The organism is Georgenia satyanarayanai (assembly GCF_023715365.1).
In the GTDB taxonomy this organism is placed as follows: domain Bacteria; phylum Actinomycetota; class Actinomycetes; order Actinomycetales; family Actinomycetaceae; genus Oceanitalea; species Oceanitalea satyanarayanai_B.
The window spans coordinates 115,344-171,966 of the sequence record NZ_JAMBNZ010000001.1; the positions used below are offsets into that span (position 1 = coordinate 115,344).

Genomic DNA, 56,623 nt, shown 5'->3' on the forward strand with positions numbered 1-56,623 from the left:
AGACCGCGACCGAGACCTCGGGGTCGTTCGTGAACGCGTCGATGTTGCGCTGCCGGGCCGTGGAGGTCTGGTCACCGCGGATCGAGGCGAAGCGGATGCCGCGCTGGGTGAAGAGCTCCTCCGCGGCGTCCATGACGTCGATGTGCTTGGCGAAGAACACGACCTTGCCGACGTTGCGCGCCAGCTGGGCGGCGTAGTCCGCCGCGGCCCCGCCCTTGGCCGAGCCGAGCTTGCGCATCATCGTGAAGACGTTGTCCTCGGACTTCTTGTCCGAGGTCTTCGTCGTCTCCCACACGGCGACCTGCCGGACGAGCTCGTGGTCGATGCCCTCGACGACGTTCTCCCCGTGCCGCACCTCCAGCGCCTTCTGGTAGCGGGTGACGAGGCGGCGGGCCAGGGCCCGCTCGGCGTCGCGGATCGAGCGGCCCGCGGCGTCGTCGAGCTCGACGAAGACGTCGGCGATGCGGCGGGCGGGCAGGTCGGCGGCGACGTCGATCTTGCGCCGCCGCACGATGCCCTGCTCGATGACGGCGCTGCGGGCGGCGGCGTAGAAGCCGCGGTCCGAGGGCACCAGGCCGGTCTCCTCGAGCGCCTCCATGAGGTCCCCGAGCGGCTTCTCCTCGTCGATCCAGCCGAGGAGCTGCCAGATGGCGGTGAAGTCCTCGATGTCGTTGATGAGCGGGGTGCCGGTCAGCGCCATGAGGAGGGGGGCCCACGGGCGCGAGCGCAGCTGCTCGGACAGGTGCAGGACGTGCTGGGAGCGCTGGGACTTCTTGTTCTTGATGAAGTGCGCCTCGTCGACGACCATCCCGCGCACGCCGAGCTCGAGGCTCCCGAGCCAGCCGACGTGCCGCTCGAGGATCTCGTAGTTGATGACGATGATGTCGGCGAACGCGTCGATGTCCTCGCCGTCGCCGTGGACGACCGTGGCGCGGTGGGCGGGCGTCCAGCGCTCCGCCTCGCGCGCCCAGTTCGTCTTGACGACGTTGGGCACGACGACGAGGAGCGGGTAGGCGTCGGCGGCCTGCGCGGCGAGCAGCGCCTGCGCGGTCTTGCCCAGGCCCGGCTCGTCGGCGAGCAGGAAGGTGCGGTGGCCCTCGGCGGCGGCCTCGACGAGGCGGGACTGGTGGGGCATGAGCTTGAGCCCGGGGGGCACGCGGGTGCCGTTCGGCTCGGGCAGCGTCATGCAGGCGGCCTCGCCGCCGTACTCGAAGGAGCGCAGCAGCGGCTCGATGAGCTCCCAGCCGGCCAGCCTGCGCGGACGGGCAGGCGGCTTGCGCACGGCGTCGTAGTCCGGCTCGAGGAAGGGGTTGGCCATCTGGCGGGAGACGACGGCCTGGGGGACGACCTGGCGCTGCTCGACGGCGGAGGGCTCGCGGGCCTCCTCGGCCTCGGGCTCCTCCTCCTCCGGGACGTCGAAGCCGGCGTCGAGGAGCATCTCGCGGCGCAGCTCGCGGGCCTCGGGCGAGACGACGGCCTCGTCGGCGATGAGCGCGAGGAGGCGGGGGTCGCGGGCGGCGGTGACAGCGAGGATGGTGGCGATGCCGTCGAGGCGCTTGAGCTCCTCGCCGCGGCGGGCCTCGTTCAGCGTCGTGTCCGCCTTGAGGCGAGCCCGTTCCTCACGCACGAGCAGCGCGATGGCCTGGAACTTCGTGCGGGTGGAGGGCACCACCCGCTCGCGCGTGACCGCGCCCTCGACCTCGCGGACGGCGCGGGCGAGCACCGGGATGATCCCGCTGTTGTCCTGGTGCTTGCGCTTCTGCGTGCTGCGCGGGGCAGTACGGCGAGCGCCCGACGGGCGCTGGGCTCCTCGAGCCACTGACTCCTCCTCCGGAGTGACGACACACATCGCGGCGGGACGGCCCACGCGCAGCACCCGGGGCGACGGACGTCAGATGGTCCAGTCTCGCCGAGAGTCTTGCTGCAGCAGGTCCGCCACCGGAACAACCCGGTCGGCTGACCACCGCGACGCCCTCACCCTACCCCTGGACCGCGGCCGTGCCGCGCCCATTCGGCGTGGGCGATCTCACGCCCCGCGGTGGGCGACGTCGACGGCGTGCGCCCAGCGCACGACGTCGTCGGGGATCTCCGGCGAGGCGAGCGCGGCGCCGGCGAGGTGCGCGACGACCTGCGGCGCGGCCACCCGCTCCCCCGAGCCGCGGGTGAGGAAGCGCCCGGCGACGACGCCGCGTGCGCAGCGCTCACCGCGCCGGGTGAAGACCTGCTCGAGGTAGACGACCCGCTCGTCCCAGCCGACGACGCGCGTGGTGATCTGCACCCGATCTCCCAGCCGCAGGGAGCGGCGGTAGGTCATCGTCGACGCCGCGACGACCGGGTACCAGCGCTTCTCGTTCAGGCGCGGGAAGCCGCCGAGGTCGGCGATGTAGTTGCTGCGGGCCACGTCCATCATCTGCAGGTAGGTGCCGTTGTTGACGTGGAGGTAGAGGTCCAGGTCGGTGGGCAGCACCCGCAGGGTGGTGGTCGACGGCGCGAGGACGTCGAGCCCGATGGAGCGGCGCGGCTTGACGGTGGCCAGGAGCAGGTGGAGCTGGCGGGACATGCCCGCACGGTACACACCGTCACAGGGTGCTGATCAGCGGCTCCACGGTCGACAGGATGGTGGCGACGGCGTGTGCGTCCGCCGGTGTGCCCGTTGCCTCGAGCTCGGCGAGCTCCAGGCCGGCGACCTGCTCGGGCCGCACGGCCCCGAGGATCGCGCCGACCTCTCCCGGGAGCAGGCCGCCGGGCACCCGGTAGGCCGCGGGGACCGCGCCCGGCTCCAGGACGTCCCAGTCGATGTGGATCCACACCTCGCGGTCCCCGACGACCTCCCGCACCCGCTCGGGGGTGCTCGCGCTGGGGTCCAGCACCCGCACCCCGTGCACGTCGAGGAGCTCCTGCTCGGCGTCGTCGATGTCGCGGCCGCCGACGACGACGACGTTGCGCGGGTCGAGCCCGGCGCCGTGGCCGCTGTCCCACAGCCCGCACCCGGCCGCGACGACCATGCCGCCGAGGTACCCGGACCACGTCGTGGCGGGGGTGTTGAAGTCGCCGTGCGCGTCGATCCACAGGACGACGGCGCCCGGGTGGTGCTGTGCGACCAGGGGCAGGGTGGCGAGGCTGGCCGCGCAGGTGTTGGCCACCATGACCGGGGTGCGGCCGGCCGCGAGGCTCCCCGCCACTGCAGCCTGCAGGCCGGTGAGCGTGGTGGCCGCGGCGGGCAGCGCCTCGCTCCAGTCGTCGGTGCGCGCCGCGGAGGGCTCCCCGACCACCCGGAGCGCGCGGCCGGTCCGCTCGGCGAGGGCCTGCGCGGTGAGCATGGCGCCGGGGATCGCACCGGCGGTGCGGTCCGCGACCCGGCCCTGGGACACGACGAGATCGATCAACGCAAGCGCTCCTGGGGACGGCGGCGGGACGCCTGCAGGGTAGGTGCGAACGGCTCGACGGTGACTCCTTATCTCACGGCCCACGCTGCCGATCGTCCGGGTGATGCGGCCGCGCAACCGGTGCTCGGCCGTGCCCTCCAGGAAGGTCGCCCTGTCCGACGCCCGCACGTTCCTCCGTGCCCACAAGACCGGCGTCGGCGTCGCCGCTGCCGCCCTTCTCGTCGTCGGCGGTGCCGCCGTGGCCGGCAGCCCGGAGACGGCGACGACGGTCGCGGCAGTCGTCGACGGCGAGACGATCGACGTCCTCGTCGACGGCGAGGAGCAGCGCGTGCGCCTGCTCAACGTCGCCATCTCCGAGGAGTGCCTGCGCGAGGAGGCCACCGCCTTCCTCACCGAGCGTCTCCCGGCCGGCACCGAGGTGGACCTCGAGCTCGACGAGGAGCACCACGACGAGGCCGGCCGCCTGCTCGCCGGTGTCCTTGAGGAGGGCTCGCTCGTCAACGAGGAGATTGCGCGGGCCGGACTGGGCGTCGCCGTCGTCGAGGAGCCCAACCGGCGCTTCTACGACGCAGTGCTCACCGCTCAGCAGGCCGCCGAGGTCGAGGGCCTGGGCCTGTCCTCCGAGACGGTCGAGTGCACGGTGCCCGCCCAGGTGCTGGCCTACGGCGAGCAGGTGACGGAGCTGGAGGCCGCCGTCGGGGCCGGCACGATCGCCGAGCTCGACGGCTGGTCCGCCGAGGCGGCCGCTGCTGCCGCCACCGGCGCCGTCCTCGCGACGCTGCTCGACGGCGACGACACGGCCTTCCCGCTCGTCGCCTACACCGGTGAGCACTGGACGCTGCGCGAGGACGTCGAGGAGTGGACCGCGCGCCTCGTCGCCGTCGAGGAGACCATCACGACCGAGCGGGCCGCCGAGGAGGAGCGCCTCGAGCGCGAGGAGGCGGAGCGGCGTGCGGCGGAGGAGGCCGAACGTCGGGCCGCGGAGGACGCCGAGCGCCGGGCCGCCGAGGAGGCGGCACGGGAGGCCGAGGAGGCAGCCCGCGCGGAGGAGGCCGCCCGCGCCGAGCAGGAGGCCGAGCGCGCCGCGGAGGCCGAGGAGACGTCGTCGGGGTCCGGCGGGAACGCCTACTACAAGAACTGCACGGCGGCCCGCGACGCCGGCGCCGCGCCCGTCTATGCGGGCCAGCCCGGCTACGGCAGCCACCTCGACCGCGACGGTGACGGCGTGGGCTGCGAGTAGGTGACCGGCCCGGCCAACCGCCTCACGGCGAGTGGCCGCTCGAAGCGGCTCGTGTTGGAGCCCGGGGGTGTGAAATCGGGCCGGTCGAGTGGGTCAACCACCGGCCGGCCCGAATCATTCCCGGCTGCTACCGGGTGACCTTGCCGGTGAGCGCGGCGACCGGCTGGGTGAAGACCGGCTTGGCCACCACCCAGGCCGCCACCATGAGCGCGAGCGCGATGGCGAAGTAGACGAGGCCCAACCAGCTGCCGTCGTTGCGGGCCGCGAACATGTGGTTGAGGTTGCCCTGCGCGTCCGTGGCGAGCACGAGGGCCACGTGGACGACGGTGAAGGCGACGAAGTACACCATGAGCGGGAAGTGCAGCGCGCGGGCCAGGCTCATCGGCACGAAGCGCCAGCTCGCCGGCCACGCCGGCGACATCCGCAGGCCGGTGATCAGGGCGAGCGGCGCCGCGATGAACACGGTGACGAAGTACGAGAGCACCTGCAGCGCGTTGTAGTTGACCCAGCTGCCGTGGGCCGGCCAGTCCAGCGACAGGTACTGGACCCCGACGGACAGGGCGTGCGGGAAGACGTCCCAGCTCGTGGGGACGAGCCGCATCCAGTGCCCCGTCACAACGATGAGGACGACGAAGACGAGGCCGTTGAGCACCCACAGGAGGTCCGCGGCCAGGTGCAGCCAGAGATTGAGGCTGATGCGCACCGGCTTCTTCCCGCGGGCGGCCCCCCTCGGCTGCCAGTGCCCCTTGGGGCGCTGGGTGGTGCGGATGAGCCAGCCGCTGCGGACGATGAAGACGAGGAGGAAGGCGTTGAGGAAGTGCTGCCAGCCCACCCAGGCGGGCAGCCCGACCGGCGCCGCCTCCGGCAGCTCGGTGGTGCCCGGGTAGTCGGTGATGAAGCCGGCCACTGCCGGCACCTCACGCAGCCAGCGCGCCACGAGCACGATGACGACGAGCACCACCAGGGCCGCCGGAACCATCCACGCCAGCTGCTGACCCCGGTTGCGCGCAGCACCCTTTGACGACATGCCTCACCCATTCCACGACTGACCGGTCAGGGGCTCCGAGCCCGCCCCACAGCCTACGGGCAGCACGACGCTCCTCCCGATCGACGACGCCGTACCGAGGGATGACCAGTCCGTGGGGCTATACTGACCTTCCCCGCCGGCACCTGTCGGCGACGGCCGGCACGGAGCGGACCCGCAGCACGAGGAGCACGCGGTCGCCCAGCGTCCCGCGCGGACCCACCGCCCGGCCCCCGCACCGCGCCGCGGTTCGAGCGCGCCCGACGGGCAGAGCTCACCGCGCGCACTGACAACGAGAGAGGCGGTTCCCGTGCCCCGACGTACCCGAGCACTCGCCGGATTCGACCCGTCCTTTGTCGTGGAGGACCACGGCCGTCCCGGTGCCCACGAGCTCAAGCACACCGTGGACGCCGTTGGCAACGAGCTGCTGCTCTACCGCGACACCGTCTCGCGCTGGGAGCGTGCCAGCGACCGGGCCGCGGTGCTCGGCAGCCGCGTCGTCTCCGCCCTCCCCCGCCGCCTGAGCACCGGGCTCGCGCGCCGGGTCGCCCGGGCCCAGACGCTCGGTCGCCGGCCCGGCGCGCACCCCCGTCACCTCGCCCCCGAGGCGGCGCGCGGCCGCGCCGACGGGCCGGCCGACGTCGCCCGCTACGACAGCGCGACCGAGGAGGTCACGCGCCGCGAGCAGGTCCTCGCGGTGCTGCGCGGGGCCGGGGTCGGCGCGACCGTCATGCCCGCGGGTGCGGGCAAGCCGGCCGCCGTCGTCGTCCGTGGCAGCGATCGGGCCCGGGCCGCCGCCGCCCTCGCCGCCGGCCTCGACGGCACCTGGCGCGTCGTGCCGCTCGACACGCGCGGGACGCGTCCCCGTCCCCTCAGCGCCCGCCGCCTCGCCCGGGCCGTCGCCAGCCGCGACGGGTTCCGGCTCTTCCGCGACGTCCCCGGGCCGGCGCGCCCGCTCATGGGAGCGGAGGTGGGTGTCGACCTCGAGACGTGGCCGGAGACCGTCTCCACGCCCACCGGACCCGGCGAGCTCCCCTCGGAGACGGACGGGACCCTCGTCGCACCGCGGCGCCAGGCCTGGACCACGCACCTGACCGCCGCGCAGTGGCGGGAGGCCACCGCGGACGGGTCCGTCGACGTCGGCCCGCTGCCGCACCTGTTCGAGCCCACCGGCCCGATCGACGTCGTCTACACGTGGGTGGACGGTGAGGACCCGGAGTGGAACGCCTCGCGGCTCGCCGCCCTCGGTGTGCCCGCCGACCAGCGACACACCCGCGAGGCGACGCACACCGCGCGGTTCCGCTCCCAGGACGAGCTGCGCTACTCCCTGCGCTCGCTGGAGATGTACGCCCCGTGGGTGCGCCGCGTCCACGTCGTCACGGCCGGGCAGATGCCGGACTGGCTCGACACCGACCACCCCCGGCTGCGTGTCGTGGACCACCGCCACATCTTCACCGACCCGGGCGTCCTGCCGGTGTTCAACTCCCACGCCATCGAGTCCCAGCTGCACCACATCCCGGGGCTCGCCGAGCAGTACCTCTACCTCAACGACGACGTGTTCTTCGGCCGGCCCGTCGCACCGAGCCTGTTCTTCCACGGCAACGGCCTGGCGCGGTTCTTCACCTCCACCGCTCTCATGGACGCGCGCGGGCACCAGCCGGACGACTCGCCCGTGACGAGCGCGGCGAAGAACAACCGCGCCCTCATCGGTGAGGTCTTCGGCCGGCAGGTGACCCACCTGTTCCAGCACACGCCCCATCCGCAGCTGCGCTCGGTGCTGCAGCACATGGAGGCCGAGCACCCGGAGCTGTTCGCCCAGGTCGCGGCCTCGACCTTCCGCCACCCGGACGACCTGTCGATCAGCTCGGCGCTGCACCACTACTACGCCTACGCGCTGGGCAGGTCCGTGCCGGGGCGCCTGGCGTACCTCTACCTGGACCTCGCCCACCCGCGTGCCGCCACCCGGCTGCGCCGGCTGCTGCGGCGCCGGGAGTTCGACGTCTTCTGCCTCAACGACTCCCCCGCCGTCGGCGAGGTGGGCCGCGGTGAGCTCCTCGGCGACTTCCTCGAGAGGTACTACCCGGTGGCGAGCACCTTCGAGCTGCCCGTCGGCGGCGGGTCCCCGCTCGAGCAGCCGCTGACCACAGCGCGGGTCGTCTCGCCCCGTGAGTCCTCCCCACGTCCCGTGCAGCCGGCGGGCGGCACGGCGTGATCGGTGCGAGCCTGCCGTCAGCCTCAGCGGTCGACAGGAAGGAGCACGGGGTGGCGAAGGACGACGAGGACGGGCGGAGCAGCAGCACGGTCGTGCGCGGGTTGCGGAGCACGGTCGGCCGGGAGAGCACGACCTTCGGCTTCTCGATCCTCGTCACCGTGAGCTTCGGGATGCTCCAGGCGACGCAGGGCACCCCGGACGCCGGGACGATCTTCCTCTTCGCCACCGGCGCGGTGCTGTCCTTCACCCTGCTCGAGGCGGTCCTCTCCCGCGGCTTCCGGCGGCCGATGCCGCAGCACCGCAGCAACGTCCTGGCCCTCGGCACGAGCCTCAACATCGTGTCGGTCCTCGGCGGTCTCGCGGCGACCTGGCTCGCCGGCACACTCTTGTCCCACCCGGCCGTGTGGGCGCTGGCGCCCTTCCTCGCCGGCGTCGTCTACCTCCTCCTCGAGAGCCTCGAGACGGCACTTGGTGAGCGGGTCCTGGCCGCCGCCGGGGACGAGGACGCGGACGCCGTCGAGCCCTGAGGGCCTGCCGCCGTCGCGAGTGCTGCTGATCTGCACCGAAGTCCCGCGGCACCCGCCCTGAGCGACACCTGTCCCGGCGTGTCGCGGGCGTGTCGCGGACTTGTGCGCAGATCAGCGGCGGTGCCAGTGCTCCCCAGCCGCGTAAGGCGTTCCCCTGCACCGCCCGGCTGTGGAGAGCCTGGTCGGCTCCCGTCCTCCGCGCGCATCCTGGGCATGCCCACCAGTGACACGCACCGGCGGAGGGAGCACCATGGGCGTCATGGCGGTGATGCCGCGCACGGGCGAGGAGTGGACGGTCGATGACCTCGACCGGCTCCCCGACGACGGCCTCCAGTACGAGCTGCTCGACGGACTGCTGCTCGTGACACCGGCACCTGTGCTGGCGCACCAGCGGGCGATCGGCAACCTTCACCTCCTGCTCCGCGCAGCGTGCCCCCCGGGCTACGAGGTGTTCCTCTCGCCCGTCGACTGGAGACCGGACCGGCGCACCTCGCTGCAGCCGGACGTGCTCATCGTCCGCAACGAGGCCGTCGCGACGCAGAACATCACCGCGCCGCTCGTCCTCGCCGTCGAGGTCCTCTCCCCGTCCACCCGCCGCAAGGACCTCCTGCTCAAGCGCTCGAAGTACGAGGAGAGCGGGGTCCGGTCGTACTGGGTCCTCGACCCGGCCGAGCCGTCGCTGCTGGCGCTCGACCTTCAGGAGGGCGCCTACGTCGCGACGCCGCACGCGCGCGGGGCGGAGCGAGCGGCTCTCGCCACTCCCTTCCCGGTCGACGTCGTGCCCGCCGAGCTGGTCCGCCCCGCGCCCTGAGGTCCCTCGCTCAGGCTTCCGTCTCGGAGAGGGCGGCTCTCAGCGCGTCGACGCTCGCGTCGAGGTCGAGGCGTTCCTGCTCTAGGCGCACGTCGCCCTCCTGCCGCAAGAGGGCGTAGGTGGCCGATTCCTCTTGGGTGAGCCGGCTGAGTGACGCCCGGGTGGGCTTGGGCTCGGGCACCCAGAGGTCGCGGTGGCTCTCGAGCGTGGGCCGGTCCATCAGCACGGACTTCACCTGCGGGCAGTGGCTGCGGAAGCGGTCGAGGATCGCGAAGCCGTGACTGTCGAGGTCCCCCCAGTACAGCAGCCGCGACTTCGTGACCCACCCGATCCGGGCGAGTCTGTCCACCGCGTGTCCCGAGCCGTGGACGACGACGACGCCAGGCAGCGCGGGCAGCGCCACCACGGTCTCGAGGTTCTCGACGACGAGCACCGCCTGCGGGGACACGGTGAGCCGAGCGAGCTCGTCCACGGGCGCGCTCACGTCGCTGAGTCCGCCGGGTCCCAGGCCGACGTCCAGGAAGCGCACCCGGACGAGCTCCGGCGGCGACGCGAGACCGAGGTCCGGCAGACCCGTGATCGCCCGGTGCAGCCCCGTGACCAGCCCGCGGTGCCGCTGCGTCCACTTGGTGTCCACGCCGCGGACCGGCAGCTGCCGGATGTAGGCCCCGGAGGAAGGGTGGTCGACGAGCCAGTGCAGCACCTCGCGGAGCCTGCCCATGTCGGCCTCCGCCAGGGCCGCCAGCGTCCCAGCGGAGGTCCGCAGTGCCCGGGCGAGCGCCTCGCCGCCGTCGGTCGTGCGGCCGCGCCACTGCGCCACCAGGCCGCCGATGCGCGAGGACGCCGCCCGCCAGTGCGCCTGACGCCCGGCGAAGGCAGCGAGCTCCGCCGCATCGGTCACCGTGAGCCGGACGGGAACCTGCTGGGTGCCCAAGCTCGCCCAGCGACGCTCCTCCCACACGACCTCCGCGACGCCGGCGTGCCGCCAGGTGGCGACCCACTCCGCCGCGGCGCCCGGATCGGCGAGGGCGACCCGTTCGACGGGCGGGTGGAGCGGGATGTCGAGCACGACGGCGCCCTCAGCTCCCGTCGCCGCCGCAACTGCCCACGCGGCGTAGGACCGCTCGTACCGCGTGCGGGCCCGCTCCCGGGCCTCAGAGACACTGATCACAGCTCGAGCGGCAGGGTGGCGGGCTCGGTGGGCATCTCTTCCACGCCCTCGACATCCGCAGGAGCCGCAGCGGTCATCTCGCCGATGGCGACGGTGGCGACCGAGGAGTGGCGGTGGTCCGGGCAGGTGGCCAGCCCGATGCCCCCGACGTAGTCCTCCAGGGTCTGCAGCAGCTTGAGTGGCGTCGCGAGGATCATGTGGAAGCCGAACTCCGCGAAGATGTCCATCGCCATCCGGGTGAAGGAGGTGTCGGCCTTGTCGAAGGCCTCGTCCATGACGACGGTGCCGTAGCTCGGCAGGTCCTGTCCCTCCTCGGCGAGCTGGTAGCGCAGTGCCGCCGCGAGGCAGAACACGACGAGCTTCTGCTTCTGCCCGCCGGACAGGCCCGACCCGGAGTCGTGGACGGCCAGCACCTGGCGGTCGGCGTCGATCTCGTGGGCGACGAAGCGCACGTGCCGGCGGGTGTCGAGGCACAGCTCCTGCCACGCCCGGTCGGCGTGCTCCGAGGAGGCGAGCCTCCGCATGACCCGGGACATCACCGCGAAGGCGGCCTCCGCCTCGTCACGGTCCCGGGCTCCCCAGGACCCTGTCGTGATGGTGGCGAGGTCCTGGAGGAACTCCTTGGCGACGGCGGAACGGTTGTCGGTCACCTTGATCTCGAGGAAGCGGCCCACGTCGAAGTGCGAGCGGCGCAGCGAGCTGTTGACCGGGGCGATGCGGTCGCGGATCTCCTGCGGCGCGCGCCGGATCTCGTTGGCGAGCTGGACGACGTTGCGCTGGGACTGCTGCTCGAGCAGCTCGAAGAAGCGGTCCTCGAACTCCGGCAGCCGGTCGGCGCGCAGACGGCCGAGGATCTCGAGGTAGCCGCCCCGGTCCCCGACCTCGGCGGTGAGGTCCCCGGCGATGGCCGGCCAGCGGCCGCGGAAGTCCCGGACGACGGTGGTGATGGCGTCCTCTGCACGGCGGGCCGCGGCCTGTGCGGCGTCGCGCTCGTCGACGAGCGTGCGGCTCACCGTGGTCGCCACCCGGTCGATGGTGTCGTAGGTGACGGTGCGGCGGGTGCGGGCCGCGTGGAAGCGGCGCTCGAGCTCCTCCTGGTGGGCGACCGGGACGGCCGCGGAGGAGCCCTCGGTCTCGGCGAGCACCTTGTCGAGGTCACGCAGGTGCGCACGGAGCGCGGCGACGGCGTCGCGTCGCTCCTGCTCTGCGTCCCGCGCCTGGACGAGGACGTGCTCCGCGCGCGCCGCCTCGAGCTCGGCGGCCTGGAGGTCACTGTTGCCCCGGCGCAGCTCCTCCAGCGCGGCACGGCTGCGGTCGAGCGCGGACCGGGCCGCGGCGACGTCCATCGCCGACCACTCCCGCTGCTCCAGGCCGCGCAGCATGAAGGCGCGCTCCCCCGCTGACCGCTGCTCCTTCTCCAGCCGTGCGAGCCGCTCCTCGACGGCTGCGAGCTCGTCCCTGGCGGCGCGCAGCTCGTCGAGGAAGTGGTCGACCTTCGCGGCGTTGTCGAAGCCGAGCACCCAGCGGGAGCGGTCGTCCACGCGGGAGCGGTCGTCCTTCTCGTACCGGGTCCGCCCGCGCTTGACCTGGCCGGCACGGGTGACGGCGCGGTCGTGGGCGTGGAGCTCGGCGGGGTGCTCGACGCAGGCGTAGTCGTAGGTGGCCGCGAGGGTCGTGTGCAGCCAGGCCGCCATGGGGCCGTCCGCCACCTCGACCCGGTGCACGAGGGAGAGCTCCGTGCGGACCGGCCGCGGCGGGTCCACCTGGGCGGGCACGCTCTCCATCGACAGGCGCGTGCCCAGATGGTGCGCGTCGGCCGCCGCGACGACGGCGTCCCGGTGCGCCGCCGGCACGAGCAGCACGGTGGCGAGGGGGCGCAGCACCCGCTCGACGGCGCCGGTCCAGTCCGCGTGCTCGGCCCGGACCTGGAGCAGCTCGCCCGCGAAGGGCAGCGTGGCCGGAGACAGGCCGGTCTCCTCGCAGATGAGCGCGCGAGCCGCGAGGAGCCGGGCACCGAGGTTCGAGCGCACACCGCGCAGTGCCTGCAGCTCGGTCTCGACGGCGGACTTGCGCCGGCGCAGCTCCGCAGCGGCGTCGTGGAGCCCGTGCGCCTGCTCGCGGCGCCGGGCGGCGGCCTCGTCCTCGCGGTCCGCGTCGGCCCGTGCCGCCGCACGCAGCTCCTCGAACTCGGCGAAGCTCGCGGGCATGGCGACGCCCACCCGTTGGAGGTCGCCGGCGAGCTGGTCACGGGCGGCGACGGCCGCGGCGAGGCGCTGCTCGTCGCTCCCGACCGTCAGGCGCTGCAGCTCCAGTGCGCTGCCGCCACGATCCGCCACGACCCGGCGCGCGACGTCGAGGGCCGCCTGCGCCGCCCCGGTGGCGGCGACGGCGGCGCTGAGGTCGTGGTCCGCGCTCGTCAGCCCGGCCGCGGCCTGGTCGCGTGCCTCCTGGGCGAGCGCACGTTTCCACGTGTCGCGGAAGGGCTCCAACGCGGCGCCCAGGACGCGTGCCTGCTCCACGGCCGCGACGTGCTCGTCGTACCGCGCCGCGTGCTCCACGAGCGGGCCGAGCAGCTCCACCTGGGTCCGTGCCTCGACGACGTGCGCGTGAGCCTGGGAGAGCTCGGCGAACTGCTCGACGGCGGTCTGCGCCAGCGCGCGGGTGCGCGGCTCGTCGAGCATGAAGGTGCGGAAGAGGTCGTCGAGGTTGTCCAGGCTCTTGGCGCCCTGGGTCTTGTGGAGCAGGACCAGGGCGTTCTCCCCCGAGATACCCAGCAGGCGGCAGAACCGGGCGGCGAAGACGGAGTGCCGGTCGGTGACCACGGCCTGCGGCCAGGCCGCCTTGACACGGCGCACGTCCAGGCCGTGCTCGGCATAGGGCTTGAGGTCGAGGAGGTCGACGGGTTCCTGGTGCAGCAGGTGCAGCTCGGAGGCGTCCGCGGCGCCGCTCGCGCCCCGCCGCAGGTGGTAGAGCTTGACCAGGGTCACGACCTTGCCGGCGCCGTCGCCGTACTGCAGGAGGATGCCGCTCCACGTGGCGCCGGGGCGCAGGTAGTCGCTCACCACCTCGCCCGTCTCCTCGTCCGCGTGCCGCCGCCAGGCACCCCGGACGTAGCTGACCGTCGTGCGGTCGGCCCGCCGCGTCGCGCCGTCGGCCGCCGCGGCGTTGAAGCGCAGCTTTCCCCGCGGAACGAGGACCGCGGCGACGGCGTCGACGAGCGAGGACTTCCCTGAGCCGGAGTGGCCGGTGAGGAGGAAGCCCTTGCGCGGCACGTCGATGCGGTGGTGCCCGTGGAAGGTGCCCCAGTTGACGACCTCGATGCGCTCCAGGCGCCACTGCCCTCGGTGGGTGGTCATGCGGACGTCCCCTGCTGCTCGGGTGCGGGCTCGACGGACTCCTGGGCGCCGTCGTCGTGCCGGGAGAGGAGTCGCTCGAACTCCGCCTGGACCGCGGAGATCTCCTCGGCCCCGAAGACGAGGCGCAGCACCGGGGAGATCTCGACGCGCCCCTCGGTGCTCGTGCGCTGGAGGATCCCGTACTTCTCGAGCTTGGTCCAGGAGGCGTTGACCCGCTTGGCGAAGCCGGCGGGGTCGGCGTCGTCACGGCCGCGGTAGACCTGGAGCTGGTCGGCCACCTCGTCCGCACCGACGATGACCCGCTCGCCGCTGCCCGCCGCCAGGAGCAGCTGGCGCAGGTGCAGCACCATCGCGGTGTCCATGAACGTCATCGCGGCGGCGCGGACCACCCGCGGCGCCTCGACGCCGTCCGGCTCGGCGTTGCGGACGAAGGCGACCTCCGCCTCGGTGTCGAGGACGAGCTCGAGGAAGAGGTCCGCCAGGCGGGAGCGGATCGGCTGCTCGTCGCCGAGCAACGCGCTCCACAGCTGGGGGTGACGGCGGGCCGCGAGATAGGGCCCGCGGAGCAGCTGGACGAGGGCGCGGCGCGAGGCGAGGTGCAGCGTGCCGGCGTCCCCGTCCCACAGCGCGGCGGGTACAGGGTCGGCTGTGGGGGCGGGCTGGGTCATGGGGTCGATCATCTCGCTCATGCGACCTCGGAGGTGAAGAGGTGGACGGGCACGGTGCCGGTGCGGGCGACGCCGCCGCGCGAGGTCCAGCCGACGCGCTCCTCACCGCCGACCTCGGTGCCGTGTGCCTCGGCGAGGACGAGGAGGCCGACGACGCTGGCCACGCCCTGGGTGGCCGGCCGCGCCGCGAGCACCTCCCCGATCGTCGAGGGCCCGCGCTCGGCGAGGACGGCGTTGACGTTCTCGACGAGCTCCTTGACGTCGATCTCCGAGGCACGGACGGCGTCGCGCAGCGCCACGACGTCGACGGGAGCGGCCGCGACGGTCCGCACGTCCTCGGTGACCTCCGAGTCGGCCGGGTTGTGGAGGCGCAGCACGGCCACGGAGTCCAGCGGGACGGAAGTGAGGTCGAGGTCGACGCCGACGTGGTGGAAGGGGCGGAGGTGACCGCTGAGGTCCATCGCGGTGCGCAGCGTCTGCCGCAGCAGGCGGTGGATGCGGCGGTCCTCCTGCAGCTCCTGGCTCTGGACGAAGCGGCGGAGGCTGCGCGAGAACGCGGTCATGACCTCGTGGATCTCACTGCTGGCGTCTTGCAGGCTGGGAAGCATCCGGCGCAGCCGGCGTGCCTGCTGAGTCGTCAGCTCCCCGGCGAAGGACCGCTCGAGCACCGCGGAGACGTGGTCCTCGAGCTCGGCGCTGCGGGCGGGGTCGAGGATGAGGGAGTAGAAACCGGCGAAGGTGCGCCCGGCGTCGGAGGAGGCGAGGTGGTCGACTCCGCGGAAGACGTCCTCCAGGACGGCACCCCGGGACGACTCCTGCTCGACGAGCTTCTCGCGCAGGGACCGGTTGAGCTGCTCCATCTCGGTGCGCACGCGCGCGAAGTCGGCGGGCAGCTCCTCGGCGAGGGCGAGGATGTCGCGGGCGCGCTCCAGGGCGCGGTCGGCGTCGAGGACCTCGAAGTCCCCGGCTGCGACGCGCTCGATCTCGGCGTCGAGTCGGTCGCGCTGCTCACGCAAGGCCCGCAGGCGGCTGGCGGCGTCCGGATCGGTCTGCACAGCGAGCTCGCGGACCTGCGCGAGGATCGTGCTGAGGCGGGACTCGGTGACCGTCTGCCGCCGGTCGGCGAGCTGGCTGACGAAGCGGATCGCCGTGAGCGCACCCTCGGAGAGCTCAAAGACCTCCTCGCGGGTGCTCTCCGCCGCGCGGCGGACGAGGAACCCGGCGTCGCGCCACGCGGCGCAGTACTGCTGCGCCGTCTGCGGCAGCTCGAAGCCGTGGTCGCGCAGCACCGCGAGGTCCTCGTCCACCTTGCTGAAGAGCACCGGTGCGGGCAACCGCTTGTCATCCCCGCCGAGGTGCTCACCGAGGATCGCGATGGCGGGGGCCGCGTGCTGCGCGCGCAGGAAGGCCCAGGCGGGGTGGTCGGCACTCAGGCGCTGTGCCGCGAGCGCCGTGCTCAGCGTGCTCACGGCGGTGACTCTACCCAGCGGGTCTGACACCGCGGGAACGGCCAGGCAGTAGCGAGGCCCAGCCGCGCCGGATCTCAGCCCAGCAGCCGCGGCCGCAGCTCGGAGCCGAAGAAGTCGAGGAAGGCGTCCGGGTCCGGGCCGACGTTCATCGTGACGACGTGGTCGTAGCCCGCGTCGGTGAACTGCCGGATCGTCGCGAGGTGCCGCTCGACGTCGGGCCCGCAGGCAAACTGCTTGCGCACGTCCTCCTCACGGACCGTCGCCGCGGCGGCGTCGAAGTTCACCGGATTGGGCAGCTCGGACATGACCTTCCACCCGGTGAGCGCCCAGCGGCTGGTCTCCAGGGCGTGCGCGGCAGCCTCGTCCTCGGTGGCGGCGTAGGCGAGCGGCGCCTCGGCGTAGAGCGGGCCGTCCCCGCCGGCGTCGCGGAAGGCCTCGACGAGCGAGGGGTCGGGCTCGGTGACGAAGAGCCCGTCCGCCAGCTCTCCGGCCAGGCGTGCCGCCTGCGGGCCGCCACCGGCGACGGCGATGCGCGGCAGCTCCTCGGGCAGGTCGAAGATGCGCGCGTCCTCGAGCTGGAGGTGGCGCCCGTCGTAGCTCTGGTAGCCGCCCTGCCACAGGAGCCGGATGATCTCCAAGGCCTCGCGCAACATGGCCTGACGCACCGTCGCCGAGGGCCACGGCTTGCCGACGACGTGCTCGTTGAGCCGCTCGCCCGAGCCCAGGCCCAGGGTGAAGCGGCCGTCGGAGATGAGCGCCGTCGTCGCCGCGGCCTGCGCGATGATCGCCGGGTGGTAGCGGAAGGTGGGGCAGGTGACGCCGGTGACGAGGCCGATGCGCTCGGTGCGCGCGGCGATGGCGGCGAGGACCGACCAGGCGAAGGGGCTGTGACCCTGGTTGTCGAGCCAAGGGTGGAAGTGGTCGCTGATCTCGACGAAGTCGTAGCCGACCTCCTCGGCGCGGACGGCCTGGCGGATGAGCTCCTGCGGCCCGTAGGCCTCCGCGGCGAGCTTGTAGCCGAGCTTCATGACGGTCTCCTCGGTCGGTTCCGGCAGGATCCTTCACGGTGGCACAGCTCTCGGCAGCCGGCCACGCGGAGGCCTGCCGGGGTGCGCCGTCGGGCGGCCGCGGCCATGCTGAGCCGCGTGAACCTCACCGTGCTCGTCGCACTGGGGGCCAACGCCCTCGTCGCGCTCGCGAAGTCCGCGGCCGCCGTCATCACCGGGTCGGCCTCGATGGTGGCCGAGTCCGCTCACTCCTGGGCCGACACCGGCAACCAGGTGCTCCTCCTCATCGCCGACCGCCGCTCCCGCCGTCGGCCCGACGCTGCCCACCCGCTCGGCCACGGCCGGGAGGCCTACGTCTGGTCGTTGTTCGCCGCGCTCGGTCTCTTCGTGGCGGGCGCGGCGGTGTCGATCACGCACGGCGTCCAGGAGCTGCTCCACCCCGCACCGGCGTCCGACTTCCTCGTCGCCTACATCGTGCTGGGGCTGGCCTTCGTCTTCGAGGGCATCTCCTTCCTCCAGGCGCTCCGCCAGACCCGGCGCGAGGCTGCCGAGGCGCACCGCGAGGTGCTCGACCACGCGCTGCAGACCTCCGACCCCACACTGCGCGCGGTCTTCGCGGAGGACGCTGCTGCGCTCGTCGGCATCCTCATCGCCCTCGGCGGGATCCTCGCCCACGACCTCACCGGCTCGCACGTCCCCGACGCCGTCGGCTCCATCCTCGTCGGGGTGCTGCTCGGCGTCGTCGCCGTCGTCCTCATCGACCGCAACCGGCGCTTCCTCGTCGGGGTGGCCGCGGCTCCCCAGCTGCGGGACCAGGTGCGCGGGCTCATGCTCGCCATGCCGGACGTCGACGGCGTCAACTACCTCCACATGGAGTTCGTCGGACCGCGCACGGTCTACCTCGTGGCCGGCGTCGACCTGCGCGGGGACGAGTCCGAGCACACCGTCGCCGAGCGGCTGCGCGTCCTCGAGCGGCGCCTCGAGGAGCTGCCGTTCGTCCTCGAGGCGGTCGTCACCGTCTCGAGCACCAGCGACCCGGCCGCGCCGCGGTGAGCAGCCGTCGTCAGCGGCCCGCGGCGCGGCGCACGAGACGCGCCATCGCCTCGGTGTCGTCGCTGTCGACGACGGGGACGTCGTCCTCCAGGTGCATCTCGATGCCGGGATTGTGGACGTCTGTGCCGTCGGCGAGGAAGAAGTGCGGGCTGCCCTGGACGGCGTCCCGGTTGGTGCGGTAGTCGCGCATCATGTGCCCGCGGGCGCGGCCGTCGTCGAGCGCCTCCCGCAGCGCGTGGGCGTCGACGGAGGGGCAGGACTCGGCGACGTCGAGGATCTCGTGGAGCATGCTCACCGTGCGGCTCTCGGCGAACAGCGCCCGCCGCAGCGCGAGGTCGAGCTCCTCCGAGGCGGCGGGGCCCTGGGCCTTGGCGGCGTGGACCGCCTCGTTGGCGAGCAGGCTGGTGACGGGCCAGTCCGCGTCCTTGCCCTGCCAGCGCTGGAACCCGAAGTCGGGGGCCAGCTCGGCGAAGACGGGGACCTCGCCGCTCACGAAATCGAGCGGCAGCGGGAAGGCGTTGACGTCCTCGAGGAGGAACAGGCGGTGGTCCACCCGCACCTCCTCCTCCAGGCCCGCCTCGGCGCGGGCCGCGTAGAAGCGGTGCAGGGCCAGGGTGGCCCACCCGCAGGCGACGTCGGAGTAGAGCACGATCGTCCCGGGTTCCACGTGGATGGGCATGGCACGTCCTTTCGTCGGCTTCCAGACGAGTCTCACCCGGCTCGGGCGAGCGGGCATCTCACGACGACGGCGCCAGCGTGGTGAGCCAGGTGCGGACCGCCCCCTCGATGGCGGGGTGGTCCTTCTTGAGGCTGTGGTCCCCGGCGACGACGACGACGCTCCGGCCCGCCCCCTCCGGCGGCATCCCAAAGGCGTCACGCTCTCCCTGGACGACGAGGGTCGGCACGCCCGCGCCCTCGAGCTCGGGCAGGCGGCTGGGCCGCTCTGCCTTGCCCGGCGGCTGGAGCGGGAAGGCCAGGCACAGGACGCCGACGGCGCCGAGCGGCTCGGCCGTGCGGCACGCGACCCGCGCACCCGAGGAGCGTCCGCCGACGACGAGCGGCACGCCGGCGCAGGGGCCGGCGAGCAGGTGGTGGACGACGTCGGTCCACGCGGCGTCGAGCTGCTTCGCGGGCGCTGGCGCCCGGCGCCCGGCCACGCGGTAGGGCTGCTCGACGAGCGCGACGCTCCATCCCAGCCCGGTCGCGACCTCCGTCGCGGTGCGCAGGTCCGGCGCCTCGACCCCGCCCCCGGCGCCGTGGCCGAGCACGAGCAGCCCGCGGGCGTCCCGGGCGCGGTGCAGGTGCACCCGCGCCGGCCCGTGCGTCGTCTCGATCTCGAGGGTCTCGCCGCTCATCCCCCAATCGTAGGCGCGCGCCCACCCCTCGCCCCCCTCCCCCCTCCCCGCTTCCCCCTCGCCCCCCCGCGCCGAGAGCCGGATTTCTCCGCCCCGGCCCAGGAGGAATCCGGCGCTCGGCGACGGAGGGCCTGGGGCGGCGAGGGCTACGTGGCGTCGTCGGGGACGGGGATGTCGCGGCTGATGCGGAAGCGGCGGAGCTCGCGGTTCGTCGCGGCGACAACGACGATGCCGACGAGGCAGGCGAGCCCGCCGGACGTGGCGGCGAAGGCGGCGCTCGTCGCGCCGGCGACCACACCGGCGCGGAAGTTGCCGATCTCCGGCCCGGCCACGCCGATGACGTGCTCGACCGAGGTGACCCGACCACGGTGGCTGTCCGGCGTCGCGAGCTGCACCGCGGCACCGCGGGAGATGACCGAGACCGTGTCGGCCGCCCCTGCGACGACGAGCGCGGCGAGCGCCGACCACAGCGGCCCCACGAGCCCGAAGACCGCCAGCGCCACGCCCCAGGTCCCGGCCGCCCACAGCTGGACCGCGCCGGGCCGGTCGGAGCGGGTGACGGTGCCCGAGGCGAAGCCGGCGACCACGCCGCCGACCGCCACCGCGCTGAGGAAGAGCCCGAGCGTCTCGGGGTTCCCGCCGAAGCGCTCCTCGTTGATGACGGGGAACAGGGCGATCGGCATGGCGAGCAGGGTCGCGACCAGGTCGGTGACGTACAGGCCGCTCACCACCCGGCTGCGCGCGATGTACCGCATGCCCTCGACGACGGCGCGCGGCCCACGTCCGCTCGGCGCCCCGGTGTGCGGCATCGCGGGCAGCCGCACGACGGCGTAGAGCGCGGCGAGGGAGGCGACCGCCTGGACGAGGTAGGCCGGGGTCAGTCCCCACTGCCCGAGGACCACGCCCGCGAGCGCCGGCCCCACGAGCATCGCGGCCTGGAAGCTCAGGTGCTGGAGGGCGATCCCGGCGGCGACGAGCTCGCGGCCGAGCAGCCGGACCGGGAAGGTGCGCTGGGCCGGGGCGCCCAGCGCCCCGAAGCCCGCCTGGGTGGCGACGAGCAGGAGCAGGAGGCCGAGGGAGTTCGCGCCCAGCAGCGCCTGGGCGGCAAGGCCGAGGGCGGCGACGAGCTGGGCGAGCATCGTCCACCGCACGAGCACGCGGCGGTCCACGGAGTCGGCGAGCGCCCCGCCCACGAGCCCGAGCAGGACGAGCGGCACGGCCCGCGCGAGCCCCACCGCGCCCGTCCACACCGGGCTGTGCGTCATCTCCCAGACCTGGAAGAGCACGGCGACCGACGCGATCTGCCCGCCCACCGCCGAGAGCGAGGTCCCCACCCACAGCCGCCGGTACGCCCGGCTCACGCGCAGGGGACGGACGTCGAGCAGGCGGTGCTTCACCGCGCCACGGTAGCCCCTGGCGTGGGCCCGCCCTGACAGGGGCGGCGACGTCAGGAAGACTGGCGGCATGCGAAACGTGGAGCGAATCACCGACGTCGTCACCTTCCACGGCGAGGGGCCGGTGTGGTCCCTCGAGTGGGGCGGCTTGCGCTTCGTCGACATGCTGGCCGGCGGGGTCCTCACCCTGCGTGACGACGGCGAGGTCGACCGGATCACCGTCGGCAAGGTCGCCGCCATGGTGCGCCCACGCGCGAACGGGGGCTACGTCGTCGCCACGGAGAAGGGCATCGCCCTGGCCGACGACGTCACCGCCGAGCCCACCCGCTCCATCCACCTCACCGACCGTGAGAACGAGCGGATGAACGAGGGCGGCGCCGCCCCCGACGGCAGCCTTTACATCGGCTCCATGGCCTGGGACGGCTCGGACGACGGCGGGCGCCTCTACCGCGTCATGCCCGACGGCGGCACGGAGGTGGTCCTTGACCCCGTGTCGATCTCCAACGGCCTGGGCTTCTCCCCCGACCACACCCTCGCCTACTACGCCGACAGCGGCCCGGGCCGCATCGACGTGTTCGACGTCGACGGCGGGGCGCTGAGCGGGCGACGCCGGCTCGTCTCCTTCGAGGACGACGACGGCGTGCCCGACGGTCTCGTCGTCGACTCCCAGGGCTCGCTGTGGGTCGCCGTCAACGGCGCCGGGCAGGTCCGCCGCTACTCCCCCGAGGGGCAGCTGCTCGAGACGGTCGAGGTGCCGGTCCCCGGCGTCACCGCCTGCACCCTCGGCGGGCCCAGCCTCACCGACCTGTTCGTCACTACCTCCCGTGAGGGCGACGACACCCCGGGCGCCGGCTCGATCTACGCCGCCGCGGCGGACGTGCCCGGGCTGCCGGTCCTGCCCTTCGCGGGCTGAGCCGGTGGACGCGCTGCGCTCGGTCGCACTGTTCGGCGGGGCCGCGCTCTTCGAGATCGGCGGTGCCTGGCTGATCTGGCAGGGCGTGCGGGAGCACCGCGGGTGGGTGTGGATCGGCGCGGGCGTCGTCGCGCTGGGGATCTACGGCTTCTTCGCCGCGCTGCAGCCGGACGCGAACTTCGGGCGGATCCTCGCCGCGTACGGCGGGGTGTTCGTCGCGGGCTCGCTCGTGTGGGGCATGGTCGTCGACGGCTTCCGCCCCGACCGCTGGGACGTCACCGGCGCACTTCTGTGCCTCGCCGGCGTCGCCGTCATCATGTACGCCCCCAGGCCCACCTGACCCCGGCGCTACTTCCACCCCCTCGCCCCCGCCGACCCCTCGCACCTGGTTCGCACACCCGGGCGTCTCGACGCACGTCCGGCACGTCTCCGGAGTACCAGGTGTGCGAACGAGAGGACGGGACTACCTCGGCGGCAGCTCCGGCGGGAGGGCGAAGTGCGCGAAGAGCTCGGGGCCGAAGAAGGCCGTCACCCGGGCCACGCCGTCCGGCCCCGGCACGACGTGCTGGAGCTGGAAGGCGCGGTGCACGCCGTCGTCCTCGCGCATGTAGAGGGCCAGGACGGGCTCGCCATTGGCGGAGGTCGGCAGCATCCGCATGTCGCCGGCCCGCTGCGCGGGGCACCACCTGCTGATGAGCGTGCCGACCGCCCGCGCGCCGCGGTACCACTCGGGGTAGGGCGGCATCTCCCACACGACGTCGGCGGCGAGGAGGTCGACGATCGCGGCGACGTCGTAGGCCTCGAAGGCCGCGACGTAGGCGCGCAGCAGCGCCCTGCGGCGCTCGTCGTCGGGCAGCCGCGGCGGCTCCTGCGGATCGACGTCCGCCAGACGGGCGCGCGCCCGCTGCAGGGTGGAGTTGACCCCGGCCACGGTGAGGTCGAGCGCCTCGGCGACCTCCCGCGCCCGCCACGCGAGCACGTCCCGCAGGAGGAGCACGGCGCGCTGCTGGGCCGTGAGGTGCTGGAGCGCGGCGACGAAGGCGAGCCGGACGCTGTCGTGGCTCACCGCCTGCGCCGCGGGGTCGGGCTGGCCCTGGGACCACAGGAGGTCGTCGGGCATCGGCTCGAGCCACGAGACGCCGGCCTCGGGGTGCGGCTGGTCGTGCGGGTCGGCGGCCGGCGCGCCCAGGCCGGTGGGCAGCGGGCGGCGCTTGCGGCCCTCGAGGTGGGTGAGGCAGGCGTTCGTCGCGATGCGGAACACCCAGGTGCGCAGCGAGGAGCGGTTCTCGAAGCCGTGGTAGGCCCGCCAGGCCCGCAGGTAGGTCTCCTGGACGAGGTCCTCGGCGTCGTGCACCGAGCCGGTCATCCGGTAGCAGTGGGCAAGGATCTCGCGGCGCAGCGGCTCGAGCAGCTCCGCGACGTCCCCCGCCGTGGCGGACGGGCGCTGCGGCGGCGCGTCGGCGAGCGCCGTCGTCGGCTGCTCGGTCTGTGAGGCGGCCATCCCCCGACGGTAGAGCCCGCCGTCGGGGGCTGTCATCCCTCCGCGCCTAGTCCGACGGGTGCCGACGACGCTGCTCATGCGGCCGCCCGTTCGATCTCCGCGAGGTCGATCTTGACCATCCCCATCATCGCGGCGGCCACCCGGCCGGCGCGTGCCGGGTCGGGGTCGTTCATGAGCTCGAGCAGCCGGGTGGGCACGATCTGCCACGACAGCCCGTAGCGGTCGGCGAGCCAGCCGCACCTCGCCTCCCGGCCGCCGCCCTCGAGCAGGCGCGACCAGTAGTGGTCGACCTCCGCCTGGTCCGCGCAGCCGACCATGATCGAGACCGCCTCGGTGAAGGGGCGTCCCGGGCCGCCGTTGAGGGCGACGAAGTCGCGCCCGTCGAGCCGGAAGGTCACCGACAGGGGCTTCCCGGCCTGCGCCGGGTTGTTCTCACCCCACCGCACGACCTCGAGGACCTCCGAGCGGGGGAAGACGGACACGTAGAGCTCCGCGGCCTCCAGGGCCTCGGTGTCGAACCACAGGCAGATACTCATCTCGGGCACGGGGCGCTCCTCTCCTCCCCGCTACCGACCGACGACGACGGCGAAACTCATCGCCCGCGCCGGGGACGAGTTCCGGAGGCGGCCGGGGTCGGTCATGGGTGAGGCGGCACGGTGCCGCCCGCCGAGGAGGACACCGCCATGGACCGCATGATCTTCGTCAACCTGCCCGTGCGGGACCTGGCGGCGACGCGCCGCTTCTACACCGGCCTGGGTTTCGGGGTGAACGAGACGTACTCCGACGACCACTGCCTGTGCGTCGTCGTCTCCCCCACGATCTTCGTCATGGCGCTGGACCACACGCGCTTCGCCGACTTCGTCACCACGCCCGTCGCCGACCCGCGCGCGACCACCCAGCTCATCAGCTGCCTGTCGATGGAGACCCGGGAGGAGGCCGACGCCTTCGTCGCGGCGGCCCTCGCCCACGGCGGCGCCCGGCACACCTACCCGGTGCAGCCGACCGAGCTGACCGGCCCGGAGGGCGAGGAGATGTACGGCGCGGCCGTCACCGACCCCGACGGCCACATCTGGGAGGTGCTCTACATGGCTCCGGCGGCCGCCTGAGCGAGCTCGCCCTTCCGCGCGCGCAGCGCGGCGACGTCCTCCTCCGACGCCGCCACGGAGGCGACGGTCAGGGCCATCGCCGTCCCGGCGTCGAGCATGGTGTCGTAGGCGGCGTCCTCGTCGGCGGCGCGGGCGAAGTCGGCAGTGTGGATCGGCGCCTCCGTGTTCGGCAGGCTCACCCACGGGTGGATCGAGGGGACGACGCGCGAGACGTTGCCCATGTCGGTGGACCCGCCGCGCGGACCGCTGCCCGGGGTGGCGTCGTAGCCGAGCGTCTCCAGCGCCCCGGCCCAGTGGCGGCACAGGACGTCGTCGTGGATCAGGGGCTCGTAGACCGGCTCGGTGGGCGCGACCTGGAGGGTCGCACCGGTGGCGAGCGCCCCGGCCTCGAAGCAGCGGCGCACCCGCTCGAGCAGGCTCTCGTACTCGGGCATGGTGAAGGCGCGGCACTCGAAGTCGACGATGGCGGTCTCGGGGATGATGTTCGTCGCGTCCCCGCCGTGCGCGACGACGGCGGCGACCCGGTGGTCCCCGGGGATCTGCTGGCGCAGCAGCCCGATGGCCACCTGCGCGAGGACGGCGGCGTCGGCCGCGTTGATCCCCCGGTGCGGCGCGGCGGCCGCGTGGGAGCCGCGCCCGCTGAAGGTGGCGCGGTAGCGGCCCACGGCCTGCGTCGTCGTGCCCTGGGGGTTGAAGCCGTGGCCGGTGGGCAGGGCGTGGACCATGAGGGCGAGGTCGACGTCGTCGAGGACGCCGCGCTCGAGGAGGAGCACCTTGCCGCCGCCGTGCTCCTCGGCGGGCGTGCCGACGACGACGACGCGCAGCCCCAGCTCGGCGGCCACCGGCTGGAGGGCGAGCGCGGCGGCCACGCCGGCGCCCGCGATGAGGTTGTGCCCGCAGGCGTGGCCCACGTTCGGCAGGGCGTCGTACTCGACGCAGATCGCGACGGTCAGCGGCCCCTCCCCCACGGTGGCGGTGAAGGCGGTCGGCATCTCGGCCACCCCGTGCCTCACGGCGAAGCCCTCCCGGGCCAGCAACGCGGTGATGGCGGCGGCGGCGCGGTGCTCGGTGAAGGCCTGCTCAGGCCACTCGTGGATCGCGCGGGCCAGGGAGACCGCGGCCTCCGCGTGGCGGGTGACAGCCTGCGCGATCGCGGCGCGCGTGCCGCCGGACGTCGCGAGCTCTGCGCGATCCATCGGTCCTCCTGCTGACGTGGGTACGGCAATCGTCCCACGGTCGGCGTCAGTGCCCGAAGGCCTCCGCTGCGCGACTGGGCGGGACGCGGGAGGGACCGGTGGCGTACCACCGGCCCCTCCGTACTACCGCGAGCTCCTCAGCTCGTGCTCCGGCGACGCAGCGCGAGCGCCGTGCCTCCACCGAGCAGGAACAGGGTCACGAGAAGGAGCGCAGCGATGTCACCGGCGCCGGTAGATGGCAGGGCGCCGCCCTGCTTCTCGTCCTCGTCGGCCGCGCCGTCCTCGCCGTCCGCCGGGGTGCCCGGCGTCGGGTCCTCACCGGTTCCGCCGTCGCCCGGAGGCGGCGTCGAGCCGCCGTCGTCCTCACCGGGCGTCCCGGCCGACGCGGCAGCCACGACGTACTCCTGGGAGGCGGCCTCGGCCCGGAGGAACCCGTCCGCGGCGGCGCGGACGATCACCTGGACCGAGGAGCCGGCGGTGCCGTCCGGGAGGAGCAGCCAGGGGTTGCTCGCGCCCTCGAGGACGGTGCCGTCGAGCAGCCACCGGTAGGTGAGCTCCGCGTCGGCGGGGTTGGACTCGACGTGAGCGGTGACGACCCGGCCCTCGACGACCTCTCCGACGAGCTGGGGCTGCGTGAGCACAAGCTGCCGCTCAACGTCCACGGTGTACTCCCGGCTGACCTCACCGTCCGCGGACACGACGCTCACCACGGCGCGGGGGCTCTCGGCGGTCGGCTGGACCACCTCGACGGTGGCGGCCTCGTCGACCGCGAAGGCCGTGACCACGGGCAGGCGCTCACCCTCCACGGTCACCGAGTACTCCGTGACGTCGGGGGCGAACCCGGGCACCGACGTCCCGTCGACGCGCAGCGCGGCGAGGTCCGCGACGGACGCGACCCCCGGTCCCATCGCCATGACCTCGACCTCGGAGACGATCATGTGGGTGTTCTCCGGGGCGTTCATCACGACCCGCAGTCCCGTGGTCCCGGCCGTGTCGGAGAGGTCCAGGGTGACGACCGGAGCGGTGCCGTCCTCCGGCGCCACGACCGGCTGAGGGGTCTCGTAGCCGGGGACCGCCTGCCACGTGCCGTCGGCGTCGAGGTACTCGGCCGAGACGCTCTGTGCCCACGAAAGGTGGCTGCCGTCGCGGTAGAAGTGGATCGTCGCGGCGTGCAGGTCCTCCACCTCGTCGAACTCGTAGGTGAAGGTGTCGGACGCGTTCTTGGTCCCGCTCCTCCAGTTCGACCAGGCCTTGTCACCGAGCACCTCGTCACGGGTCTTGTTGACGTCGTAGCCCGGCTCGGTGAAGGTCGCGGAGACCGACGTCGAGTCGAGCGGCGCGATGTTGAAGGGCGCCGGCTCGGTGACGATGACGGACAGGGTCGCGTCCAGCTCGACGTCGGGGTCGTTCGACTGCGCCGAGCCGGGGACGGTGACGACGCCGACCTCCGCGAGGTCCTCGGCCGTCACGTCCGTGAAGTCCCAGACGACGTCCGCCGGGAAGGTGATGAGCGAGGCGCCCGTCCGTGCGGGCACGGTCTGCGGCGCCGCGCCGGCGACCGCCTCGACGCTCACCCCGGTCCGGACGGTGACGGACACCGGGTCGGTGATCGTGTGCCCGCCGACGACGACGACCGCCTGCGCGGCCACCTCGTTGCCGTACACGTCGGTCGCGGTCCCCGTGACGACGACCTCGCCCGTGGTCTCCCAGACGTCCGCACCGGGCAGGTCCCACACGACGGGCGCCGGCTGGCCGGTGCCCCACGCGTAGGTAGGGACGACCGTCTGCGGCAGGGTCGGCGCGATGCCGGCCAGGGTCCTGGCCTCCACCTGCTGGCTGCCGGTCGCGGCAGTGTCGCGCACCGTCCAGCGCTGGTGCGCTCCTCCGCCGGAGCTCCATGTGCCCACCTGGGCGTCGTCCGCGGTGGACTGCCCGTTGACCTCCATGGCCTGGCTGAGCGCCTCGTTGACGAGGGACCAGGTGCGGCCGTCCTCCGTCGTGAGCATCCACCGGGCCTGGCTCGTCGTCTGCGCCTCCTCGACAGAGATGTCCCGCAGGTCCGTGCCGGCGGCTGTGGCCCCGAGAACGCGACCGTCCGCCGTCGTCAGCACGTAGGGACGGACGTCCGAACGCACGTCCGACGGAGCCTCGTGGACGGTCCAGAGCTGGTCCGCCACCTTCTCAGGAGTGGTCGCGCTGGACCGGATGACCGTCGCGTGGGTCTCACCGACGCTCAGCGGCTTGCCGCTCTGGACGCCGACGAGCTGGTAGGTGCCGCCGTCGGTGACGGGGGCGGCGTCGTCGGCCACGCCGGAGACGCCGTCGATGACGACGGTCGTGAGGGACTCGGCCGGCACCTCCACGGTGACCGCGTCACCGGAGACGGCCTGCGGCGCACCCTCGACGAGCGCGTTGGCGAGCGGGGCGGCCTCGGTGCCCTGGGTCGTGGTGACCGTGCGGACGGTGGCGTCCGGCGCGACCTCTGCGAAGCGGGTGAGGTCGACGGTGAGGTCGCGCGCCTCCGCGGCGGTGTTCCGGTAGACGAGGGTCACGCTCTCGTCGTCCTCGGAGACGGCCGCGGTGGCCGCGGTGGAGTCGGTCGCGATGATCCGGTCACCAGGCTCGATGTAGTGGGTGAAGTGCTGGACCGCGGCGAACTTGGATCCGACGATGATCTCGCACTCCGGGACTTGGGAGAGGTCGCCGTCGGCGTCGGCCACTCGGCGGGCCGAGCGCCAGACGCCGTCCTCGCCGGGAGCGCAGTCGAAGTCGATGAAGACGGAGCCCCAGTTGAGGTTCTCCCCGGTCGACTCCATGTTGTAGAGGTCCTCGACCGGCTGCCACAGCACCCAGGCGCCCGGCTCGAGCTCGCGCAGGTCGCTCTGGATGCGCTCGGCGATGCCGAGGCCGTTCTCGATGGCCGCCGGGTTGAAGCCGTTGTTGTACCAGTTGCCCTCGATCTCGCTCTGCCACAGCCGCGTGTCGGCCGACTTCGCGAGGTCGCGCACGACCCGGCGGTCACCGGTGCCGTAGGTGTGGACGTTCATCTGCTCGACGGCGGCCCGGGCCTCGGGAGTGTAGGCGTTCCAGTTCCGGGCGAAGGTGCTGGGGTTCGTCTCGTCCATCGCGGAGATGACGGCGTCCGTCTCAGCGGTCTCCAGACGCTCGTCGAGCGCGGCGATCATGTCGACCTGTCGCTCCGGGCCGACGTGCATGCCCTCCTGGCGGCCTCCCGTCGGGTTGCCGTCCGGGCCCAGCTGGGTGGACCAGTAGTTGGTGTTCGGCTCGTTGAACGGGTCGATGGTCGCGACGTCGAGGCCGTACTCGTCCTCGAGGAACTCGGCGACGGTGACGAGGTAGCCGGCGAACTTGTCCATCGCCGCCGGATTGAGGTTCTCGTCGTTGCCGTTGAAGCCGCCGGAGACGTAGCCGTTCTGCGTCATGAAGTACGGCGCGGAGTTGGCGAAGACCTCCCAGTGGCTGATCCGCTCGTCCTCCACCAGTCGCTCGACCCACCAGCGCTGGGTGGGGTCCGCCATGAGGTCGTAGTGCTCCGGGTTGTCCGGGTCCCACGCGTCGAGCACCGCGGCGCGGTTCTCCACGGTCGTCGGGGCTCCGTAGAGGTCACCGGTGGTGTCCTCGGCCCAGTAGCCCTCGACGGCGCCGCCGGGGCGCAGGTAGTCGGTGACGTCAGAGGCGTGGCCGCCACCGACGTTGTACCGCGCGATGTTGAGGTTCATGCCGTCGTCGCCGAAGACGGCCTGGTACAGCTCCTCGCGCAGCTCGTCGGGGTAGCCACCGGTCGCGTTGGCCATCCACACCAGGCTGGTCCCCCAGCCCTCGAAGGGCGCCCCGGCGTACCACGGGTTCGGGGTCACGGTGACCCCGTCCGTCGCCGCCTGCGCGGTGGGCGCCGAGCCGGCGTCGACCGCGAGGGCACCACCGGCGACGAGGGCTGCGCCCGCACCGAGCGCCACCCCCCTGCGCCATCGTGGCATCGTCGTCATGTTCGATCCTTCCTTTCGTCGTCGATGTGGCGCCAAGGCGCCGGGAAGTCTCTGTCGAGCGGCCAGGCCGCCGGCATCACCGCTGAGTCGGGAGGGAGTGCCGGCGCACCATGAGGGCGAAGATCCCGAGGAGCAGAGCGGTGCCGGCGACCACCAGCAGGGCCGCGCCGGCTCCCGTGCTCGGCAGTCGCTCGCCGTCGGCGCCGTCGACCGGCGCCGTGGGCTCGGCCGTGTCAGCGGGGCCGGCCGGGTCGGTCGGCTCGCCCGGGTCCGCCGGGTCGGTCGGCTCGCTCGGCTCACCAGGCTCACCCGGCTCGGTCGGGTCGCCCGGCTCCGTCGGCTCGCCCGGAACTGTCGGGTCACCCGGCTCACCGGGCTCACCCGGCTGGTCCGGTTCGGTCGGGTCCGGCGCCTCGACGTCGGCGTAGACCTGTACCTCGACAAGGCCCGCGGCCCACGCGGCCGCATTCCCGTTGTGGTCGTTGACGACGTTGCTCACGTCCACGCGCACGTACCGGTACTTCCCAGAGAGCGGATCGCTGGCGAAACCGACCTCCCGGTTGGCGGAGCGGTCGACCAGCTGGACCCACTCTTGTCCGTCGGCACTTCCCGAGACCGTGAACTCGCTGTACGTCTCCGAGCCGTTGTAGCTGCGGAACGCCACGTCGATGCGGTCGAGGTCGTGCTGGTCCTCCAGGTCCACGGTCCAGCTGAAGGGCACCGACGGCGGCAGGTAGTAGTTGCTGCTGTCACCCACCCGGTTGACGTTGACGTCGACGCCGTCGTTCGCGGCGCTCGCCGGGTAGTCCTGCGAGGCCTCGGGTGCCTGGACGGGCCGTCGCTCGGACACCAGCACGACGTCGGGGTAGGACACGGTCCCGGCATCCGTGTCGAAGTTCCACTCCGGACGCCAGGCAAGCGAGACGTCCTCGCCGTCGACCTCGAGGGGGAGCCACACATAGGTGGACGAGCCAAGAGCATGACGGTTCCAGCGGTCCCCCATGTAGATGTACTCGTGCTCGCCGTCCTCCCCCTCGAGGAGCATGATGTTCGTCGGCTGGCTGTAGAACGTCGTGTTGTTGCCCAGCGGCCTGAGGTCCGACCAGCCGTCGGGGTCGGAGATGTCCGAGGTCGTGGCGTAGTAGGACTGGTTCGGGTGCCACCCGGACTGGCCGGAGGTGATCGCCAGGTAGACGTCCCCCGCCTTGACCACCGCCGGCGCCTCACGGTGGGCCCCCTGGAACAGCTGGTAGGAGTTGCGCCAGTCGACGTCGGTGTAGTCGTCCGTCAGGGGGTAGACCCTCATGTTCTCGTGGTCCTCGGCCGACACGAGGTAGGCGGCAGAGCTGTCCGGGTCCTTGAACACCGTGAAGTCCCGCGAGCCGTAGCCCCACATGCCGTCGTGACCGGTGTAGGTGGGATCAGCGTGCTCGGTGCTGACCTCACCGACCCCTGGTCGGTAGTGACGCACGAAGGTGTAGTCACCGCCGATCTCGTCGCTGGTGGCCACCATCAGGTGGGACGCGGAGTAGCTGTCCGCTGTCTCCCAGTGCCCCCACAGCACGAAGGTGTCAGTCGCCTCGTTGTACACGAGCTTGGGTCGCTCGACCTTTGCGTCCTCGAGCTCGGGCGAGCTCTCCGGCGTGAGGATCTCGTTGACGAACTCCCAGTTCTTCAGGTCCTGGGACCGGTAGAGGTTGACCGAGCGGAACACCGCGGAGTCATGGATCTTGTTCTCGCCCACCCAGTAGTACCAGCCGCCGTGCTCGAGGAAGCCCCCGCCGTGGGCCTGGATCGAGTTGCCGTCGGTGTCGAACCACGGCTGTCCTACGGGAACGTTCTGGTAGCCCCCGTCGGGCACGGGAGCGATGGTGAACCTCGCCGAGAGCGGGTCACTGGCCACCCCGTCCACCACCGCCACGGCACGCACCGTCGCGGTGGAGCTGAGCGTGAAAGGCCCGGTGTAGCGGGTGCCGTTGAGCACCGAGGGCGTAGTGCCGTCAGTGGTGTAGTACACGGCGGCACCATCGGTGGTCGTCGCCAGCTCGACCGTCTGCGGGCTTGCGTAGGTACCGCCGCCGGGCAGCACGCTCGGCCGGGCGACGACGAGCGGGGCCACGTCCACGTCGACCTCGCCGGCGGCGACGGCGAGCCAGCCGATGACCGGCGCTTCAGAGCCTTCGGCGACCTCGACCCGGAACTCGGCGACGCCGTCCTGCTCGATGGTCACCACGCCCGAGCTCATCCTCGTGCGGTCCGCGACAGAACCGCCGCTGCGGACGGTGAGGCGTTCGGTGATGACCGTCGTCTCGCCGTCGGGCGCGACGACGCTCACCCGCATGTGCCGCGGACCGCTCCACCACTCGCGGTAGCCGGAGGTCACCGTGTAGGTCCCGGCGGCGAGCGGCAACCGGTAGACGATCGGCCGCGAGCTCGAGCCGTTGCCGAGCGCGTAGAGCCCGGTCTCGTCCCTGTCGGCGAGCTGGCCCGCGCGCTTGGCGACGTAGGAACCGCCGTCGTTGACGAAGCCCCAGCCACCGTCCTGCGCCTGCTGGTCCGCGACGGCGTTGTGCAGCTCGGTCAGCTGCGCCGTGGCCTCGAACTCGGGGGTCGAAGCCTCCATCCCGCTGTCGATGAAGTAGACGGTGTCGTCGGGCACGACCGGGACCCGCGCGGTCACGGGCAGGATGTCGTCGACCATGCCAGGCACGACGACAGTGCTGTAGTGGCGGGCGAAGGTCAGGCCCTCGGTGAGCCACTCCACGGGCGCCGCAACCACGTCGCCTCCGACCGTCCGCACCTCCACCTCGGTCGGGAGATCGGGGAGGTCGCCGGTGTGGGTCGCGACGACGACGTCCTCGACGACGGCCGCGGGGACGTCCTCGGCGGCTGCCGGCACGGTGGCCGCCAGGCCTGGGGCGAGCAGGAGCGCCCCCGTGAGGACGGCCGTTCTCGCCACTCGCGTGCGCTGTCGCGCTCTGATGGTCATCGTTGATCCTTCGCTGCTGGATGTGCTGGGTCTGGGCGCGGACGCGGACGCGGACGGTTCAGTCGGCCGTGGTCGTCGACCACCGCGGTCCGGCGACGAACCGGGCCGCGGCGTCGCGCCCCCCCGTGAGCTCGAGCACCACGAGGGCGTTGTGGTCCTGCCGCACGAGCGGAGCCGGGACGTACAGGGTCTCCTGCGGACCCTTGCCCCAGTACCGGCCGAGGTTCCAGCCGTTGAACCAGGCCTGGCCCTTGCCGAGACCGGAGGTGTCGAGGAACAGGTCGGCTGCGGCCAGGCCGTCGAGCCGCCACAGGGACAGTGACGGTCCCGGCAGACCGGCGGTACGGCGGGCCGGGGCCCCCTCCTGACCACTCGTCATGCTCGCGGCCCACTCGTCGACCGGAAGCGCGGCGGCGCGCCAGCCACGCAGCACCTCGCCGTCGAGGAGGACAGGGCCGATGACGCCCTTGGGCTCCCCGATGCGGGGGCCGTAGTTGACGCGGCCCTGGTCCTCGACGACGAGCTCCAGCGTGGTCGTGTCGCCAGCGGGCAGGGCGAGCGCACGACCACCCTCGGCGCGGTCCAGAACCCCGACGGGCTCACGGTTGCAGAAGACCTGCACGCGGTCGCGGGCCTCTCCGATGGTCAGCAGGGCCCCCTCCGGGAGGTCGACCTGGGTGCGGTAGCAGGAGAAGCCCGACAGCGCGCCGATCTGCTCGTGGGTGGGTGCCTCCTCGTGCTCCTGCCAGTTCAGGTGCCGGTCGACCAGCGACCACAGCGCCACGGTCGTAGCCGGGGCGGCCACGTGCAGGCTCGGGGCCGCCGCACGGCGCGCCACCGGTTCCGCCGGCAGCCCTCGGTGGGTGCGGATGACGTCCTGCACGGCGTCGTACTTGGCGGTCGGTGCGCCGTCCTCGGCCATCGGTGCGTCGTAGTCGTAGGAGGTGATCGTGGGGCGGTACCTGCCCTTGTCGTTCGCCCCGTTGGTGAAGCCGAAGTTCGTGCCGCCGTGGACCATGTAGAGGTTGACCGAGGCGCCCGACTCCAGCAGCTCGCGCAGGTCCTGGCCCGTGCCGTCCGGATCCGTCACGTGGTGGTCCTCGCCCCACGCGTCGAACCAGCCGTTCCAGTACTCCATGCACATGAGCGGACCGGAGGGCTGGTGGCGGCGCAAGACCTGCAGGCGCTCCAGGCTGCGGGAGCCGAACGTGGCAGTCTTGTGCAGCTCCGGCAGGCCGCCCCGGGTAAGCATCTGGTCGTCGGCCTGGTCGCAGGTGAACAGCGGCACGGTGATGCCGCCCTCCCGCAGCATGTCGGCGAGCTTGCGCAGGTAGACCTTGTCCTCCCCGTAGGCGCCGTACTCGTTCTCCACCTGCACCATGAGCACCGGACCGCCCCGGTCGACCTGTAGCGGGGCCACCACAGGCAGCAGCGCGTCAAGGTACTCCTGTACCGCGGCAAGGTAGCGCGGCTCGTCGCGCCGCATCAGCACCTCGGGATCGGCAAGCAGCCACGCGGGGATCCCCCCGTTGTCCCACTCGGCGCAGATGTACGGCCCAGGACGCACGATCGCGTGCATCCCGGCCTCCTGGATCAGGCTCAGGTAGCGTGCCAGGTCGCGCTGCCCGTCGAGGCGGAACTTCCCCCGCCGCGGGGCGTGGAAGTTCCAGGCGACGTAGGTCTCGATCGTGTTCAGACCCATGGCCTTGGCGGTCGCGATACGTTGCGCCCACTGGTCGGGGTGGATGCGGAAGTAGTGCATCGCGCCAGAGATGATCTGGTGCTCGCGGCCGTCCAGCAGGAAGTGCTCCTGGCCGATCTCGAAGGTGCTCATCGCTCCTCTTGGGATGGTTCCGGGGCAGGCCGGGGCCTGGCCTCGTCGGGCGGTCGCCCGCGGGCGCGGGCAAGGGGGAACGCGCAAGGGGCGCGCCCACGCTGTGCGCGCGCCCCTGGGACGGGTCAGGGTGCGCTGACGGTGAAACCCTGGTCGTCGCCGTAGCTCACGATCGCGTCCTGCCAGGCTGCGAGGCCCTCGGCGATCGTCGTGCCGGAGACGTAGGCCTGGCCGACGGAGTCGTTGAAGATGCTGTTGGCGTAGACCTGGTAGGGCAGGTACTGCCAGCCCTCGACGACGTTGCCCGCGGACTCGGCGAGGACCTCGTTGACCTGCTGACCGCCGAAGTACTCGAACTCGACGCTGGTGAAGTCCTCGGCCTGGAGGTGCTCGGTGGTGGCTGGGAAGGCACCCTCGTCGATCCGCGTCTGCACGCCGTCGCCGACCGTGGCGTACTCGAGGAACGCGTAGGCGAGCTCCTGGTTCTCACTGGCCGACATGACGGCGAGCGAGCTGCCACCGTTCTCGGCGGTGTCCGAGGTACCCTCCTCCCACTGCGGCATGGGGGCCACGGCCCAGTCGCCCGCGGCCGCAGGAACACTCGACTCGAGGTTGCCGCGCATCCACGCGCCGATGACGAGGGTGGCGATGGAACCGTCACCCAGTCCCTGGTACCACTCGTCGCTCCAGGAGGTGATCGGAGCAACCAGATCCTCCTCGACCATCGTGTCCCAGAAGCCGGCGAAGGTCTCGGAGCCCTCGTCGGCCAGGTCGACGGTGATGTCGGTACCCTCCACCTGGAAGGGATGACCGCCTGCCTGCCAGATCAGGCTCGTGGTGAAGCCCGCGTCACCGGTGTCGTTGGTGATGTAGGAGCCCGGGGCGACCGCCTGGAGCTGGCGGCCGACGTCGCGGAACTCCTCCCACGTGGTGGGGACCTGCAGCCCGTGCTCGTCGAAGACGCGCTTGTTGTAGAACAGCGCCATCGGGCCGGAGTCGGTGGGTAGGGCGTACACGCCGCCGCCCTGGGACACGGCGCCCCACGGGCCGGGGGTGAAGGTGCTGTCGAGCTCCCCTGCGCCGTACGGGGTGAGATCGGCCAGCGCCTCGCCGAGGACGAACTGCGACAGTGCGTAGAACTCGACCTGGGCGATGTCCGGGCCGCCGCTGCCGGCGGCGATCGCGTTCTGCAGCGAGGTGTACTGATCGTTGCCGGTGCCGACGTTCACGAGGTCGATCTCGACGTTCTCGTGCAGGTCCATGAAGTCCTGGGACACGCTCTCGAGCGTGGGGTCCCACGCCCAGATGGTGAGCGTGCCGCCCTTCTCGAGGACGGCGTCGAGGTCGGTGCCGGCGGCGGAACCGCTACCGCCGTCGCTGCCGGCGCCGTCGTCGCCGGAGCCGCATCCGGCCAGCACGAGGGCGGCCGTGGTGAGGAGCGCCGTGCCGGCGACGGCACGACGTGAACGGGTGAGGGACATGGGGTGACCTTTCACTTCATCGGGGAATGAGCACAACGGGGAGCAGTTCACTCCTTGACGCTGCCGGCTGCCAGGCCCGACTGCCAGAAGCGCTGGAGCAGGAGGAAGGCGGCCACGAGGGGCACGATCGTCAGGAGGGAGCCGGTGATGACAAGGTGGAAGATGGCCTCGCCGCCTGCGGTGGCTGCCTGTGCGTTCCAGGCGTTGAGCCCGATCGTCAGGGGGTACCAGTCCGGGTCCTTCAGCATGATGAGCGGCAGAAAGTAGTTGTTCCAGGTCGCGACCGTCGTGAAGAGCACGACGGTGACGATGCCCGGCGTCAGCAGTCGCAGGCTGACGAGGAAGAAGGTGCGCCACTCCCCCGCACCGTCCATGCGAGCCGCTTCGAGGAGCTCGGTGGGGATCGACTCGGCCGCGAAGGTCCACATGAGGTAGAGGCCGAAGGGTGAGATGAGCGAGGGGATGATGACGGCCCACGGCGTGTTCGTCAGCCCCATGCGGCTGAACATGAGGAACGTCGGCACGGCGAGGGCCGTGCCCGGCACCGCGATCGCACCGATGACGACGGCGAACACCGCTCGTTTGCCGGGGAAGTCGAACTTCGCCAGCGCGTAGCCACCGATGATCGCCAGGAAGGTCGCGCCACCGGCGCCGAGGACGACGTACATCAGGGTGTTGCTGAACCAACGCAGGAAGATGCCGTCGTCGTAGGTGAGGGTGGCGACGATGTTGTCCCACAGGGCGAAGTCCCCGGAGAACCACAGACCGAAGGAGTCGAACAGGCTGTTCTGGGTCTTGGTGGCGTTGATGAACAGCCACACCAGCGGCACCAGGCTGTAGACCAGGACGATGCCCGTCACGGCCGTGAGCAGCGGGCTGCGCCGGTGCCCGCGGTCCCGTGACCGGTGGCGGGGGCTCAGCGTGGCCAAACGCCGGCGTCGCGCGGACACAGCAGCCAGTGGGCTCGGGTTGACGTTGAGGGCCATGGCTCATGCCTCCCGGCGCATGCCGCGCAGCTGGACGGCGTAGGCGACGACCATGGTGACGAGCCCCATGACGATCGCCACCGTTGCGGCGTAGTTGTACTGCTGCCCGGAGAAGGACAGGTTGTAGGCGTACAGGTTGGGGGTGAAGTACGTGGTGATGGCGTTGGGCGCTAGGTTCTGCAGGATGCTGGGCTCGTTGAAGAGCTGGAAGCTGCCGATGATGGAGAAGATCGTCGCGATCACCAGGGCGCCACGGATGGCCGGGAGCTTGATCGACCACACCACCCGCCACTGGCCCGCGCCGTCGATCTCCGCCGCCTCGTACAGCGACGGGGAGATGACCCGCAGCGCCGAGTAGAAGATGAGCATGTTGTAGCCCACGAACTCCCACGTCACGATGTTGCCGATCGCGAGCAGCACGAGGTCCGGGGACAGCGGTGAGGGGATGGACACGCCGAAGGCGTCGTTGATGTTGCCGATGAGGCCGAAGCGCGTGCCGTACATGAAGCCCCACATGAGGGCGGCCACCACGGCGGGCACCGCGTAGGGCAGGAAGATCGAGATCCGGAAGACGTTCGACCCGTAGAGACGGGCACTGTCCACCGCCATGGCCACGAATAGCGCGATCCCGAGCATGATCGGCACCTGGACAAGGAGGAAGACGCTCACGCGGCCGAGCGCGGACCAGAACTGCGGGTCGTCCAGCGCCCGGCTGTAGTTCTGCAGCCCGACGAACACCGAGCCTCCGACAAGCTGGTCACGGAAGAGGCTGATGACGAGCGAGTAGGCGATCGGTGCCAGGAACACGAGAGCGAACACGACCATGAACGGACCGATGAAGGTCCACGCCCGCCACGAGCGCCGCTGCTTCCGGGTCACCGGAATGGCTGCCGCGGGTACTGCTGCGGTGGTGGCCATCTCCACTCCTTCGTGCGTCCGCCGCGCGAGCGGCTCTTTCCGCTGGATGTTTACGTAAACATCGCGTGGCGCTACTCTGACACCACCGAACAGAATCTGTCAACGACACCCACCCGCCCGCACCCGTCAGAGGCGACGCGGAGTCACCGTCGACCCGGACCGAGCCGAAGAGAGAGCATGAGCCCCGACACCCGTGTGGCCGAGCGCGAGGAACGCTCGCCTGCCGCGGCCCTCGCTCGTTCCTCGCCACGACGCCGCGCGGCACCGTCGATCGCCGATGTCGCCGCCGTCGCCGGCGTGTCCGCACAGACGGTCTCACGCGTGTCGACCGGCTACACCGGGGTGCGTCCCGAGACCCGCGACCGGGTGCTCGCGGCGATGGAGCAAGTCGGCTACGTGCCCAACTCCGCCGCTCGTGCCCTCAAGCACGGGGCATTCCGCACGATCGGGCTCATCGCTCACCAGCTGGCGCGTACCGGTGAGTCGAGCACCGTCGACGCCGTCGTCGACGCCGCCCGTCAGGAGGGCTACGGCGTCACCCTCGTGGACGTTCGCAGTCCCACGTCCCATGACGTGACCGCGGCCGTGGCAGGCCTCGCCCACATGGCCATCGACGGTCTCATCATCATCCGCGCGGAGCTCGCGACACCGGAGGACCTCACTCTCCCGCCCCAGATCCCCGTCGTCGTGTCCGACTCGCACTTCGCCGGGCGCCACCCCGCCGTCGCCACCGACCAGGCAGCGGGTTCCCAGATGGCCGTCCAGCACCTCCTCGGCCTCGGCCACCGCACGGTCAGCCACCTCGCCGGCCCGAGTGACTCCTTGCCGGCGGCAGAGCGCGAGTCCGCCTGGCGTGCGGTCCTCACGGGCGCCGACCGTCCCGTCCCCGCCCCGTACCGCGGCACCTGGACGGCGGAGTCCGGCTACCGCCTGGGCGCCCAGATCGCCGCGGAGGTCAGGGCGGGGACCGTCACCGCGGTGTTCTGTGCCAACGACCTCATGGCGCTCGGCCTCTGCCGGGCCCTGTACGAGGCCGGGCTGCGCGTGCCCCAGGACGTGTCCGTCATCGGCTTCGACGACATCCCCGAGTCCGGTTACTTCTGGCCGCCGCTCACCTCCGTTGCCCAGGACTTCCAGCTCGTGGGCCAACGGCTCGTCCGGATGCTCGTCGAGCAGATCCACAGCGGGGAGCGCCCCAGCGAGCGCGTCCTGCTTCCCGTGGAGCTCGTGGTGCGCGCCAGCACCGCTCCCCCGTCCACCGGCTCTCCGGTATGAGCCGCAGCGCCACCCCCAGCACCCCGTCCCCGAGCCACGAAGGACCGGCCATGCCCACTGCACACCTCACCATCGGCGCCGAGAGCACCGGCGACGTCGACCCCCGCCTGTTCGGCTCCTTCGTCGAGCACCTCGGCCGCGCCGTGTACGACGGTCTGTACGAGCCGGGGCACCCCGCGGCGGACGAGGACGGCTTCCGGACCGATGTGCTCGCGCTCGTGCGCGAGCTCGGTGTGAGCACGGTGCGCTACCCCGGTGGCAACTTCGTCTCCGGCTACCGCTGGGAGGACGGCGTGGGGCCGCGCGACGAGCGTCCGCGGCGACTGGACCTGGCCTGGCACTCGCTGGAGACCAACGAGATCGGCCTTGACGAGTTCGCCCGGTGGGCCGAGCGTGCCGGGCTGGAGCTCATGCTCGCGGTCAACCTGGGGACCCGGGGCGTCCAGGCGGCGCTCGACCTCCTCGAGTACAGCAACATCCGCTCCGGCACCGCCCTGTCGGACCAGCGCGTCGCCAACGGCGCCCCCGAGCCGCACGCTGTGCAGATGTGGTGCCTCGGCAACGAGATGGACGGGCCGTGGCAGCTCGGGCACGCCACGGCCGAGGAGTACGGCCGCCTGGCGGCGCGCACCGCACAGGCGATGCGCCAGGTGGACCCTAGCCTCCAGCTCGTCGCGTGCGGCAGCTCGAACGCCGAGATGCCGACCTTCGGCTCGTGGGAACGCACGGTCCTTGACCACACCTACGAGGACGTCGACTTCATCTCGTGCCACGCCTACTACAACCTGCGTGACGGGGACCTCGGCAGCTTCCTCGCCTCCGGGGTGAACATGGACCGCTTCATCGACTCGGTCGTCGCCACGGCGGACCACGTCAAGGCCGTCAAGCGCAGTGACAAGACGATGATGATCGCCTTCGACGAGTGGAACGTCTGGGACAGCGACCAGTACCACGCCGAGGAGAAGCACACCGGGCTCCAAGACTGGCCGGTGGCACCGCGTCTGCTCGAGCACAGCTACACGGTGGCCGACGCCGTCGTCGTCGGCGGTCTGCTCATCTCCCTCCTCAAGCACGCAGACCGGGTGAGATCCGCGAACCTCGCCCAGCTCGTCAACGTCATCGCCCCGATCATGACCGAGCCCGGCGGGCCGGCGTGGCGTCAGACGATCTTCTACCCCTTCGCCACCGCCTCGCGGGCGAGCCGCGGCAGGCTCCTGCGCAGCTCGTTGACCAGTGACCGGTACGCCACCGAGCGCCACGGCGAGGTCGACGTCGTCGACACCGTCGTCACCCGCGACGAGGCCGCCGGCCACACCACCGTCCTCGCGCTCAACCGCGCCACCGACACCCCGACGCTGCTGACGATCGACCTGGGGTCGCTCGGTGCGGTCGGCGACGTCGAGGCCGTGACGCTCACCGACGAGGACCTCATGGCGCGCAACACCGTGGAGGAGCCCGAGCGGGTGGCGCTACAGCCGCTTCAGGAGGTCCGGCTCGAGGGGCACATGCTCACCGTGGAGCTGCCGGCGGCATCCTGGTCGGCGATCACGCTGCGTTGACGCACCGGGGCGGCCCACGGCCCGCGTCAGTGCCCGAAGGCCTCCGCCAGCCACCACGCGGGCTCGTCGGCGACGACCTTCGCGTCGATGAGCAGCGGCCGGTCCCGCGGCCCGTCGAGCCAGGTGCGGACCGGGGCGAGGTCCCCGACCCCGCGCACCGTCACCGCCTCGAAGCCGTAGCCGGCTCCGACGGCGGCGATGTCGGTGGGCGGGAAGGTGACCGTCGCGTGGTCCTCGCCGGTGAAGTGGTGGACCTCGGCGCCGTAGGCGTCGTCGTTGTAGACGACGACGACCATCGGCAGCCCCAGGCGCCGCACCGTGTCGAGCTCGGCGGCCCCCATGAGCGCCCCGCCGTCCCCCAGGGCCGCGACGGGCAGCCGGTCGGGGCGGGCGAGGGCGGCGCCGATCGCCGTCGCCAGGCCCAGGCCGATGGACTGGAAGGCCTGGGTGAAGCAGAAGCCCTCCTCGTCGGGGACCTCGAGGTACATCGCCGGGTAGCCCATGAAGTTGCCGGAGTCGACGGCGACGACGCGCTCGCGCGGCAGGAGGTCGTCCAGTGCGGAGGTGAGAGTGCGCGGGTCGATCCGCTCGCCGTCGGAGGTGTCGGTGAACGGGACGTCGCGCCACCGCAGCTCCCGGCGCAGGCGCTCGCGCAGCTCCTCGCTGCGGTAGCCCTCGCTGCGGTGGCTGCCGAGGAGGCGGTCGACGCCGCGGGCGGTCGCCGCGACGTCACCGACGACGCCGAAGCTCAGCTCGCGGTGCATGCCCAGCGCCTCGGGGGTGTCGTCGACCTGGACGACGGTCGTGCCTTCCCCGATGAGGCGCCCGTGGCGCATCGTCCACATGTTCAGCGCGCAGCCCCACCCGACGACGAGGTCCGCGCCGGCGATGAGCTCGGCGGCGAGCGGGGAGGAGAAGCCTCCGGAGACGTCGAGGGACCACGGCTGGGCGTGGAAGAGCCCCTTGGCGACGGCGGAGGTCGCCAGCAGCGCGCCGGACGTGTCGGCGAGCGCGACGAGCGCGTCACGGGCCGGCCCGGAGCGGGCGCCCCGCCCGGCGACGAACACCGGCCGGCGCGCCGCCCGCACCGCGGAGGTGAGGCGCTCGAGGTCACCCTGGGCGACGGCGCGGGCGGGCGGCGGGACGCTCGGCCCGGGCAGGAAGGTCTCCTCGACCTCCGCGTCCAGGAGGACGAGCGGCAGGTTGAGCACGACGGTGCGGCGCTCGTGGCACGCCATGGCGACAGCGGCGGCCGTGTCCTCCGCGGCCGCGGCCGGGTCGGTGATGCGCAGCGGGACCGCGCCGACGGCGTAGGCGAGGGCCTCCTGGTCGACGTGGAAGTTCGAGGTGAGCGTGACGGCCTCGGGGGCGAGGACGACGAGCGGGGTACGGGACTTGGCTGCCTCGGCGATGCCGGTGAGCGCGTTCGTCAGCCCGCAGCCCTGGTGGACGGTGAGCGCCGCGGGCGCGCCGGCCGTGCGCGCGTAGCCGTCGGCCATCGTCGCCGCCCCGCCCTCGTGCCGGGCGGCGACGAACCGGGCACCGGTGTCGACCATCGCGCCCGTCACGTGGAAGTTGCCCGAGCCGACGACGCCGAAGACGTGGTCGATCCCGCAGGCCACGAGCGTCCGGCCCACGACCTCCGCCACCCGGACCACGGCTAGTGCTCGACGAGCGCGAGGACGCGCGTGGGCGACCCGGACCCGCCCTCGATCTTGAGCGGGGACGCGACGACCATCGCGCCGGTCACCGGCAGCCGGTCGAGGTTGCGCAGCTGGGACAGCCCGTACTTCCCGTTGCCGAGGAGGAAGTGGTGGCACGGGAAGAGCGGGTCGAAGCCGCCCGCTGCGCCGGCGTCCGTCCCGACGGTCTCCACCCCGATGCCCTGCAGCGGGCTCTCCTCCGCGACCCACCGCGCGGCCTCGACGGACATGCCGGGGCTGTGGGGGCCGTCGTCGGCGCGGTTGATCATGTCCTCCTGGCTCGTGCGCGCCGACCAACCGGTGCGGCACAGCAGCCAACCGCCCTCGGGCAGCGGGCCGTGCTCGGCGACGAGGGCGTCGATGTGCTCACGCTCGATGAGGAAGTCGGGGTCCTCGGCGACCTCCTCCACCACGTCCAGGACGACGGCGGGGGCCACGAGCGCACCGACGGGCACCGAGGCGATGTCGGCGAGGTCCCGGCCGCTGGCCCAGTGGTTGGGGGCGTCGAAGTGGGTGCCGGTGTGCTCGCCGGTGCGGAAGTTGTTCCAGTACCAGGCCGGCCCACGGTCGTCGTAACGCGAGATCTCCTCGAGCTCGAAGCGCGCCGTCTGGCCGAACTGCTCGGGCAGCTCGAGGATCGGCGTCTGCGAGGTGAGGGGTGCGGTGAGGTCGACGACCTCCACCGCGCCGCTCCGTAGCGCGGCGAGCAGGTCGGTGAGGACGGGCATGGAAGGTCTCCTTCGACGGTCGGGCCGGGTCCAGGGGTGATCCTGGCACAACCGCGCCCGGCAGGCGCCCGATGTCCGCCGGGCGCGTAGGGTCGGGGCACCGGTACACCCACCTGGAGAACGAACGACGATGAGCGAGCAGACCCCAGCCTCCACCCCCGCCGCGAGCGGCACGCCGGGCGGCGTGCCCGTGCCCAAGCGGGTGCGCGTCCACCACCTCGCGCAGATGAAGGAGCGCGGTGAGCCGATCACCATGCTCACCGCTTACGACGCCGTCACCGGGCGGATCTTCGACGAGGCCGGCATCGACATGCTCCTCGTCGGGGACTCCATCGGGAACACCATGCTCGGCCTGCACGGGACGATCCCCGTGACGCTCGACGAGATGATCCCCGCCGCGCGCGCCGTCACGGGGGCCGCGCACCGCGCGATGGTCGTCGCCGACCTGCCCTTCGGCTCCTACGAGGCCTCCCCGCAGCACGCCTTCGCCTCGGCGGTGCGGATGCTCAAGGAGGGCGGGGTGCACGCCGTCAAGCTCGAGGGCGGGGAGCGGATCGCCGAGCACGTGCGCCTGCTCTCCCGGTCCGGGATCCCCGTCGTCGGCCACCTCGGGTTCACCCCGCAGTCGGAGAACAGCCTCGGCGGCGCCCGGGTCCAGGGCCGCGGCGACGAGGCCGCCGAGCGGCTCGTCCAGGACGCCGTCGCCCTCCAGGAGGCCGGCGCCGTCGCCGTCGTCCTCGAGATGGTGCCCGCCCCGGTGGCCGAGCGCGCCACCGAGGTGCTCCACATCCCGACGATCGGGATCGGCGCGGGACCGGGCTGCGACGGCCAGGTGCTCGTGTGGACCGACATGGCCGGCATGACGGCGTGGGCGCCGCGCTTCGCCCGCAAGTTCGGGGACGTCGGGGCGGCGCTGTACACCGCGACCCGCACCTACGCCGGCGCCGTGCGCGAGCGCACCTTCCCCGGCCCGGAGCACACCTTCGCCGAGTAGCCGCCCGGCCGGCGCCGCGCCGTGCCGGCGCACCGGCGCCAGGCGTGCCGGCGCACGAGCGCCCGGCGTGCCGGCGCACGGCGTGAGCTCCCCGGTTCTCCTCGACCAGCCCCGCCGCAAGCGGGGAGGTCGGAGGAGAACCGGGGAGCTCAGCGGGCGGGGCCGAGCGGGCGGCTCCTAGTCGTCCTTCCAGGCCTTGTCCGCCTCGTCCCAGGCTTCGTTCCGGTTCGCGGCCTTCTCGTAGGCCTCGGCCGCCGCCTCCCGCGAGGGGTAGGGGCCCATCCGGTTGAGCGAGCCGGACACCTTGCCCTCCTCGATCTCCCCGGTGCGGGTGTTGAGGTAGTACTCACCGAGGTCGTGCGGCTTGGTGACCTGCTCGATGCGGTCTTCGCGGTCCTCCGCGGGCTCGTTGACACTGGCCATGGCGCCTCCTTGGTCGGGCCGTACGTAGACTCTTCCCATGCTTGCCGATCGCGCCCCGCTGGGCACCCTGACACCCGGGGCGATCTCCCCGCGGCGGCCCGTGCCCACCTCGATCGAGTACCCCGAGTACGTCGACCGGCCCGAGCCGCAGCCCTTCACCGGCAGCGAGGTCAACGACGCCGAGACGATCGAGCGCATCCGCCGTACCGCCCGCCTCGCCGCCCAGGCGCTGGCGCACGTCGGTGCCGCCGTCCGCCCCGGCATCACCACCGACGAGCTCGACCTCATCGGCCACGAGTTCGCCCTCGAGCACGGCGCCTACCCCTCCTCCCTGGGCTACCGCGGCTTTCCCAAGGGCCTGTGCACCTCGGTCAACGAGGTCGTGTGCCACGGCATCCCGGACAGCACCGTGCTGGCGGACGGGGACATCGTCAACGTCGACTTCACCCTCTTCCGCGAGGGCGTCCACGGCGACAACAGCGCGACCTTCCTCGTCGGTGACGTCGACGAGGAGTCCCGCCTGCTCGTCGAGCGCACCCGCAAGGCGATGGAGCGCGGCATCCGGGCCGTCAAGCCCGGCCGCGAGATCAACGTCATCGGCCGCGTCATCGAGGCCTACGCCCGGCGCTTCGACTACGGCGTGGTCCGGGAGTTCACCGGCCACGGCGTGGGCCGCGCCTTCCACTCCGGGCTCATCGTCCCGCACTACGACGCCGCCCCCGAGCACAACGAGGTCATGGAGCCGGGCATGGTGTTCACCATCGAGCCCATGCTCACCCTCGGCTCCCCCGAGTGGGACCTGTGGGACGACGGCTGGACCGCCGTCACCACCGACCGCGGCCGCACCGCCCAGTTCGAGCACATGGTGCTCGTGACCGACGACGGCGCCGAGATCCTCACCCTCCCCTAGCCACCTCCCCTTCGCTTGGGACGCCCCTCCGGTCGCCTGGACGCACCTCTGGCCGCCCCTCGGTGGACCGGATGTGCGTCCCAGCGGGGCGGACGGCGACGGCGGACGTCCGTCAGCCGCTGCGGTAGCGCGAGGGCGGGACGCCGACGACGGCGGTGAAGGCCCGCGTGAGGTGGGCGTGGTCGGCGAAGCCGAGGGACGCCGCGAGCGCCGCGAGGTCCTGCCCCTCTCCCGCGTCGAGCGCGGCGACGGCGTCCTGCAGCCGGTGGCGGCGCAGCACCCACAGCGGGGAGGCACCGACGTACCGGGCGAAGAGCCGCTGCAGCGTGCGGACCGACACGTGCAGCTCCGCGGCCACCGGCGCGAGCGCCACGTGCTCACGGCGCCGCATGAGCGCGACCGCCTCGCGCACCGTGCGGTAGCCCTCGTCGGCGCGCACCGCCTCGAGCCGTGGCACGAGCACCCCGGACAGGTGGCCGACGACGACGTCACGGCGGGCGCCGTCGTCGTCCTCGGCGAGCACGTCGCGGGTGAGGGGCCCGACGACGTCGCCCAGCACCTCCCCCGCGGGCACCACCGAGTCGGTGAGGTCGCCGACGCCGCGGCCGAGCAACGCCGCGAGCCCGCCGGGGTGGAAGGCGATCGCGGCCACGCGGCCGGCCACGGGCAGGTCGACGGTGAAGACCTCGGTGACGAGGCCGTGGACGAGCGCGGCGGGGACCGGCAGGCCGTGGAGCACGCCGCCCTCAGCGGCCTCGACCGTGAGGTGGGTGACGGGGTGGGACAGCACCTGCTGCCGGAACGGCACCCGCTCCGCGCGGCGCCAGGCCACCGACCAGTAGTAGGCGGCGACCTCGTCGAGCGGCGCGGGCAGCGGCAGGCGGCCGGTGTCGAACACGTCCGTGCCCGCCGCCGGCCACAGCACGGCGCCGTCCCCACCCTGGCGCGGATCTTCAAGCCCCACCCGCAGCACTCTAGGGAGGCTGGGGGGCATGAGCACACACCTTCCCGAGGGCTACACCTCTCTCAGCCCGCTCGTCGTCGTCTCCCCGGCGAGCGAGGCGGTCGACTTCTACTGCGCCGTCCTCGGCGCGCGGGTCGTCACCCGCATGGACGGGCCGGACGGCTCGGTGTGGCACTGCGAGCTCGACCTCGGCCACGGCCGCATGACGGTGATGGACCCCAACCCGCAGCTCCACGCCGTCGCCAATGACCCACGCAGCGACGACGCCCGCTTCTCCCTCGCCGTCTACGTCCCCGACGTCGACGCCGCCCTGGCCCTGGCGCGCGCGCACGGGGCGCGGGTGCGGGAGGAGGCGGCGGACTTCGCGGTGACCGGGGACCGCTACGCCTCGGTCCAGGACCCCTACGGCGTGCGGTGGACGCTCATGACGCGCGTGGAGCGCCGCACCGACGAGGAGGTCCAGCAGGGTCTGGACGCGTGGCGGGCCGCCCTCGACCAGCCGGCGTGACGGCTCGGCGGTAGGCTCCGAGTCGCCTCCCGCCGTCGACCCCCGGAGCAGCCCGATGTCCACGCCCAGCACGCCCACCGCCTTTGGCATCGACATCGGCGGGTCCGGGATCAAGGGCGCGCCCGTCGACCTCGCCGCCGGTGAGCTCACCACCGACCGGGTGCGCATCCCCACGCCGGCGAAGTCCACGCCCGCGGCCGTGGCCGCCGTCGTCGAGGAGCTCGTCGCCGGCTTCGACCTCGCCCCCGACGTACCGATAGGCCTCACCTTCCCCGCCCCGATCAAGCACGGCGTCGTGCCCTTCATCGCCAACCTCGACAAGTCGTGGCAGGGCGTGGACGTGCCCACGCTGATGAGCGAGGCGATCGGCCGCCGCGTCGTCGCCGTCAACGACGCCGACGCCGCCGGGTACGCCGAGGCCGTCTACGGCGCCGCCAAGGGGGGGGACGGCGTCGTCTTCGTCGCCACCCTCGGCACCGGGATCGGCTCGGTCCTCATCGTCGACGGTACCCTCGTGCCCAACACCGAGCTCGGCCACCTGGAGATCGACGGGCACGACGCCGAGAGCCGGGCCGCCGACTCCGCGCGCGAGCGCGAGGACCTGTCGTGGACGAAGTGGGCCAAGCGCCTGCAGCGCTACTTCGAGACGATCGAGATGCTCTTCTCCCCCGACCTCATCGTCGTCGGCGGGGGCGTGAGCAAGAAGTCCGACCAGTTCCTCCCGCTCCTCGAGCTCCAGGCCCCGATCGTGCCGGCCGCGCTGCGCAACCAGGCGGGCATCGTCGGCGCCGCCGCGCTCGCCGCCGCGAACCACCGCTGACGTGCTCGAGCAGGTCTCCGCGCGCGTCTGGGTCACCACCTCCCCCACCTGGCTCACCACCTCGAGCGTCGTCGTGGCCGACGACGGCGCGTGCCTGCTCGTCGACCCCGCCCTCACCCCCGCGGACCTCGTCTCCCTCCAGGGCGAGCTCACCGGGCGCGGCTGGCACGTGGCCGCCGCGTTCTCGACCCACCCGCACTGGGACCACGTGCTGTGGTCCGAGGCGCTGCCCGACGACGTCCCGCGCTGGGCCACGCCCGCGGCCGCGACGGCGTGCCCGGACGAGGAGCTCGCCGCCCAGGCGGCCCGCGACCTGCCGGGCCACCGGTGGGACGTCGTCGGCGGGACGACGCCGCTGCCGCCGGACACCACTGAGCTGCCGTGGACGGGCCCGCGCGCCGTCGTCATCGCGACTCCGGGCCACGCGCCGGGGCACGCGAGCCTCCACCTGCCCGCCGAGGGCGTGCTCGTGGCCGGTGACATGCTCTCCGACGTCGAGGTGCCGCTCCTCGACGACGACGGCGGCGCGCTCGACGCCTACCGCAGGTCCCTCCAGCGACTCGCGGACGTCGTGGCCGGGTGTGACGTCGTCGTGCCCGGGCACGGGCGGGTGGCCGATGCCGCGGAGGCCGGCCGGCGCATCGACGCCGACCACCGCTACCTCGACGACCTCACGGCCGGCGTCGACCCGCTCGACCCGCGGCTGGGCGACCCGCGGGTGCGCGCCGAGCACGAGGCACAGGCGGCGCGCCTGGGCGTTTAGTAGTGGCGTCGCACCTTCCGCTCCACCCGAGGGTGCTGGGACTGGCGACCGACGATCGTGAGGTACGACGCGTCGTCAGCCGCTCGCCGCAGCCAGGGCGAGGGCAACCACCAGCAGGGCGGTGTGGACACCGCTGAGCAGCATGCCCAGGGTCACCAGCCACGAGGAGAGGCGATTCGCGCGCCGCGCGTAGACGCCCGCCACCAGCCCGAGGGGCCCGAGCCCGAAGATGCCGAGGAACAGCGCCGCCATGGTCCAGGCGCCACCGCCGGCGCCGACCATGTCCTTCTCCTCGTCGGTGAGGTACTTCGCGTCCCCCGCGCGGACGGCCGCGGCCGCCACGTCGTAGGGGAGCTTGCCCGCCTTGTCGTCCGGACGCTCAGACATCGGCCGCCTCCGTCACCGTCACGAGCTCCCCGCTCTCGTCCTCCAGCCAGATGTCGTGGGCCAGCTCGTCCAGGGTCTCGATCATCGCCACGGCCTCTCCTGGATCGAGGGTGGCCATGGTGAGCAGGACGCTCACCCACTCCACGTCCCACCGGTAGACGACGGTGACCAGGAGGTCCGAGGTGCTCTCGTGGGCCAGTCCGGCGACGATGCTGCGGGTGCCCCGGCCGAGGTACTCGGCCACGACGGTGTCCTCGGCCGTGAGCGGGGACGTGGGCAAGGCCTCGCCGAGCTCGGTCGTGGGCAGCGCGCGCAGCCGCACCTTCTGCATCGGCGCCCCGTCGGGGGGCAGGTAGAGGTACACGGTGCCGTCCGCGGTCCGCTGCTCGCTCAGGGCGAGGTCGAGGAGCAGCCGCTCGAGCAGCTCGGCGGAGTCGGCGCCGCGCTCGGCGGCCACGGTGCGGGCCCAGTCCTCGGGGGTGGCGGCGTCGTCGTCGGGGTAGCGCGAGGGCACCGGCACCCACAGCTCGGGGTCGGGGTCTGCGCCCAGGACGAGCGTGCGCATCAGTCCACCCACCGGAAGGTCGAGACGAGGGCGTCGACGAGCTCGGTGACGGCGTCCGCCACGGCGGCGCCACCCTCCGCCGTCGACTCCAGGACGGTGCCGGAGACGACGGCGTAGCGGCTGCGGTCGTCGGGGTCAGCGAGGAAGTGGACGATCTGCCGGGCCGCGGCGTGCGTCTCGGCGAAGATCTCGCCGAGCGGGGCGGACTCCTGGCGGTCCTCGGTCCGCACGGCCGGCTTGCCGCCGACGTCCACGACCTGCGCGCCCCGGCGCTTGGCGGCGACGGCGAGGAGGAGGTCCATGGGGTCCGCGTCGGCCCCCACCGGCGGCAGGCTCACGACGACGGAGGCGGGCACGCTGATGCCGTGGACCTGCTCGGTGGGCAGGTAGAGCTCGACGCCGGACTGCGCCTGCGCCGCCTGCACCTGCTCGCTGAGCAACTGCTGGAGGCGGCGGCGCACGTCGACGGCGCGCCGGTCGTCCAGGCCGGCCACGGCACGGTCGACGACGGCGCGGACGGCGGGGCGGGAGCCGGTCCCGAGCGGGATGCGGGACCACCCGGGCGGGAGCACGAGGGTGAAGCGCCCCTGCTGGGCGGTGGTGCTCATCGGCGGTCCCTCCCCACGCGACGGGCGTCCTTGGCGGCGGCGCGGCGCTCGCCGGCCCGGACGCGTCCCTCCGCGCGGCGCCGCTCACGCTCGCGCTCGCCCTGGCGGCTGAAGGCTGCGCGGTGCAGCGCGGCGAGGGCGGTGAGCAGTGCGGTGGCCGCCCACAGGAGCACGGCCGGCAGGGAGGCGCCGTACACGTCATCCCAGATCGGCGCGGTGCTCACCGGCGCAACGTTGGAGGAGACGTGGTGGGTGAGCACGCCGAGCAGCACCGAGCCCCAGAACGCGAGGATCGGCGGCACGTAGTCGTCGCCGCTGGGGACGGACGACGCCCCGGACACCGCCTGGCGCCAAGCCCCCACGGCGGAGTGGACCCCGAGCACCGCGCCCCACACGGCCAGGGCGCAGAGCGCGACGATGCCGCCCCACACGACGAGGTAGAGGTAGAACGAGACGAAGCGGGTAGTCATGTCCCCCGCCGTGAGATCGGCGAAGGTCTCCGCGAGCCCCCCGCGCGGCAGCCACGAGCGGCCGGCGTGCACGGGAAGGGACACCCAGGCGAAGACCGCGACGACGAGCACGCCCACCACCTGGAACTGGCGGGTGGGCGTGGCGAGGAGCTGGCGCAGAGCGCGGGTCACCGGCGGCTCGTCACGTCGTCCTGCAGCGGCTGGTCGGAGATCAGGGAGTCGAGCTGCCCGCCCACCCAGTCGGCGCCGGGGCGCGGGAAGCCGGAGAGGTCGGCCCCGATGATCGTGTGGACCGTCCCGGCGTTGGCGAGGGTGCCGTTGACGGTGGCCATGTGGGACATGCTGGCCGCCGCCTGCCCGCCACCCATGCCGGGGGCGCGCATCGCGTTGTAGTAGGACATCTGGTAGGCGTCGCCGCCTCCCGCGCGCAGCACGTTCCAGCCGTTCTGGGAGATGTTGTGCCGCGCGGCCTCCACCAGCGAGGAGGGTCGCAGAACGGTCGAGGCAGGCCGGTAGGTCATCTGCGAGTACTCCGCCGCCTGCGCCTGGCGCCCGCGCTCGATGCGCTGGCGTCGTTGGCGGTTGCGCGCCTGCCCACCGGGACGGTGGCGTCCGTGGGGCATTGTGCGGCCGCGGGGGACGGCCGGTCCCGCCAGCACGTTGGACCGGCTGCTGCCCACCTGGGCGGCGCGGGCGGCGGCCCGGCCGCGCATGGCGACACCCACGAGCTTGCCCGCCCCCAGGGTGGCGAGCCCGACGACGTCCCACGCGAAGTCCTGCCAGCCCTTGTTGCCGTTCTCCGCGAGGGCGAAGTTGATCGCGGCCGCTCCCAGGCCGATGCCGAGACCGACGAGGACGTTGACGCCCGGGATGAACATGGCGACCACCGCGAGCACAGCCCCCGCGATGGCGAGCCCCTTGGCGATCCCGTCGAGGAGCTCGGCGTTCTTGTTGAGGAACTGGCGCCAGCCGTTGTCGTCCAGGCCGTTGGCCTCGAGCGCCTCGTCGATGAGCGCCATCGCGCTCTCGGCGGCGGTGTCGCGGTTCCCGATCGCCGTGTTGAGCTTGATGACGGCGTCGTCCAGCGCCTCCTGCGCCCCGGCGCGGGCCGTGTAGGCGTCGCTCAGCGTCTCGTTGGCGCGGTCCATGTCCTCCGGCGCGGTGTACGCCAGGCCCTGCTCGGCGGTGAAGACGTCGGTCTCGGCGGTCGTGAGCGCCGTGCGGGCCGTGGTCGCCTCCTCCAGCGCCTGGCGGGCGAGGCTCTGCGCCGAGCGCAGCGGCTCGACGTAGCCGGACAGGGCCTCCGCCGCACCGGAGTAGCGGTCGTGGACGAGCTCGATCTGCCCGGCCACCTCGAGCGCACGCTCGCGGAAGGCGTCGACGGCGAGGCTCACCTGGCCCTCGGACGCGGCGATGCTGCGCAGGTTCTCGGCGGCTTCGGAGATCGTCGTCGCGACGGCGGCCATCGCGTCCGCTCCGTCCTGGACGCTGGCGGGAGAGCCGGGAACGGGGTCCTCGTACCAGCCGAGCGGGCTCCAGTCGGTCACGGTGCCACCACCGGGCCGGTCGTGGTCTCCGGGTCGACGGACACCGCGCGGGCGAGCTGGGCGTCCCACTCCTCGAAGGCGATGCCCACGCCCTCGGAGACGTCACCGAGCGTGCCGATGGTCTCGAGCATGTCCTGGCGCCGGCTCTGCCAGTTGTCGGCGAAGTTGCGCACGCGCTTGGCCAGGCCGCCGTGGCCGACGTGGTCGGCGAGTGCGTGGGCGTCGTCCTTCGCGTAGGTGAAGGTCTCGACGACGTTGCGAAGCTGTGCACCGGCCTCCTTGAGAAGCTCGGTGTCCACCTGTACGTCGGGCATGTCCTGCCAATCCTCGAGTCGGGACGGCTCGCGCCGTCGGGACGTGCTGCGACATTTCTACCTCACCCGGCCGCGTCGGGACGGTTCTCCCCATGGGGAGAACTCCCCTCAGTAGCCGCGCAGCCGGGTGAGGTCGCGCCGCTCCCGCTTGGTGGGCCGCCCGGCGCCACGCTCCCGGACCGGGACGGCGGCCTGCTCGACCTTCGGTGGGGGCGGCGGGGTCTCGTCGATCATCGCCTGGGCGGCGAGCGGGGCGCCGACGCGCTTGCGCAGCGGCCGCTGGACGACGACGGTGCGCTCCTGCGGCCCGCCGGTCACGACCACCCGGCTGCCGGTCCCGACGAGCGTGGCGGGCTTGGCACGGTCACCGTCGACGCGCACGTGCCCACCGCGGCAGGCGGCCTGGGCCTGGCTGCGGGTCTTGAAGATCCGCACCGCCCACAGCCAGCTGTCCACGCGCACGGAGTCCTCGGCCATGGACCGATGCTACGCGGGCCGGGGCGGGCCGGCGGGCGCTACATGGCGCGGGCGACGCTGCGGCGCAGCGCCCAGGCGCCGAGCCCGACGAGCACCACGGCCATCGCGGCGAGCACCCCGAGCTGGGGCGCGATGTCGCTCAGGCCGCCGTCGTGGCGCTGGATCTCGGCGAAGGCCTCGTAGCCCCAGGCGTGCGGGGTGGCGTGGGCGACCGTGCGCAGGGTGTCGGGCATGAGCTCGAGGGGGAACATGCACCCGCCGAGCGCGGCGAGCACGAGCCCGAGTCCCACGGCCACCCCGTTGGCGGCGCCCTCGTGGTCCATGAGCGAGCCGAGCACCATGGCCGCGCCCGTGGCGACCGCCCCGAAGACGAGGACGATGAGCAGCGCGAGGCCGACGTCCCCGAAGTCGACGCCGAAGACGAGCACGCTCGCGACCATGATGTAGACGCCCTGGAAGCTCGCGATGACCCACCGGCCGAGGACCTGGCCGAGGATCGCCTGCGCGCCGGACACCGGCGCGGCGAGCACCCGGCCCTGGACGCCGAGCCGGCGGGACTGGATGAGGGTGACCGCGCTGCCGAGCGTGGAGAGGAAGACGAAGAGCAGCACCATCGTTGCGGCGCCGAGGTCGAACTGGCCCAGGCCGCCGAGCTCCTGGGCGATCTCGTCGACGTCGACGGCGCGCAGCTCCACCGGGGCCACCTCCTCCCGCGCCTCGGCGAGCTCGGCGTCCGACTCGGCCGCGGGGACGCCGGCGTCGGCCAGGGCGGTGAGCTGGGCACGGTCCAGGGACAGGGTCTGCAGCGCGGTCCGCACGAGCTGGGCGGCCGCCGGCGAGCCGGCGTCCGAGGAGGAGATGAGCTCGACCTCCGCGGGGGCGCCGGCCGCGAAGGCGTCCTCGGCGGCGTCGTCGACGAGCAGACCGATGTCCACGCGCCCGCGCGCGACGAGCTCGCGCATCTCCTCGGGGCCGGTCTCGCTCACGGTGCCGCCGGCGTCGGTGAGCTCGGCCGCGAGCGCGGTGCTCAGCTCGCCACCACTGCCGGTGAGGGCCACCCGGCCCGAGGGTCCGCCGCCGCCGAACTGCAGCCCGATGACGACGACGAGGAGCAGCGGGAAGATGAGCGCGAAGAAGATGTTCGAGCGGTCCCGCACGAAGCGGCGCAGCTCGGTGCCGGCGATCGCCAGCGGCGCCCTCACGACGTCACCCCGCGGTCGGGCACGAGCCGGGAGAGCAGCGCGAGCACGGCGGCGAAGGCGAGCATCATCCCGACCGGCCCGGCGACGTCGCCCAGTCCCCCGCCGCCGGCGGTGATGCCGAGCGCGCGGGTGAAGGCGGAGACCGGGTTGAGGTCGAGGAGCGTGGCGGCCAGCCCGCCCGCGGCGATGGGGAAGAACGCGCCGCCGGCCATCCCGAGGACGACGGCGAGGATCGCCTGCGCGACCCCGGCCTGCTCGGCGGTGCGCGCCACCCGGGCGACGACGAACATGAGCGAGGTGGCCGCCGCGACGACGCTGAGGACGAGGACGAGGACGACCGGCTCGGAGCCGAAGTCCACCTTGAACAGGAGGGTCCCGGCCGTGAGGAGGACGAGGGTCGAGGCGACCCCGAGGACGTAGCTCGACAGCGCCTTGGCCCCGACGATGAGGCCCGGGCGGATGGGCATCGACCGCAGCCGCGCCAGGGTCCCCTGCTCGCGCTCGTTGACGAGGGCGAGCACGCCGAAGCCCACGGTGAACAGGAGGAACAGGCCGGCCTGTCCGGCCACGGTGGTGGCGGCCGGGTCGAGCTGCTCGGTCGCCGTCGTGCCCTCGACGGTCGTGACGGCGGGGGGCGCCTGGGCCACCTGCTGGCCCACCGCGCCCACCGCCTCGTCGGGGAGCCCGACGGCGGCAGCGGCCCGCGTGGCGACGGTCCCGGCGGTCATCTGCTCGGTGACGCCGCGGACGACGAGGAGCAGGACGTCGGTCTCCAGCCCCGCGCCGTCGCCCTCGACGAGCTCGACCGTGACCGGCTCGCCCGCGGTGACGGCCTCCCTGAAGCCCTCGGGCACGACGATCCCGAGCGCCGCGTCGCCGGCCTCGGCGAGCGGGCGCACCTCGTCGGCGGCGACGGGCTCGACGGTCACCGCGAAGTCCTCGATGCCCTCGAGCGCCGCCAGGAGGGTGGCGGCGAGCTCGTCCTCGGCGGGGACGGCGGCCGCGACGGTGACGGCGCCGAGCTCGGGGGCGTCGCTGCCGGAGAAGACCAGGTTCATGACGAACATGAGGGCCACCGGCACGAGCACGCCCATGATGAGGACGGAGCGGTCGCGCACGCGCTGGCGCAGGTCGCTGGCGGCCATGGTGAGGAGCGGTCGCATGTCAGTCCCGCAGCGCCTTGCCGGTGAGGTGGAGGAAGACAGACTCGAGGTCGGGACGGGTGATCTCGACGTCGGACAGCTCCATCCCGCTGCGGCCGGCGGTCGTCACGACGCCGGCCACCGCCGTCGGGGCCTCACGCAGATGCAGCACGAGGTCACGCCCCTCGGCGACGACGCTCTCGACGGCGGGCAGCTCGCGCAGCGCGGTGGCCGCGGCGGCGGCGTCCCCGGCGCCGACGAGGCGGATCTCGTCGAGCTCACCGATGATCCGGATGAGCTCCTGGCGGGTGCCCTCGGCCTGGATGCGGCCAGCGTCGATGATGCCGATGCGGTCGCAGAGGCGCTCCGCCTCCTCCATGTAGTGGGTCGTGTAGAGGACGGCCATGCCCTCGGTCGACAGCGCCTCGACCGACTCGAGGATCGCGTTGCGCGACTGCGGGTCCACGCCGACGGTGGGCTCGTCGAGGATGAGGAGCTCGGGGCTGTGGAGCAGCCCGATGCCGATGTTGAGCCGGCGCTTCATGCCGCCGGAGAACTCCTTCGTCGGGTCCTTGGCGCGGTCGGTGAGGCCGATGAGGTCGAGCACCTCGGCGGTGCGGCGCTTGAGCGTGGCTCCGCCCAGGCCGTGGAGGCGCCCGAAGAACTGGAGGTTCTCCCGGGCGGTGAGCTCGGGGTAGATCGCGAGGTCCTGCGGGACGAGGCCGAGGTAGCGCTTGGGCTCGACCTCGCGCGGGCCCATCCGCCGCCCGCCCACGCGCACCTCGCCGTCGTCGGCCGCGAGGAGGCCGGCGACCATCGAGATCGTCGTCGTCTTGCCGGCGCCGTTGGGGCCGAGCAGCCCGTAGGTCTCGCCCGGCGCGATCCGGAAGGAGACGCCGTCGACGGCGGTGAGGTCACCGAAGCGGCGGACGAGACCGGTGACCTCGAGGACCGGGGACCCGGTGCGCGGCTCGGCGGGGCGGGGGGCGACGTCGCTCGTCACGTGAGCTCCTGCCGGTGGGTGGGTGTGCGGATCATCGTGACACAGCGCGGGACACCCACGCGGACGTATTGCGCGCCGCCCGCCGCGCACACCCCGGCATCGGCTCGGGACCGCATGAAAGCGCCGTCGCGAACCGGCCCCTGCGGCCCGCGCGCGCCACTACTGTGCCGGTGAGGCGCCGGCCGGCGCCCCGTCGACAGGGGGAGCACGTGCCGCGACACCGCCTTGTGGCCCTGGGGGCGCTCGCCGCCCTCGCCGTCAGCGCCTGTGACGGCGCGGAGCCGGCGGCGGTCGCCCCTGAAGCGCCCCAGGTTCTCTGCCGCTCTCATGCGGGCTGCGGCTCGGGGTTGAGGGCAGCATAGTGGGCTTGTTCGTACTCGATGGGTGGGACGTTGCCCAGGGTGCCGTGGAGGCGGCGGGCGTTGTACCAGTCGGCCCAGCCGGCGGTGGCGTACTCCACGTCGGCGATGGTCTTGAAGGGCCCCTCGTGGAACACGGTGGTGGCGGATCGCCTCGGACTTGTACAGGCCGTTGATGGTCTCGGCCAGTGCATTGTCGAGCGCGTCGCCGACCGACCCGATCGAGGGCCGGATCTCGGCCAGCGCGAGGTGCTCGGTGAGCCGAATGGACGTGTATTGGGCGGGTTCAACCGGTCCA

50 protein-coding genes and 1 pseudogene (2 of these 51 only partly in view) are annotated in these 56,623 nt (G+C 72.9%); 15 read left to right on the plus strand and 36 right to left on the minus strand.

From position 1 onward, the window contains the following. The 3 genes from M3148_RS00525 to M3148_RS00535 all read right to left on the minus strand — a co-directional run. Positions 1-1,819: the 5' portion of a DEAD/DEAH box helicase gene (locus M3148_RS00525; RefSeq protein WP_251302696.1), read on the minus strand. It extends 323 nt beyond the left edge of the window; the window shows 1,819 of its 2,142 coding nt (coding positions 1-1,819); it begins with the start codon at positions 1,817-1,819; the stop codon falls past the left edge of the window. Positions 1,820-2,026: 207 nt separating this feature from the next. Beyond that, entirely contained in the window at positions 2,027-2,560 is a 534-nt protein-coding gene (locus M3148_RS00530) for an acyl-CoA thioesterase (RefSeq protein WP_251302697.1), read from the minus strand. 19 nt (positions 2,561-2,579) lie between these two features. Continuing rightward, entirely contained in the window at positions 2,580-3,386 is an 807-nt protein-coding gene (locus tag M3148_RS00535) for an arginase family protein (RefSeq protein WP_251302698.1), read from the minus strand. Between the two features lie 130 nt (positions 3,387-3,516). Between M3148_RS00535 and M3148_RS00540 the strand changes: the two genes are divergently transcribed. Continuing rightward, entirely contained in the window at positions 3,517-4,626 is a 1,110-nt protein-coding gene (locus M3148_RS00540) for an excalibur calcium-binding domain-containing protein (protein ID WP_251302699.1), read from the plus strand. 127 nt (positions 4,627-4,753) lie between these two features. Here the strand turns inward: M3148_RS00540 and M3148_RS00545 are convergent, their stop codons facing one another. After that, a complete protein-coding gene (locus M3148_RS00545; protein ID WP_251302700.1) occupies positions 4,754-5,653 on the minus strand; it encodes a cytochrome b/b6 domain-containing protein in 900 nt (299 codons plus the stop codon). 307 nt (positions 5,654-5,960) lie between these two features. Between M3148_RS00545 and M3148_RS00550 the strand changes: the two genes are divergently transcribed. From M3148_RS00550 to M3148_RS00560, 3 genes are all read left to right on the plus strand, one after another. Next, entirely contained in the window at positions 5,961-7,862 is a 1,902-nt protein-coding gene (locus M3148_RS00550) for a stealth family protein (protein WP_251302701.1), read from the plus strand. Between the two features lie 50 nt (positions 7,863-7,912). Next, complete coding sequence (locus tag M3148_RS00555; protein ID WP_251302702.1) at positions 7,913-8,389, plus strand: hypothetical protein; 477 nt, start codon at positions 7,913-7,915, stop codon at positions 8,387-8,389. 259 nt (positions 8,390-8,648) lie between these two features. Then, a complete protein-coding gene (locus tag M3148_RS00560) occupies positions 8,649-9,200 on the plus strand; it encodes a Uma2 family endonuclease (RefSeq protein WP_251302703.1) in 552 nt (183 codons plus the stop codon). A 10-nt stretch (positions 9,201-9,210) separates the two neighbouring features. On the opposite strand, the gene M3148_RS18225 is transcribed toward M3148_RS00560, so the two are convergent. The 5 genes from M3148_RS18225 to M3148_RS00585 all read right to left on the minus strand — a co-directional run bounded on the left by M3148_RS18225 (position 9,211) and on the right by M3148_RS00585 (position 16,892). Continuing rightward, positions 9,211-10,371, minus strand: coding sequence for a Wadjet anti-phage system protein JetD domain-containing protein (locus M3148_RS18225; RefSeq protein WP_251302704.1), 1,161 nt, complete (start codon positions 10,369-10,371; stop codon positions 9,211-9,213). Continuing rightward, positions 10,368-13,727 carry an ATP-binding protein gene (locus M3148_RS00570; RefSeq protein WP_251302705.1) on the minus strand — a complete coding sequence of 1,120 codons (3,360 nt, stop codon included), beginning with the start codon at positions 13,725-13,727 and terminating at the stop codon, positions 10,368-10,370. Before M3148_RS00570 ends, M3148_RS18225 begins: the two co-directional genes overlap by 4 nt. Beyond that, the gene (locus M3148_RS00575; protein WP_251302706.1) at positions 13,724-14,416 is read right to left on the minus strand and encodes a DUF4194 domain-containing protein; all 693 of its coding nucleotides are present in this window, start codon (positions 14,414-14,416) and stop codon (positions 13,724-13,726) included. The genes M3148_RS00570 and M3148_RS00575 overlap by 4 nt, the downstream gene beginning before the upstream one ends. Next, the gene (locus tag M3148_RS00580; protein WP_251302707.1) at positions 14,413-15,864 is read right to left on the minus strand and encodes a DUF3375 domain-containing protein; all 1,452 of its coding nucleotides are present in this window, start codon (positions 15,862-15,864) and stop codon (positions 14,413-14,415) included. The genes M3148_RS00575 and M3148_RS00580 overlap by 4 nt, the downstream gene beginning before the upstream one ends. Before the next feature lie 74 nt (positions 15,865-15,938). Next, positions 15,939-16,892 (minus strand): TIGR03557 family F420-dependent LLM class oxidoreductase, encoded by a 954-nt coding sequence (locus tag M3148_RS00585; RefSeq protein ID WP_251302708.1) that lies wholly within the window; start codon positions 16,890-16,892, stop codon positions 15,939-15,941. A 105-nt stretch (positions 16,893-16,997) separates the two neighbouring features. On the opposite strand from M3148_RS00585, the gene M3148_RS00590 reads away from it, so the two are divergent. Beyond that, positions 16,998-17,924, plus strand: coding sequence for a cation diffusion facilitator family transporter (locus M3148_RS00590; protein WP_440136879.1), 927 nt, complete (start codon positions 16,998-17,000; stop codon positions 17,922-17,924). Between the two features lie 10 nt (positions 17,925-17,934). On the opposite strand, the gene M3148_RS00595 is transcribed toward M3148_RS00590, so the two are convergent. From M3148_RS00595 to M3148_RS00605, 3 genes are all read right to left on the minus strand, one after another. Then, a complete protein-coding gene (locus M3148_RS00595; protein WP_251302710.1) occupies positions 17,935-18,603 on the minus strand; it encodes a DsbA family oxidoreductase in 669 nt (222 codons plus the stop codon). 58 nt (positions 18,604-18,661) lie between these two features. Further along, the gene (locus M3148_RS00600) at positions 18,662-19,279 is read right to left on the minus strand and encodes an alpha/beta hydrolase family protein (RefSeq protein ID WP_251302711.1); all 618 of its coding nucleotides are present in this window, start codon (positions 19,277-19,279) and stop codon (positions 18,662-18,664) included. Positions 19,280-19,425: 146 nt separating this feature from the next. Then, the gene (locus M3148_RS00605) at positions 19,426-20,676 is read right to left on the minus strand and encodes an MFS transporter (protein ID WP_251302712.1); all 1,251 of its coding nucleotides are present in this window, start codon (positions 20,674-20,676) and stop codon (positions 19,426-19,428) included. Between the two features lie 67 nt (positions 20,677-20,743). Here M3148_RS00605 and M3148_RS00610 point away from each other — a divergent pair, with 67 nt between their 5' ends. Further along, complete coding sequence (locus M3148_RS00610) at positions 20,744-21,586, plus strand: SMP-30/gluconolactonase/LRE family protein (protein WP_251302713.1); 843 nt, start codon at positions 20,744-20,746, stop codon at positions 21,584-21,586. A gap of 4 nt (positions 21,587-21,590) precedes the next feature. Continuing rightward, positions 21,591-21,926 (plus strand): YnfA family protein, encoded by a 336-nt coding sequence (locus M3148_RS00615; protein WP_251302714.1) that lies wholly within the window; start codon positions 21,591-21,593, stop codon positions 21,924-21,926. Positions 21,927-22,049: 123 nt separating this feature from the next. On the opposite strand, the gene M3148_RS00620 is transcribed toward M3148_RS00615, so the two are convergent. Together M3148_RS00620 and M3148_RS00625 are read right to left on the minus strand one after the other, a co-directional pair. After that, a complete protein-coding gene (locus M3148_RS00620; RefSeq protein WP_251302715.1) occupies positions 22,050-23,087 on the minus strand; it encodes a sigma-70 family RNA polymerase sigma factor in 1,038 nt (345 codons plus the stop codon). 74 nt (positions 23,088-23,161) lie between these two features. Beyond that, a complete protein-coding gene (locus M3148_RS00625) occupies positions 23,162-23,623 on the minus strand; it encodes a VOC family protein (protein WP_285882781.1) in 462 nt (153 codons plus the stop codon). A gap of 120 nt (positions 23,624-23,743) precedes the next feature. On the opposite strand from M3148_RS00625, the gene M3148_RS00630 reads away from it, so the two are divergent. Then, positions 23,744-24,193, plus strand: coding sequence for a VOC family protein (locus M3148_RS00630; RefSeq protein WP_251302717.1), 450 nt, complete (start codon positions 23,744-23,746; stop codon positions 24,191-24,193). Here the strand turns inward: M3148_RS00630 and M3148_RS00635 are convergent. The 7 genes from M3148_RS00635 to M3148_RS00665 form a co-directional block, all read right to left on the minus strand. Next, positions 24,169-25,389: a M20 family metallopeptidase gene (locus M3148_RS00635; RefSeq protein WP_251302718.1), complete on the minus strand. Its 1,221-nt coding sequence runs from the start codon at positions 25,387-25,389 to the stop codon at positions 24,169-24,171. The two genes, M3148_RS00630 and M3148_RS00635, sit on opposite strands and share 25 nt — an antisense overlap. A gap of 137 nt (positions 25,390-25,526) precedes the next feature. Next, positions 25,527-29,396, minus strand: coding sequence for an RICIN domain-containing protein (locus M3148_RS00640; RefSeq protein WP_251302719.1), 3,870 nt, complete (start codon positions 29,394-29,396; stop codon positions 25,527-25,529). 76 nt (positions 29,397-29,472) lie between these two features. Continuing rightward, positions 29,473-32,385, minus strand: coding sequence for a chitobiase/beta-hexosaminidase C-terminal domain-containing protein (locus M3148_RS00645; protein WP_251302720.1), 2,913 nt, complete (start codon positions 32,383-32,385; stop codon positions 29,473-29,475). Positions 32,386-32,443: 58 nt separating this feature from the next. Continuing rightward, the gene (locus tag M3148_RS00650) at positions 32,444-34,219 is read right to left on the minus strand and encodes a glycoside hydrolase family 35 protein (RefSeq protein ID WP_251302721.1); all 1,776 of its coding nucleotides are present in this window, start codon (positions 34,217-34,219) and stop codon (positions 32,444-32,446) included. A 125-nt stretch (positions 34,220-34,344) separates the two neighbouring features. Continuing rightward, positions 34,345-35,700 carry an ABC transporter substrate-binding protein gene (locus M3148_RS00655; protein ID WP_251302722.1) on the minus strand — a complete coding sequence of 452 codons (1,356 nt, stop codon included), beginning with the start codon at positions 35,698-35,700 and terminating at the stop codon, positions 34,345-34,347. Positions 35,701-35,747: 47 nt separating this feature from the next. Further along, positions 35,748-36,686: a carbohydrate ABC transporter permease gene (locus tag M3148_RS00660; RefSeq protein WP_251302723.1), complete on the minus strand. Its 939-nt coding sequence runs from the start codon at positions 36,684-36,686 to the stop codon at positions 35,748-35,750. Positions 36,687-36,689: 3 nt separating this feature from the next. Next, positions 36,690-37,604, minus strand: a complete 915-nt coding sequence (locus tag M3148_RS00665; RefSeq protein ID WP_251302724.1) for a carbohydrate ABC transporter permease — start codon at positions 37,602-37,604, stop codon at positions 36,690-36,692. 177 nt (positions 37,605-37,781) lie between these two features. On the opposite strand from M3148_RS00665, the gene M3148_RS00670 reads away from it, so the two are divergent. After that, on the plus strand, positions 37,782-38,879 hold the full coding sequence (locus M3148_RS00670; RefSeq protein WP_251302725.1) for a LacI family DNA-binding transcriptional regulator: 1,098 nt from the start codon (positions 37,782-37,784) through the stop codon (positions 38,877-38,879). Between the two features lie 50 nt (positions 38,880-38,929). After that, the gene (gene arfA, locus M3148_RS00675) at positions 38,930-40,438 is read left to right on the plus strand and encodes an arabinosylfuranosidase ArfA (RefSeq protein ID WP_251302726.1); all 1,509 of its coding nucleotides are present in this window, start codon (positions 38,930-38,932) and stop codon (positions 40,436-40,438) included. Positions 40,439-40,464: 26 nt separating this feature from the next. On the opposite strand, the gene M3148_RS00680 is transcribed toward arfA, so the two are convergent. Both M3148_RS00680 and M3148_RS00685 read right to left on the minus strand, forming a co-directional pair. Continuing rightward, positions 40,465-42,096 (minus strand): thiamine pyrophosphate-binding protein, encoded by a 1,632-nt coding sequence (locus M3148_RS00680; RefSeq protein ID WP_251302727.1) that lies wholly within the window; start codon positions 42,094-42,096, stop codon positions 40,465-40,467. A gap of 2 nt (positions 42,097-42,098) precedes the next feature. Next, a complete protein-coding gene (locus M3148_RS00685; protein ID WP_251302728.1) occupies positions 42,099-42,869 on the minus strand; it encodes a cyclase family protein in 771 nt (256 codons plus the stop codon). Between the two features lie 130 nt (positions 42,870-42,999). On the opposite strand from M3148_RS00685, the gene panB reads away from it, so the two are divergent. Continuing rightward, positions 43,000-43,863, plus strand: a complete 864-nt coding sequence (panB, locus tag M3148_RS00690; RefSeq protein ID WP_285882577.1) for a 3-methyl-2-oxobutanoate hydroxymethyltransferase — start codon at positions 43,000-43,002, stop codon at positions 43,861-43,863. Positions 43,864-44,040: 177 nt separating this feature from the next. Here the strand turns inward: panB and M3148_RS00695 are convergent, their stop codons facing one another. Then, positions 44,041-44,286, minus strand: a complete 246-nt coding sequence (locus M3148_RS00695; protein WP_251302729.1) for an SPOR domain-containing protein — start codon at positions 44,284-44,286, stop codon at positions 44,041-44,043. A 37-nt stretch (positions 44,287-44,323) separates the two neighbouring features. Between M3148_RS00695 and map the strand changes: the two genes are divergently transcribed. Then, positions 44,324-45,196, plus strand: a complete 873-nt coding sequence (gene map, locus M3148_RS00700; RefSeq protein ID WP_251302730.1) for a type I methionyl aminopeptidase — start codon at positions 44,324-44,326, stop codon at positions 45,194-45,196. Positions 45,197-45,308: 112 nt separating this feature from the next. Here the strand turns inward: map and M3148_RS00705 are convergent, their stop codons facing one another. Further along, positions 45,309-46,190: an AraC family transcriptional regulator gene (locus M3148_RS00705; RefSeq protein WP_251302731.1), complete on the minus strand. Its 882-nt coding sequence runs from the start codon at positions 46,188-46,190 to the stop codon at positions 45,309-45,311. Here M3148_RS00705 and M3148_RS00710 point away from each other — a divergent pair. Genes M3148_RS00710 through M3148_RS00720 form a run of 3 tightly spaced genes read left to right on the plus strand, consistent with a single transcriptional unit; the run spans position 46,189 to position 48,251 of the window. Further along, positions 46,189-46,668 carry a VOC family protein gene (locus M3148_RS00710; RefSeq protein WP_251302732.1) on the plus strand — a complete coding sequence of 160 codons (480 nt, stop codon included), beginning with the start codon at positions 46,189-46,191 and terminating at the stop codon, positions 46,666-46,668. The genes M3148_RS00705 and M3148_RS00710 overlap by 2 nt on opposite strands. A 55-nt stretch (positions 46,669-46,723) precedes the next feature. After that, entirely contained in the window at positions 46,724-47,488 is a 765-nt protein-coding gene (gene ppgK, locus M3148_RS00715) for a polyphosphate--glucose phosphotransferase (protein ID WP_251302733.1), read from the plus strand. A 1-nt stretch (position 47,489) separates the two neighbouring features. Beyond that, a complete protein-coding gene (locus tag M3148_RS00720; RefSeq protein ID WP_251302734.1) occupies positions 47,490-48,251 on the plus strand; it encodes an MBL fold metallo-hydrolase in 762 nt (253 codons plus the stop codon). 75 nt (positions 48,252-48,326) lie between these two features. On the opposite strand, the gene M3148_RS00725 is transcribed toward M3148_RS00720, so the two are convergent. The 11 genes and pseudogenes from M3148_RS00725 to M3148_RS00780 all read right to left on the minus strand — a co-directional run. After that, positions 48,327-48,638: a hypothetical protein gene (locus tag M3148_RS00725; protein ID WP_251302735.1), complete on the minus strand. Its 312-nt coding sequence runs from the start codon at positions 48,636-48,638 to the stop codon at positions 48,327-48,329. After that, entirely contained in the window at positions 48,631-49,203 is a 573-nt protein-coding gene (locus M3148_RS00730) for a hypothetical protein (RefSeq protein ID WP_251302736.1), read from the minus strand. The genes M3148_RS00725 and M3148_RS00730 overlap by 8 nt, the downstream gene beginning before the upstream one ends. Further along, on the minus strand, positions 49,203-49,811 hold the full coding sequence (locus tag M3148_RS00735) for a hypothetical protein (RefSeq protein ID WP_251302737.1): 609 nt from the start codon (positions 49,809-49,811) through the stop codon (positions 49,203-49,205). The genes M3148_RS00730 and M3148_RS00735 overlap by 1 nt, the downstream gene beginning before the upstream one ends. Further along, a complete protein-coding gene (locus tag M3148_RS00740; protein ID WP_251302738.1) occupies positions 49,808-50,452 on the minus strand; it encodes a hypothetical protein in 645 nt (214 codons plus the stop codon). Before M3148_RS00740 ends, M3148_RS00735 begins: the two co-directional genes overlap by 4 nt. Further along, positions 50,449-51,897 carry a putative T7SS-secreted protein gene (locus M3148_RS00745; protein WP_368859535.1) on the minus strand — a complete coding sequence of 483 codons (1,449 nt, stop codon included), beginning with the start codon at positions 51,895-51,897 and terminating at the stop codon, positions 50,449-50,451. The genes M3148_RS00740 and M3148_RS00745 overlap by 4 nt, the downstream gene beginning before the upstream one ends. After that, complete coding sequence (locus M3148_RS00750) at positions 51,825-52,142, minus strand: hypothetical protein (RefSeq protein WP_251302740.1); 318 nt, start codon at positions 52,140-52,142, stop codon at positions 51,825-51,827. Before M3148_RS00750 ends, M3148_RS00745 begins: the two co-directional genes overlap by 73 nt. Positions 52,143-52,250: 108 nt before the next feature. Beyond that, positions 52,251-52,619: an RNA-binding S4 domain-containing protein gene (locus M3148_RS00755; protein ID WP_251302741.1), complete on the minus strand. Its 369-nt coding sequence runs from the start codon at positions 52,617-52,619 to the stop codon at positions 52,251-52,253. A 38-nt stretch (positions 52,620-52,657) separates the two neighbouring features. Next, positions 52,658-53,821: an ABC transporter permease gene (locus tag M3148_RS00760; protein WP_251302742.1), complete on the minus strand. Its 1,164-nt coding sequence runs from the start codon at positions 53,819-53,821 to the stop codon at positions 52,658-52,660. After that, the gene (locus M3148_RS00765; protein WP_251302743.1) at positions 53,818-54,984 is read right to left on the minus strand and encodes an ABC transporter permease; all 1,167 of its coding nucleotides are present in this window, start codon (positions 54,982-54,984) and stop codon (positions 53,818-53,820) included. The genes M3148_RS00760 and M3148_RS00765 overlap by 4 nt, the downstream gene beginning before the upstream one ends. Position 54,985: 1 nt before the next feature. After that, positions 54,986-55,966, minus strand: a complete 981-nt coding sequence (locus tag M3148_RS00770) for an ABC transporter ATP-binding protein (protein WP_251302744.1) — start codon at positions 55,964-55,966, stop codon at positions 54,986-54,988. A gap of 325 nt (positions 55,967-56,291) precedes the next feature. After that, positions 56,292-56,623, minus strand: a pseudogene (locus M3148_RS00780) (IS3 family transposase); it runs 1,010 nt beyond the window's last position.

What these genes read in the sequence shown, in the direction of transcription:
- M3148_RS00730 (WP_251302736.1), bottom strand. Translation starts at nt 49,203, where the DNA reads ATGCGCACGCTCGTCCTGGGCGCAGACCCCGACCCCGAGCTGTGGGTG.
- M3148_RS00570 (WP_251302705.1), bottom strand. Translation starts at nt 13,727, where the DNA reads ATGACCACCCACCGAGGGCAGTGGCGCCTGGAGCGCATCGAGGTCGTC.
- ppgK (WP_251302733.1), top strand. Translation starts at nt 46,724, where the DNA reads ATGTCCACGCCCAGCACGCCCACCGCCTTTGGCATCGACATCGGCGGG.
- M3148_RS00670 (WP_251302725.1), top strand. Translation starts at nt 37,782, where the DNA reads ATGAGCCCCGACACCCGTGTGGCCGAGCGCGAGGAACGCTCGCCTGCC.
- M3148_RS00625 (WP_285882781.1), bottom strand. Translation starts at nt 23,623, where the DNA reads ATGAGTATCTGCCTGTGGTTCGACACCGAGGCCCTGGAGGCCGCGGAG.
- M3148_RS00665 (WP_251302724.1), bottom strand. Translation starts at nt 37,604, where the DNA reads ATGGCCACCACCGCAGCAGTACCCGCGGCAGCCATTCCGGTGACCCGG.
- M3148_RS00650 (WP_251302721.1), bottom strand. Translation starts at nt 34,219, where the DNA reads ATGAGCACCTTCGAGATCGGCCAGGAGCACTTCCTGCTGGACGGCCGC.
- M3148_RS00530 (WP_251302697.1), bottom strand. Translation starts at nt 2,560, where the DNA reads ATGTCCCGCCAGCTCCACCTGCTCCTGGCCACCGTCAAGCCGCGCCGC.
- M3148_RS00635 (WP_251302718.1), bottom strand. Translation starts at nt 25,389, where the DNA reads ATGGATCGCGCAGAGCTCGCGACGTCCGGCGGCACGCGCGCCGCGATC.
- M3148_RS00590 (WP_440136879.1), top strand. Translation starts at nt 16,998, where the DNA reads ATGCTGAGCCGCGTGAACCTCACCGTGCTCGTCGCACTGGGGGCCAAC.
- M3148_RS00585 (WP_251302708.1), bottom strand. Translation starts at nt 16,892, where the DNA reads ATGAAGCTCGGCTACAAGCTCGCCGCGGAGGCCTACGGGCCGCAGGAG.
- M3148_RS00600 (WP_251302711.1), bottom strand. Translation starts at nt 19,279, where the DNA reads ATGAGCGGCGAGACCCTCGAGATCGAGACGACGCACGGGCCGGCGCGG.
- panB (WP_285882577.1), top strand. Translation starts at nt 43,000, where the DNA reads ATGAGCGAGCAGACCCCAGCCTCCACCCCCGCCGCGAGCGGCACGCCG.
- M3148_RS00755 (WP_251302741.1), bottom strand. Translation starts at nt 52,619, where the DNA reads ATGGCCGAGGACTCCGTGCGCGTGGACAGCTGGCTGTGGGCGGTGCGG.
- M3148_RS00545 (WP_251302700.1), bottom strand. Translation starts at nt 5,653, where the DNA reads ATGTCGTCAAAGGGTGCTGCGCGCAACCGGGGTCAGCAGCTGGCGTGG.
- M3148_RS00620 (WP_251302715.1), bottom strand. Translation starts at nt 23,087, where the DNA reads ATGGCCGCCTCACAGACCGAGCAGCCGACGACGGCGCTCGCCGACGCG.
- M3148_RS00735 (WP_251302737.1), bottom strand. Translation starts at nt 49,811, where the DNA reads ATGAGCACCACCGCCCAGCAGGGGCGCTTCACCCTCGTGCTCCCGCCC.
- M3148_RS00655 (WP_251302722.1), bottom strand. Translation starts at nt 35,700, where the DNA reads ATGTCCCTCACCCGTTCACGTCGTGCCGTCGCCGGCACGGCGCTCCTC.
- M3148_RS00610 (WP_251302713.1), top strand. Translation starts at nt 20,744, where the DNA reads ATGCGAAACGTGGAGCGAATCACCGACGTCGTCACCTTCCACGGCGAG.
- M3148_RS00685 (WP_251302728.1), bottom strand. Translation starts at nt 42,869, where the DNA reads ATGCCCGTCCTCACCGACCTGCTCGCCGCGCTACGGAGCGGCGCGGTG.
- map (WP_251302730.1), top strand. Translation starts at nt 44,324, where the DNA reads ATGCTTGCCGATCGCGCCCCGCTGGGCACCCTGACACCCGGGGCGATC.
- M3148_RS00695 (WP_251302729.1), bottom strand. Translation starts at nt 44,286, where the DNA reads ATGGCCAGTGTCAACGAGCCCGCGGAGGACCGCGAAGACCGCATCGAG.
- M3148_RS00595 (WP_251302710.1), bottom strand. Translation starts at nt 18,603, where the DNA reads ATGCCCATCCACGTGGAACCCGGGACGATCGTGCTCTACTCCGACGTC.
- M3148_RS00640 (WP_251302719.1), bottom strand. Translation starts at nt 29,396, where the DNA reads ATGACGACGATGCCACGATGGCGCAGGGGGGTGGCGCTCGGTGCGGGC.
- M3148_RS00765 (WP_251302743.1), bottom strand. Translation starts at nt 54,984, where the DNA reads ATGCGACCGCTCCTCACCATGGCCGCCAGCGACCTGCGCCAGCGCGTG.
- M3148_RS00705 (WP_251302731.1), bottom strand. Translation starts at nt 46,190, where the DNA reads ATGCCCCCCAGCCTCCCTAGAGTGCTGCGGGTGGGGCTTGAAGATCCG.
- arfA (WP_251302726.1), top strand. Translation starts at nt 38,930, where the DNA reads ATGCCCACTGCACACCTCACCATCGGCGCCGAGAGCACCGGCGACGTC.
- M3148_RS00750 (WP_251302740.1), bottom strand. Translation starts at nt 52,142, where the DNA reads ATGCCCGACGTACAGGTGGACACCGAGCTTCTCAAGGAGGCCGGTGCA.
- M3148_RS00710 (WP_251302732.1), top strand. Translation starts at nt 46,189, where the DNA reads ATGAGCACACACCTTCCCGAGGGCTACACCTCTCTCAGCCCGCTCGTC.
- M3148_RS00660 (WP_251302723.1), bottom strand. Translation starts at nt 36,686, where the DNA reads ATGGCCCTCAACGTCAACCCGAGCCCACTGGCTGCTGTGTCCGCGCGA.
- M3148_RS00575 (WP_251302706.1), bottom strand. Translation starts at nt 14,416, where the DNA reads ATGAGCGAGATGATCGACCCCATGACCCAGCCCGCCCCCACAGCCGAC.
- M3148_RS00725 (WP_251302735.1), bottom strand. Translation starts at nt 48,638, where the DNA reads ATGTCTGAGCGTCCGGACGACAAGGCGGGCAAGCTCCCCTACGACGTG.
- M3148_RS00560 (WP_251302703.1), top strand. Translation starts at nt 8,649, where the DNA reads ATGGCGGTGATGCCGCGCACGGGCGAGGAGTGGACGGTCGATGACCTC.
- M3148_RS00645 (WP_251302720.1), bottom strand. Translation starts at nt 32,385, where the DNA reads ATGACCATCAGAGCGCGACAGCGCACGCGAGTGGCGAGAACGGCCGTC.